Source organism: Streptomyces sp. NPDC046303 (genome assembly GCF_055588085.1).
Map to the genome: position 1 here is coordinate 24422 of NZ_JBVJFA010000032.1, position 55060 is coordinate 79481.

A 55060-nucleotide genomic window follows, 5' to 3' on the forward strand; every position below is an offset into this window, starting at 1 on the left:
CGGCCCGGGAACCCAGCTCCGCGGCAGGCCCAGCCGGCCGGACGCCCGGCCGGCGGCACCCCGGCCGGGGCGGACTTCACCTGGCGCTACGCCCGCCCCGGCGGCAGATCCGACCCGGCCCGGGAACCCAGCTCCGCGGCAGGCCCAGCCGGCCGGACGCCCGGCCGGCGGCACCCCGGCCGGGGCGGACTTCACCTGGCGCTACGCCCGGCCCGGCGGCAGATCCGACCCGGCCCGGGAGCCCAGCTCCGCGGCAGGCCCAGCCGGCCGGACGCCCGGCCGGCGGCGCCCCGGGCGGGGCGGGCTTGGCCTGGCGGGTACCCCCGATCGGCGGCAGCCCCGACCCGGCCGGGAGGCCCGGCCTGGCGGCAGGCCTGGTCAGCGGCAGACCCCGACACGGCGGAAGCCCAGGGCGGGGTGGGCCCGCTAACCGCCGAACAGCACCTCCTGGGCCGCCTCCCGTGCCGCGAGCCTGGCTCCGGCCAGGACCGCCGGGCCGCCCAGGGTGGTGGCGCGGACCTCGGTGGGGACGGGGGTCAGCGCCGCCAGGCGGCGGGCGACCCGGGCGGCCAGGGCGGGGCCGCCCGCGCGGCCCAGTTCGCCTCCCAGGACCACGCATCCCGGGTCCAGGACCGCCGTGACCGCCGCCGCGCCCAGGGCGAGGCGCTCGGCCAGGGCTTCGAGGAAGTCCTCCCCCGCGGCCCCCGCCACGGCCTCCTCCGCCGGGCCGGAGAAGCCGTGTGCGCGGGCCAGCGCCGTCACGGCCTCCCGGCCCGCCAGGGCGTGGAAGCCGCCCCCGCAGTCGGTGGCCGACGGCAGGCCGCCGGTGCCGGGGACCGGGAGGAAACCGATCTCGCCCGCCCCGCCGGAGGCGCCCCGGCGCAGCCGCCCGTCCAGGACCACGGCCGCCCCCACGCCCGCGCCGAGCCACAGGAGCACGAAGGAGTCCACGTCGCGGGCCACGCCCAGGCGTTGTTCGGCGAGGGCCGCCAGGTTGGTCTCGTTCTCGACGGCCACCGCCGCGGGCAGGCTCCGCTGCAGGGCGGCCACCAGGTCCCGGTGCCACGCGGGCAGGCCTTCGGTGTCGCGGAGTTCGCCGGTGGCCGGGCCGACCAGGCCGGGGGCTCCGACGACGACGGTGTGCAGTTCGCCGGCCCCGGCCTCGCGGGCGGTGCGCAGCAGGGCCCGGACCGCGTCGCCGGGGGCTCCGACGGGCAGGGCGGCCTCGGCCAGCGGGTGGCCGAGGAGGTCGGTGACCACGGCGGTCACGCTGTCGGTGCGCACGTCCAGGGCGGCCAGGTGGGCGCGGCGGGCCACGATCCCGTAGAGCTTGGCGTTGGGTCCCCGCCGCTGTTCGCCCGACTCCCCGACGACCTCGATCAGCCCGGCTTCGGTGAGCCGCTCGACGAGGTCGGCGACCGAGGGGCGGGAGAGGCCGGTCCCGGCCCTGAGCTGGGTGGCCGTCAGCGGGCCCGCCTCCTGGAGGAGTTGCAGGGCGAGGCGGTCGTTGATGGCGCGCGCCGTGCTCGGTGAGGCGGGGGACGGTACCGGCGTCGAAGCGGTGGCACGGGTGGCAGGGGTCACGGCGCCCATCCTAGGCAGTCCGAAGCCGTTAACCATCAGGCAGGGTCCCTGATAGTTTATCTCCCATGACCGGGGACACCGACCTCAGCCCGGCGCGGCTGCGCCGCGCCCGTTTCGCGATCGCCGCCGTCTTCTGCGCCCACGGCGCGGTGACGGGCTCCTTCGCCACCCGCATCCCCTGGATCCAGGACCACGCCCAGCTCAGCGCGGGCACCCTGGGTCTGGCGCTCGCCTTCCCCGCCCTGGGCGCGGCGCTGGCGATGCCGCTGGCGGGGCGGATCAACCACCGTTTCGGCGCCCGCGCCGCGCTGCGGGCGCTGCTGGCGCTGTGGACCCTCTCCCTGGTCCTGCCCAGCCTCGCCCCGAACCTGCCGGCCCTCTGCTTCGCGCTCTTCGTCTACGGGGCCACCTCCGGGATGTCGGACGTGGCGATGAACGCGCTCGGCGTGGAGACGGAGAACCGGCTGGGCCGCTCGGTCATGTCCTCGCTGCACGGCATGTGGAGCGTGGGCGCGCTGCTCGGCTCGGCCGCCGGTACGGTCGCCGCGCACGCCGGGGCCGACGCCCGGCTGCACCACCTGGTCGCCGCGCTGGTCCTCACCGCGGCCGGGCTGGTCGCCGTACAGGGGGTGCTGGACCTCCGGAGCGGTCAGGAGGAGGCGGCTCCGCCGCACTTCGCCCTGCCTCCGAGGTCCGCGCTGCTCATCGGTGCGATCGGTTTCTGCGCGGTCTTCGCGGAGGGCGCGAGCCTGGACTGGTCGGCGGTCTACCTGCGGGACGTCCTGGACACGGACGCGGGTCTGGCGGCGGCGTCGACCACCGCTTTCGCCCTCACGATGGCCGTCGCCCGGCTGGCCGGGGACCGGGTGGTGGACCGGTTCGGGGCGGTGCGCACCGTCCGGGCGGGCGGGGTACTGGCCACCGCGGGCGGGCTCGTCGTGGTGTCGGTCCGCGAGCCCGCGGCGGCGCTGGCCGGCTTCGGGCTGATCGGGCTGGGCATCGCCGTGGTGGTCCCGCTGGCCTTCGCGGCCGCGGCGCGCAGCGGGCCGGCCCCGGCGCAGGCCATCGCGGGCGTGGCGACGATCACGTACACATCGGGTCTGATCGCCCCCTCGGCGATCGGTGCGGTGGCGGACGCGACCTCGCTCGTGGTCTCCTTCGGGCTGGTGACCCTGCTGGCCTTCGCGCTGGTGGCGGGGGCCGCCGTACTGCGGCAGAAGCCGGCCGGACCGGGGGCCTCCGAGGCCGATCGGGACGAACCCGCCGGTATCCGCCCGTAACATATCGAGGGCCCTCGGGGCCGGGTGATGCCTGATCAGCGGCGGAACGGGAGTGGTGGAACATGGGCCTCGGGGTGCGCTGGACGCTGCACGGCGACGGGCGGACTCCCGCCCCGGGCGCGGTGGTGCGGCCGGAGGAGCGGCTGTCGTGGCCGCGGACCGCGGGGCTCGGCGCCCAGCACGTCGTCGCGATGTTCGGCGCGAGCTTCGTCGCGCCGGTCCTGATGGGCCTGGACCCGAACCTGGCGATCATGATGTCCGGTGTCGCGACGGTGGTCTTCCTCCTCGCCACGCGCGGCCGCGTCCCCTCGTACCTGGGCTGCTCGCTGTCGTTCGTCGGTGTGGCGGCGGCGATCCGGGCGTCGGGCGGGGACAGCGCGGTGGTGACCGGCGCCGTGTTCGTCGTCGGCGTGGCGCTGTTCCTGTCCGGCCTGGCCGTGCAGCGGTTCGGGGCGCGGATCATCCACGCGGCGATGCCGCCGGTGGTGACGGGCGCGGTCGTGATGCTGATCGGCTTCAACCTGGCCCCGGTGACGGCCTCCACGTACTGGCCGCAGGACCAGTGGACGGCTCTGCTGGTCATGCTGTTCACCGGTCTGGCCGTGGTCTGCCTGCGGGGTTTCTGGTCGCGCATCGCGATCTTCCTGGGGCTGGTCTTCGGGTACGGGCTCTCCTGGGTCCTGGACCGCGTCTTCGGCAAGATCCACTCGACGGTGGGCGGGGCCGAGGCCGTGGACCACTGGCGCCTGGACCTCTCCGGGGTCGGCAAGGCCGACTGGATCGGACTGCCCGAATTCCACGCGCCGGCCTTCGAGTGGTCGGCCATCCTGATCGCCCTGCCCGTGGTGATCGCGCTGATCGCCGAGAACGCCGGGCACATCAAGGCCGTCGGCGAGATGACCGGCGACCCGCTGGACGACAAGCTCGGCACCGCCATTGCCGCCGACGGCGCCGCGTCCATGCTGTCCACGGCCGTCGGCGGCCCGCCGAACACCACGTATTCCGAGAACATCGGCGTCATGGCGGCCACCCGGGTCTACTCCACGGCCGCGTACTGGGCCGCGGCCGGATTCGCGCTGCTCTTCGGCCTGTGCCCGAAGTTCGGGGCGGTCGTCGCCGCGATCCCGGGCGGGGTGCTGGGCGGCATCACCGTCATCCTGTACGGCATGATCGGCCTGCTCGGCGCCCAGATCTGGATCAACGGCCGGGTGGACCTGCGCAATCCGCTGAACCTGGTGCCGGCCGCGGCGGGCATCATCATCGGCGTCGGCGGGGTCACGCTCCGGATCACCGACAGCTTCGAGCTCGGCGGCATCGCACTGGGCACGATCGTGGTGATCACCGGCTACCACGCGCTGCGGTACTTCGCCCCCGCGCACCTGAAGGAGCAGGAGCCCCTGCTCGACGCGGGCACCTCCGCCTACGATCATCAGGACGGCCGGGACACGCCGCGTTGACGGGGTTTCGCCCGAACCGGGGAAGCGTACGGCCAAGTTCCCCGCATCCGCGCCGGTGCCTGCGACCCTGCCTCCCATGGAAGCGGTGCTGGCGCGGATGCGCGCCCTGGACGAGCGGCTCCCGCCGCAGGACGGTGTCGCCGTCTTCAACCGGGTCTACCTGACGGTGACCGAGACCCTGCACCGGCGGATCGAACGCGGCGGGTTCCCGGCTCCGAGGCGGGCGCAGGCCCTCAGTGTGCGGTTCGCGGAGCGGTACCTGGCGGCGGTGGACGCGGACCGGGCGCCGGCCTGCTGGCGCCCGCTGTTCCAGTACCGCCGCCATCCCGGGATCCGCCCGCTCCAGCACGCGCTGGCCGGGATCAACGCGCACATCGGCCACGACCTGGCGGTGGCGGTGGTGTCCACGTGCCGCGCCCTGGACTGCGAACCGGGCGCCCTCGAGGCCGACTTCGACCGGGTGGGCGACACCTTGGTCGCCCTCGAGGAGCACATCCGCGAAGACCTGATGCCGGGCCCGGACCTCCTGGAGATCGCCGACCCGCTGACCCACCTGCTCGGCTCGTGGAGCCTGGAGCGCGCCCGCGCCGGCGCCTGGGCGTCGGCCCGCCTGCTGTGGACCCTGCGCCGCTCCCCCGAGCTGGCCGAGGAGTTCCGCGCGTCCCTCGACTCGGGCGTCGGCCTGGTCGGCCGCTGCCTGCTGACGCCGGGGCGGCTCAGCCGCCTGTGACGGCGAACGGGCCGCGGCCACCGAAGGTCAGTTCCGCGAAGCGCTCGCCGATGCGGCGGTGGCCGGCCGGGTCCGGGTGGAGCCGGTCGGGCAGGGGCAGCTCGGCGAAGTCCGCTGCGCCGTAGAGGGCGCGGCCGTCGAGGTGGTGCAGGTTCGGGTCGCCGGCCGCCCGCTGCGCGGTGAGGCGGGCCAGTTCGTCCCGGATGACGCCGAGCGTCAGCCGCCCGGTGGCCCGGTCCGCGGGGTCGCCCAGCGCCCGGAACCGCAGCTCCCCGTCCTCGAAGTCCGGCGCGGTGGGGCCCGGGGTGTCCTCGTGGAGGGGGGCACAGGACGGGAGAGACGACGAGCAGCGGCGTGGTGGGGTGGCCCTCCCGGACGGTGTCGAGGAATCCGTGCACGGCCGGGACGAAGGCGCGCAGGCGCATCAGGTCGTGGTTGACGAGGTTGATGCCGATCTTGATGCTGATCAGGTCCGCGGGGGTGTCGCGCAGGGCGCGCGCGGTGAAGGGGTCGAGCAGGGCGTTGCCGCCGAACCCCAGGTTGACGAGCTCCACGCCGCCCAGGGCGGCCGCGACCGCCGGCCAGGTGCCGGTCGGATCGGCGGCGAAGGAGCCGTGGCTGATGGAGCTCCCGTGGTGCAGCCACACCCGGCGGCCGCGGTCGGGGAGGTCCTCGACCGGGGCGTCGGTGCGCAGGGCGATGAGTTCGGTGACCTCGGTGTGGGGCAGCCAGATCTCGACGTCCTTCATCCCGGCGGGGAGCCCGGTGAAGCGGACGGTGCCGGGCGGGCCGGGGTGCAGGACCTCGGATCCGGTGGCCATGTCGACGCGGCGCACACGGCCGCCCGGCACGCTGCCCCGGCCGGCCGGGCGGCCGTCGACGAGCAGTTCGTACACGCCGTCCGGGCGCGCCGGGAGGCCCTCGTAGACCACCTTCGTCGGGAGCGCGTCCAGTTCGACGGCGGTGGCCCCGGTCCGGAACGCCAGCCGCACCCCGGAGGGCTGGGCCTCGACCGCGGCGAGGTTCGCGTCGGGGAACTGCTCGCGCGCGCGTGCGGGCAGCCGGTGCGGGAGCACGCCGTGCGCGGTGCGTTCCACGTCGAGGGCGCCGCGCAGCAGGCGGGGCCCGACGGGGGTGGTGATCCAGGGGGCGGTGGGGGCGGGGTGGGCGGGGTCGAACGGGGCGGTCATGCCCCCACCCTGCCGGTCCCGGGCCCGTCCCGCACCCGGATATGCGGGGGCGGGCGGTCCCGCCGGGCATGAGTACGGGCCGCCGCCGCGATGTGCGCGCGGGGGCGGCCCGTGGTCACGGGGTCCGGGGCGGGGGTGGCGCCGCCGGAGTCCGGGAGGAGGGTCAGTCCTCGGGGAGTTCGACCGGGGCGATGTCCTCGTAGACGTCGCCCGGGCCCGGGTTGGTGGCGTCCGTGGATCCGCCGAGGTGGTGCATGACGCCCCAGACCGCGTTCAGGGCGGTCTGGACGGCGCCCTCGGCCCAGCCGGCGGTCCAGGAGATGTCGTCGCCCGCGAGGAAGATGCCGCGCTTGTCCTCGGGGAGGCGGTCCTGCATGAAGTGGGTGAACAGGCGCCGCTGGTAGCGGTAGTGGCCCGGGAGGTTGGCCTTGAACGCGCCCATGAAGTAGGGCTCGTTCTCCCAGGACACGGTGACCGGGTTGCCGATGATGTGGCGGCGGATGTCGACCTTGGGGTAGATCTCGCCGAGGGACTTCAGCATGACCTCCATCCGCTCGTTCGCGGACAGCGGCAGCCACTTGAGGCTGTCGTCGCACCACGTGTAGGAGAGGCAGATGACGGCGGGCTTGTCCGGGCCGTTGTCCAGCAGGTACGTGCCGCGGGTCATCCGGTCGGTGAGCGTCATCGACATGACGTCGCGGCCCGTTTCCTCGTCCTTGTCGAGCCAGAACGGCCGGTCGACGGGGATGAAGAGCTTGCTGGACTCCATGTAGTGGGTGCGCTCGATCGCCGTCCAGTGGTCGATCGGGAACAGCGTGTCGTCGCACTCGATCTTGGACAGGAGCATCCAGGACTGGGCCGTGAAGATCGCGGCCCGGTACGTGCGGATGTCCCCGGACGCGTCGGTCACGGTGATCCGGTTGCCCGCCGTGCGGTGCAGACGGGTCACCGCCGGGCGCGGGGTGCCCTCGTGCAGGGTGGACAGCGAGGTGCCCTGGGCCCAGTGGACGATCTTCTCGGGCTCGCGCTCCCACAGGCGCAGCGGGAGCTGCTGGGAGCCGCCCACGATGCCGCGGTGGTGGTCGTCGGCCTCGGTGTAGACGACGCGCAGGATCTCCAGGATGGAGTTCGGGAAGTCGGTGTCCCAGCCGCCGGTGCCGAAGCCGACCTGGCCGAAGATCTCGCGCTTGCGGAAGGACTGGAAGGCTTCCGACTTGCAGAGGAAGCCGTAGAAGGTCTCGTCGTCGAGCTTCTCGACGAGCTTGGCCCAGATCTCGCGGATGCGCGGGACGTCCCGCTCGCGCATCGCGGTGTTCATGTCGGAGAAGTCGGCGCCCTCGTCCAGGCAGGCGTTCCACGCGTCGGCGACGTCGCGGTAGACCTGCGGGAGGTCGGCGATGGTCTCGGCGTAGTGGGTCTCGCCCTTGAGGTCGACGACCGTCGAGGGGGTGGCCTCGGCGAGCGGGTTCGGGAAGGGCTCGGTGACCAGGCCGACGAGGTCGATGTAGTGCTGGAGCGCCGTGGAGGACGGCGGGAAGCGCATCGCGCCCATCTCCGCGGTCAGCTCCTCGGTGCCGGCGCCCTCGAAGCCCACGGTGCGCAGGCGGCCGCCGATCTGGTCGGCCTCGTAGACGACGGGCTTGAGGCCCATCTTCATGAGCTCGTAGGCCGAGATGATGCCGGAGAGTCCGCCGCCGATGACGGCGACCTCGGTGCCGAACTCGGTCGGGGGTATCTGGCCCAGGCCCGCCGGGTGGGCGAGGAAGTCGTCGTACGCGTACGGGAAGTCCGGGCCGAACATGGTGATCGGCGGCTGTCCGTCGCTGTGCGGGACGGCGGTGGTGGGCACCGTGGACGTCATGGGGGTACGTCTCCTTGCGGCAGGGCTGGGGAAGCGGAGGAGCGGGAGGGGGGTCAGACGAGGGAGGCGTAGAGCCCGGGGCGGCGGTCGCGCAGGTACGGGTTGTTCGTGCGGGACGCGCTCAGCAGCTCGGGGTCGGCCTCGCCGAACACCAGCTCCTCGCCGCGTCCGGCCCGGGTACGGGTGACCCCGTCGGGGCTCGCCAGGCAGCTGAGTCCGACGAACTCGAACTCGCCTTCCGGGCCGGTGCGGTTGACGTACGCGATGTACATCTGGTTCTCGAAGGCCCGTACGGGGACGAGCTGTTCGGCGACGAACTGGAACGGGTGCATCTGCGCGGTCGGCACCAGGAGGAGGTCGGTGCCGGCGAGCGCGTGGGCGCGGACGTTCTCGGGGAACTCCACGTCGTAGCAGATCATGATGCCGATGCGGAGGCCGCCGAGGTCCGCCTGGACGACGGTGGTGTCTCCGGGGGTGAAGGCGTCCTGCTCGAAGCAGCCGAAGAGGTGCGTCTTGCGGTAGTTCGCCTTCCGGTCCCCGTCGGGGCCGATGAGCTGCGCCGCGTTGAAGACGGCCTCGCCGGCGCGCTCGGGGTAGCCGTACAGGACGGCGACCCCGTGGCGGCGGGCGATCTCGCCGATGGCGGCGGCGGAGGGGCCGTCGGCCGGTTCGGCGAGGGCGGCGATGTCCTGGACCTCCAGGGCGTAGCCGGTGAGGAACATCTCCGAGGTCACGAGGAGCCCGGCCCCGCCCTGTGCGGCGCGTGCCGCGGCCTCGTCGAGCGCCTTGAGGTTCTCGGCGGTGTCGCCGAGCCGTCCGGAGCTCTGGAGGAGGGCGGTGCGCAGCGGGGGCATGGACTACCTCTGTGACAGGTGGGGTGGGGTCGTAAAACGGTACGTTCGGGCGTTCGACCGGGACAAGCCGTGACCGTTGCGCTGCGCGCATCGATTCGTTGCGCGTTCCCGGTCTGGCGCGGAGATTCGTTGCGCGGGGGTCCGCGGGCCCGGTGACGGGGAAGGAAACGGAGATCATCGCGCGTTGACCAGCCGTGGCCGTCATCGACCGAAGGAGCGCGCACCCGATGTCCCCCGAGGTACTCGACAACCCGGTCTGGTCGGCGCTGACCGGGCCGCACCGCGGCTTCGCCGAACTGGGGCCGGCGGGCCTGGCCGCCCGCTACACCGGGGACGCGAGCCCCTTCGCCGCCCTCCGCGACCCGGCGGACCCCGCGGCGTGGGCGGATCTGGCGGCGCTGGCAGGGCCCGGCGAGGGCGTCTGGGTGACGGGGCTGCTGACCCCGCCGCCGGGCTGGGAGACGGAGGTGGCGATCCCGGGCGTGCAGCTCGACGGGCGGGCGGTACGGGCCGGGGCCGCGCCGGAGGCGGTCCCGCTGGGGCCCGCCGACGTGCCGGAGATGCTGGAGCTGGTGGACCTGACCCGGCCGGGGCCGTTCCTGGACCGGACGGTCGAGCTGGGCACGTACCTGGGGATCCGGCACGAGGGCCGGCTCGTCGCGATGGCCGGGGAGCGGATGCGGCCGGCCGGCTGGTCGGAGATCAGCGCGGTGTGCACGCATCCGGAGCACCGCGGCCGGGGTCTGGCCGGGCGGCTGATACGGGCGGTCGCGGCGGCGGTGCGGGAGCGGGGGGACAGCCCGTTCCTGCATGCGGCGGCGGAGAACACGGGGGCGCTGCGGCTGTACGCGTCGATGGGTTTCGAGCTGCGGCGCCGCCCGGATTTCCTGGGGCTGCGTACGCCCGCCAAAAAGGTTTGATCCGGGGGCGGTTGTGAAGGGCGGGGTTTCGGTGGGCGTCCAGCGGTCAGACGCGGGACAACCCACGGAAAGGAACTGCCATGACGGACGTCACCCGCCTGCCGGGGGCCACCCACCACTTCTGGGAGTGGCAGGCCAGGGCCGCCTGCCGGGATCTGGGATCCGGCCGGTTCTACCATCCCGCCGGTGAGCGCGGCGAGGACCGCGAGGAGCGGGACGCGGCCGCCAAGCGGGTCTGCGCGGTGTGCCCGGTGCGCGCGGCCTGCCTGGACCACGCGCTGCGCACCCGCGAGCCGTTCGGGGTGTGGGGCGGCCTGACGGAGGAGGAACGCCGCTCGCTGCGCGGCCGGGACCTCGAAGGTGCTACGCCGGGGCGCCGGAGGTGAAGCGGCGCAGCAGCGGGGAGAGCACCAGGACCGATTTGGTGCGCTCCACGAAGGGCTCGCCCGCGATGCGCTCCAGGACCCGCTCGAAGTGGCGCATGTCGGAGGCGAAGACCTGGACGAGGGCGTCCGCGTCGCCGGTGACGGTCGACGCGGACACCACCTCGGGGTACCGCTCCAGGCCTCGCCGGATGTCGTCCGGCGAGGTGTTGTGGCGGCAGTAGATCTCGATGAAGCCCTCGGTCTCCCAGCCCATCGCGGCGGGGTCCACGCGGACCGTGAAGCCGGTGATGGCGCCTTCGGCCCGCAGCCGGTCCACGCGCCGCTTGACGGCGGGGGCGGAGAGCCCGACCTCGGAGCCGATGTCCGCGTAGGAGCGGCGGGCGTCTTCGGCGAGGGCGTGCACGATGCGTTCGTCGAGATCGTTCAGTCGCACTGCGGGTGGATCACTTTTCTGCTGTGGCCAGGCTGGATCGGCGGATGCCGTACAGGAAGTAGACCACGAGGCCGACGGCCATCCAGCCACCGAACGCGACCCACGTGGCGACCGGCAGGCTGTACATCATGTAGCCGCAGGCGAGGAAGCCGAGGATCGGCGTGACGGGGAAGAGCGCCACCTTGAAGGTGCGCGGCATGTCGGGCTTGGTGCGGCGCAGGATCACGACCGCGACGTTGACCAGGGCGAAGGCGAAGAGCGTGCCGATGCTGGTCGCGTTGGCCAGCTCGCCCAGCGGGATGAAGGCCGCCAGCGCGCCGCAGAAGAGCGAGACGATCAGTACGTTGACGCGCGGGACGCCGGTCTTCTCGTCGACCTTGGCGAAGGCCTTGGGGACGAGGCCGTCGCGGGACATCGCGAAGAGGATGCGGGTCTGTCCGTACAGGACGGCGAAGACGACGGAGGCGATCGCGACGACCGCGCCGGCCGCGAGGACGACGCCCCAGAAGCTGTGGCCGGTGACGTCGGTCATGATCTGGGCGAGCGCGGCCTCGGTGCCCTCGAAGTCCTGCCACGGCATGGCGCCGACGGCGACGAGCGCGACGAGGCAGTACAGGACGGTGACGATGCCCAGCGAGAGCATGATCGCGCGCGGCAGGTCCTTCTTCGGGTTCTTGGCTTCCTCACCGGCGGTGGAGGCGGCGTCGAAGCCGATGTACGAGAAGAAGAGCGTGGAGGCGGCGGCGCTGATGCCGGTGACGCCGAGCGGGGCGAGCGGGGCGTAGTTGCCGGCCTTGATGCCCATGACGCCGATGCCGATGAAGAGCAGCAGCGTGACGATCTTCACCGCGACCATGATCGTGTTGATCCGGGCGCTCTCCTTGGCGCCGCGCATCAGGAAGACCATGGCGAGCAGGACGACGACCAGCGAGGGCAGGTTGATCCAGCCGCCCTCGCCCAGCGGGGCCGAGAGGCCCTCGGGGATGGTGAAGCCGAGGGTCCCGTCGAGGAGCTCGTTGAGGTACTGGCCCCAGCCGACGGCCACGGCCGCGACCGACACGGCGTACTCCAGGACCAGGCACCAGCCGCAGACCCAGGCGATGAGCTCGCCCATGGTGGCGTAGGTGTACGAGTACGAGGAGCCGGAGACGGGGACGGATCCGGCGAGCTCCGCGTAGGACAGGGCCGAGAACAGCGCGGTCAGGCCCGCGATGACGAACGAGATCGTCACGGCCGGGCCGGCCTTGGGGGCGGCCTCGCCCAGGACCACGAAGATGCCCGTGCCCAGCGTCGCGCCGATGCTGATCATCGTCAGCTGCCACATGGTGAGCGAGCGCCGCAGCGAGCCGCCCTCGCCCTGGCCGCCCTCGGCGACCAGCCGCTCGACGGGCTTGCGGCGGAGCAGCGGGTGGGCGGGCCTGCGGGGCTCGGTCGTGGCGGGTGGCGCCTGGCCGTGGTCGAGCACGGGGGGACTCCTTCTTGCTGCGGGTGGGGATTCAGGCGTCGACCGCAGCGGTCCGGAGCAGGAGCAGGCGAGCGGAAGCCCGCCTGGGCATGGGAGGACCGCCGAGCAGGCGGTCCGCGCCACTCCACGTACAGCGAGTGAGCCTACGAGCTGAGTGATACCGCCCGTAATGCACCATCCTTGCACATTGCCGCACGATCGTTGCGCGGATCTGTCCCAGATGGTCCTTTGTTGCGCGCGGATGATCGATCAGTGCACAGCGGTCCTCGACCGGCGTTCTTGACAGCTCGTCAGATCTCCCGCAGCGTGCCGCCATGGACCTGGATCTGTGGCAGGACCCCGGACCGTTCCTGCGCGGGGTCGCCTGGCTGGACGAGGGGCGGCCCGTGCGGGCGGACCCCGCCGACACCATGCGGCTGCCCTGGGACACCGGCGAGCGGGCCACCCTGCCCATCGGGGTGCGGCTCGAATTCACCACCGGGACCGCGCGGGCGGTGGAGATCCGCTACCGGGCCACCGTGCCCGGCCCCACCGACGCCTTGCGCGACCTCGCGCACGGCTTCGCGCTGTGGGACCGGCACGGGATGGTCCGCGAGGTGTTCACCGAACCGGCCGCGGAGGCCGTCGTACGCATCGAACTGGGCGGCGGGCCGGGCCCCTTCACCATCCACCCGCCCGAGACCCAGTCCCCGCTGGTCCTCGGCCTGCGCGGGATCGGCGGCCCGCTGGCCCCGCCGCCGCCCGCCCCGCGCTGGGTGGTGCACGGGGACTCGATCACCGAGGGCTGGTGGTCCACCCGGCCCGCCCACGGCTGGCCCGCGGTCACCGGCCGGGCGCTGGGCTGGGACACGGTCAACCTCGGCTACGCGGGCGCCGCCCGCGGCGAGCTCGCCACCGCCGAACAGCTCGCCGGGCTGCCCGCCGACGTCCTCACCCTCGCCTTCGGCACCAACTGCTGGTCGCGGGTGCCGTTCTCCGCCCCCCTGCTGTACGAGACCACCCGCGCGTTCCTCGACCTGGTCCGCCAGGGGCATCCGCGGACCCCGCTCCTGCTGGTCTCCCCCGTCCTGCGGCCCGACGCCGAGCGCACCCCGAACCGGCTCGGCGCCACCCTGGGCGCCCTGCGCGATGCGATGGAGCGCGCCACCCGGGACCGGATCGCCGCCGGGGACGATCGGCTCGCCGTGCTCCCGGGCCGCGACCTGCTCGGTCCCGAACACCTGGAGGACGGGCTGCACCCCAACGACGCCGGGCACCAGGTGCTCGGCCTCGCTGTGGCCACGGCCCTGCGGCGGGCCGGGTTCGACGCGGGCTGAGTGAAACAGCCCACAGCGTCCGCCGTGAACGGACCGGACCCCCCGGGGCGTGTCCTGTGCACAGTTGCCGCCGCTGGGGCGACGGCGCGGAACGGACACGAAACGTGGGAGAGATCACCATGGGCATCAAGCGCGGAACCACCCTCGTCGCGGCCACCATCGCCGTCGTCCTGGCGGCGACCGCCTGCGGCCCGTCGGAGGACAAGGCCGCCGACACGGCCAAGCCGGCCGGGGCCGCCGCCCCGGCCTCCTCCCAGCCCGCCGCCGACGGCTCGGGCGCCAAGCCCGGCGGGCAGCTGGCGATCGCCGGCAGCGAGCAGCTCGGCTCCGTCCTCACCGACAGCGCCGGCCTCACCCTGTACCGCTTCGACAAGGACACCGCCAAGCCGTCGAAGTCCAACTGCGACGGGGACTGCGCGAAGACCTGGCCGGTGGTCGCCGCCGGCGACGCCACCGCCGCCGCGGGCATGGACCCGGCGCTGCTCGGCGAGGTGGTGCGCAGCGACGGCACGAAGCAGCTGACGGTGGCGGGCTGGCCCGCGTACCGCTTCACCAAGGACGCCAAGGCCGGCGACTTCAACGGCCAGGGCGTCGGCGGGGTGTGGTTCGCGTTCGCCCCCGACGGCAAGAAGGCGGCGAAGGCGGCTCCGGCCGCGGGCGGTGCGGGCGCGGGCGGTGCGGCCGAGGCGGGCGCGGCCGAGGCGGGCGCGGCGCTCTCCGTGGCGAAGGACCCCAAGCTGGGTGACCACATCGTCGACGGCAAGGGCATGACCGTCTACCGGTTCAAGCCGGACACCGCATGGCCGATGGTCTCGCAGTGCGTCGGCGACTGCCTGGTCAAGTGGCCGGTCGTCCCGCCGGTGGACAAGGCGAACGCGAAGGGGATCACCGAGCGGAACTACCTCGTGCTGGACCGCCCGGACGGCACGAAGCAGCAGACCGTCGACTGCTGGCCGGTGTACACCTTCGCCGGTGACAAGAAGCCCGGTGACATCAACGGCCAGGGCGTCGGCGGCACCTGGTACGCGGTCGCCCCCGACGGCAAGCTCATCACCGTCCAGTAACCCCCCGCTCCCCCCACCTCCCGACCGCGCGGCCCTGCCCTCCCTCCCCCGGGGCGGGGCCGCGCGCCGTTCCGTCCGGCCGGTACGACCTCCTAAACTCCCCGCATGCTGCGCGTACTGGCCGTCGACGACGAGAAGCCGCTCCTGGAGGAGCTCCTCTACCTGCTGCGCTCCGATCCCCGGATCCGCAGTGCGGAGGGCGCCTCCGACGCCACCGAGGCGCTGCGCCGCATCACCGTGGCCCTGGAGGCCGGGCCGGACGGCGCGGACGGCATCGACGTGGTCTTCCTCGACATCCACATGGCCGGGCTGACCGGGCTCGACATCGCCCGGCTGCTCGCCGGGTTCGCGCGGCCGCCGCTGATCGTGTTCGTCACCGCCCACGAGGGGTTCGCGGTACAGGCCTTCGACCTCAAGGCCGTGGACTACGTGCTCAAGCCGGTGCGCCCGGAGCGGCTGGCGGAGGCCGTGCGGCGGGCGTGCGCCCAGCTGGGGCAGCCCGGCGCGCCCCTGCCCTCCCTGCCGCCCCGCCAGACGGCCGAGGTCGCCGTCGCCGACCGGGCGCCCGACCAGATAGCGGTCGAGCTGGGCGGCGTCACCCGGTTCGTGGCCATCGCCGACATCGCGTACGTCGAGGCGCAGGGCGACTACGCCCGCCTGCACACCGACGAGGGCAGTCACCTGGTCCGCATCCCGCTGTCCACGCTCGAGGAGCGGTGGGCGGCCCGCGGGTTCGTGCGGATCCACCGCCGCCATCTGGTGGCCCTGGCCCGGATCGACGAACTCCGTCTGGACGCGGGCACCACGAGCGTCCGGGTCGGGTCGGCGGAGCTCCAGGTGAGCCGTCGCCATGCGCGGCAGCTGCGGGACCTGCTGATGCGGCACGCGACCGGCTGACCGTCCGGCGGCGGAGCGGCGCCGTTCGTCGCACGCCGAGGGGCGTACGGCGATCCGCCGGCGCCGTCGGCCGCACCGCGGGGTGAACGGCCCACCGGCGTCCGCCGCCCCGCGTATCGTGGATCTTCCGGCGCGGGAGGAGCGTGATGTCCGAGATCCAGGCGCTGCTCGACGCACTGACCGGACTGCCGCGCAGCGCGCCGGCCGGACCGGCCGAGGCCGAGGCGATGCTGGCCCGTCTGCGGAGTGCCGCCGCGCGCTGGGCCGATGTCGTGTACGAGGCGGGCGAGGGGGTCCGCGGTCAGGTGCCGCCCCGGGCGGAGGCGGCGCTGACGCTGGCCTTTCGGCGGGCGGAGGAGTCCTACGTGGAGCTGGAGATCGCGCTGCGGGACTGTGCGGAGCACCGGGACCCGGCCGTCTGACGAAGCCGGGGTGCCGGCGGGGCTGGATGGCCCGGAGGGCAATTCCAGCCCGCCCGGCGTTTGAGGGCCGGGGTCTGGGGCGGAGCCCCGGTTTCGGGAAGGGGCGGGGTGGGGGAAAGGCTCCGCGCAGCGGCGACCCCCGGCCGGAGCCGCGTACGGGCCGGATGTCGCCTGTTGCAACGCCGGGGCCGTGCATAGACTCCCGTCACCCTCCCCCGGCCGAAGGACCCCCGGTGAACCAGACGTACGCGCTGACCGCGGTCGCCGTCGTCGTCCTGGCCACCGTCCTCGTCGGCGCGCTCGGGCTGCGCATATCCCGGACCACCTCCGACTTCTACGTCGCCTCCCGCACGGTGGGGCCCCGCCTCAACGCCGCCGCGATCAGCGGGGAGTACCTCTCCGCCGCGTCCTTCCTCGGGGTGGCCGGGCTGGTGCTGCTGCAGGGGCCCGAGCTGCTCTGGTACCCGGTGGGGTACACCGCCGGGTACCTGGTGCTGCTCGTGCTGGTGGCGGCGCCGCTGCGCCGCTCGGGCGCGTACACGCTGCCCGACTTCGCCGAGGCGCGGCTGGAGTCCCAGGCGGTGCGCCGGATCGCGGTGCTGTTCGTGGTCGGGGTCGGCTGGCTGTACCTGCTGCCGCAGCTGCAGGGGGCGGGCCTGACCCTGGAGATCCTGACCGGGGCCCCGCACTGGGTGGGCGGGGTGGTGGTGGCCTTCGTGGTGAGCGCGGCCGTCGCCGCCGGCGGGATGCGCAGCATCACCTTCGTGCAGGCCTTCCAGTACTGGCTCAAACTCACCGCCTTGCTGGTCCCCGCCTTCTTCCTGGTGGCCGCCTGGGCCGGGGACGGGGCGCCGCGGGCCACCTTCGACGCGCCGGCCGTCTTCCGCGAGCACACCTCCGTCACGGTGGCCGAGGACGTGCGGCTGTCGGTGGAGGCGCCGCTCACGCTGACGGTGACCGGGCAGGTGGACGGGCGGACGTACGACGCGGTCCCGCTGACCCTCGCGGCCGGGGAGCACGCCGTACGGGCGAACGCGCGGCTGGAGTTCGTCCCGGACACGCCCGTCCCCGACACCCGGGCGGAGGCGGGCATGGGCACGTCCAGCTGGTCGCAGCCGCTGTCCGGGGACCACTCGGGATACCGGCTGTACGCGACGTACGGGCTGATCCTGGCGACGTTCCTCGGGACCATGGGCCTGCCGCACGTGGCGGTGCGGTTCTACACCAGCCCCAACGGGCGGGCCGCGCGGCGCACCACCCTGGTGGTGCTCGGCCTGGTCGGGGTCTTCTACCTGCTGCCGCCGGTGTACGGGGCGCTGGGCCGGATCTACGCGCCCGAGCTGGCGCTCACCGGGGCCGCGGACGCGGCGGTACTGGTGCTGCCCGAGCGGATGCTGGGCGGAGTGCTCGGGGACCTGCTCGGGGCGCTGCTGGCCGGGGGCGCCTTCGCCGCGTTCCTGTCGACGGCCTCGGGTCTGACGATGGCGGTGGCGGGGGTGCTGCACCAGGACCTGCTGCCGACGCGCGGGGTGCGCAGTTTCCGCTTCGCGGTGCTGCTGGCGACCCTGGTGCCGCTGGCGGGGAGCGTGGCGGCCCGCGACGTGCCGGTGGCGGACGCGGTGGGGCTGGCCTTCGCGGTGTCGGCCTCGTCGTTCTGTCCGCTGCTGGTGCTGGGCATCTGGTGGCGGCGGCTGACCCCGCCGGGTGCGGTGGCGGGGCTGGTCACGGGTGGCGGGGCGGCGCTCAGCGCGGTGCTGGCGACCCGGGGCGGGCTGGCCCCGGCGGGCTGGGCGCACACCCTGCTGGCGTGGCCCGCGGCCTGGTCGGTGCCGCTCGGGTTCCTGACGATGGTGCTGGTGTCGCTGGCCACCCCGTCGCGGATCCCGGCCGGGACGGCGGCGACTCTGGCGCGGCTGCACCTGCCGGAGAACGTGGTGGCCGGGGACCGGGCGTGGGGGTCCCCCCAGCGGAGCGAGGGGGAGGGTACGAAGTGAGCGGGGCGGGGCCGGCGGCGCTGGCGGTCGCGGGCGCGGTCCTCATGCTGGCCGCGGGCTGGCTGGCGGGCCGGTGGCAGGCCCGGCGCGGGGAGCGGGCGGCCGGGCTGGACCTGGGGACGCCGGTGGAGCGGGCCACGTTCCACACCCTGCACACGGCTTCGCTGGCCGCTCCGCCGCTGCGGGCCGGGCTGACCGAGGACGCCGCCCGCAAGGCCGCCCGGCGGCTGCGGTCGCTGCTGGGCACGGAGGCGCTGTGCCTGACCGACCGGGAGGCGGTGCTGGCCTGGGACGGCCCGGGCGCCGACCACCACCAGCGGCGGGCGATGGCCCGGGTCGCGGTGATGCTGGAGTCGGGGCGCAGCCAGAGCGTGCGGACCGGGTGCCAGCGGCCCGACTGTCCGCTGAAGTGGGCGGTGGTGGCACCGCTGACGGGCGAGGACGGGGTGCTGGGGGCGCTGGTGGCCTACGGGTCGCAGGAGTCCGCGGTGCTGGTGCGGGCCGCGACGGAGGTCGCGCGATGGGTTTCCGTACAGCTGGAGCTGTCGGAGCTGGACCGGTCGCGGACCCGGCTGATGGAGGCGGAGATCAAGGCGTTGCGGGCGCAGATCTCCCCGCACTTCATCTTCAACTCGCTGGCCGCGATCGCCTCGTTCGTCCGGACGGATCCGGAGCGGGCCAGGGACCTGCTGCTGGAGTTCGCGGACTTCACCCGGTACTCCTTCCGCCGGCACGGGGAATTCACCACGCTGGCCGAGGAGTTGCGTTCCATCGAGCAGTATCTGGCGCTGGCCGGGGCCCGGTTCGGGGACCGGCTGAAGGTGACCTTGCAGGTGGCGCCGGAGGTACTGCCGGTGGCGCTGCCCTTCCTGTGCCTCCAGCCGCTGGTGGAGAACGCCGTGAAGCACGGCCTGGAGGACTCCCCCGAGGAGTGCCGGATCACCATCACCGCGCGGGACGCGGGCGCCGAGGCGGTGATCACCGTCGAGGACAACGGGGTCGGGATGGATCCGGCGCTGCTGCGCCGGATCCTGGCCGGGGAACACGCCGGCTCCTCCTCCGGCATCGGACTGCCCAACATCGACGAGCGGATCCGGCAGGTGTACGGGGACGACTACGGGCCGGTGATCGAGACGGGCGTCGGCGCCGGCCTGAAGGTGACCGTGCGGATACCGAAGTACCGTGCGGGCGTGCACAGTTCCCCTCCGGGACCGCATCCTCCCCGGCACTGACGGGCTTGCCCCTTCCGGGTCGACGACCTGAGCGTGACCGGCCCGCGCCATGGAGTTGTCCGCCGCCTGGCGGATCCGGCGCAGCCGATCGCCGACCGGTCGAAGGCCGGGCCCCTGGGGCTCCGCTCCCCACACCCCGCGCCTCAAACGCCGGCGGGGCTGTCCGGCGGGGGCGCGGGGCCCGCACCTCCAGCGCTACGGCGGCCACATCCAAGCCCCGCCGGCGTTTGAGGCGCCGCCGGAGGCATATCCAGCCCCGCCGGCGTGTGAGGCGCGGCCCCCTGGGGCGGAGCCCCAGCAGTGGCGGCGCGGCCGGGTACGCGCGTGGCCCCGGCCCCGTCCGAGGAGACGGGGCCGGGGCCACGGCACAGAGACCTAGCTCCAGCTGGCGTGCAGCGGCTTGCCCTCCGCGTAACCGGCGGCGGACTGGACGCCGACGACGGCCTTCTCCTCGAACTCCGCGAGGGAGCCCGCACCGGCGTAGGTGCACGAGGAGCGGACACCGGCGATGATCGAGTCGATCAGGTCCTCGACACCCGGACGGGACGGGTCCAGGAACATCCGCGAGGTGGAGATGCCCTCCTCGAACAGACCCTTGCGGGCCCGGTCGTACGCCGACTCCTCCGAGGTGCGGTTCTGCACCGCACGCGCCGAGGCCATGCCGAACGACTCCTTGTAGAGGCGCCCGTCGGCGGACTGCTGCAGGTCGCCCGGGGACTCGTACGTCCCCGCGAACCAGGAGCCGATCATCACGTTCGACGCGCCGGCGGCCAGCGCCATCGCCACGTCACGCGGGTGGCGGACACCGCCGTCGGCCCACACGTGCTTGCCGTACTTCTTGGCCTCCGCCGCGCACTCCAGCACCGCGGAGAACTGCGGGCGGCCGACACCGGTCATCATGCGGGTGGTGCACATGGCGCCGGGGCCCACGCCGACCTTGATGATGTCCGCGCCGGCGTCGATGAGGTCCTTGACGCCCTCGGCGGCGACGATGTTGCCGGCCACGATCGGGACCTGCGGGTCCAGCGCGCGGACGGCCTTGATCGCGTTGATCATCGACTCCTGGTGGCCGTGCGCCGTGTCGATGACGAGCGTGTCCACGCCCGCGTCGAGCAGCTGCTTGGCCTTGGCCGCGAAGTCGCCGTTGATGCCGACGGCGGCCGCGATGCGCAGCTTCCCGCCGGCGTCGGTGGCCGGGGTGTACAGGGTCGCGCGCAGCGCGCCCTTGCGGGTGAGGATGCCGACGAGCTTGCCGTCCTTGTCGACGGCCGGGGCCAGCTTGCGGTGGCCCGCGTCGAGCTTGTTGAAGGCCTCACGGGGGTCGATGTCGGCGTCGATGAGCAGCAGCTCCTTCGACATGACCTCGGAGAGCTGGGTGAAGCGGTCCACGCCGGTGAGGTCGTGGTCGGTGACGACGCCGACCGGGCGGCCCTCGGCGTCGACGACGACGCCGGCGCCGTGGGCGCGCTTGGGCAGCAGGGACAGCGCGTCGGCCACCGTCTGGGTGGGCGCCAGCGTGATCGGGGTGTCGAGCACGAGGTGGCGGGTCTTCACCCAGGAGATGACGTCGGTGACGACCTCGATCGGGATGTCCTGCGGGATGACGACGATGCCGCCGCGGCGGGCGACCGTCTCGGCCATCCGGCGGCCCGCGATGGCGGTCATGTTCGCCACGACGAGCGGAATGGTGGTGCCGGTGCCGTCGGGCGAGGAGAGGTCCACGCCCTGGCGGGAACCGACCGCGGAGCGGCTCGGCACCATGAACACATCGTCGTACGTCAGGTCGTACGGCGGCTTCTGGTCATTGAGGAAACGCACGTGCTGAACATCCCAGTCGATCGAAGGATCCTTCTATGGCCTCGACGGGGCGCCGAGGAAACGCACGTACTTCATTCTCCCACGACCCGGGGTTTACGCCGCCCCGGCTGATCGTCCAGGACATTCCGGGCCGTCTGGTCGTTTCCTACGGGATCGAGGGCCTTGGTCCTGCGGCGGTGGATCGGCCGGTGCCCGGCCGCCAGCGGGAGGGCCGATCCGCCGTGCCGGACGGCCGTGAACTCGGCGGCGATGGCCAGGGCCGTCTCCTCGGGGCTGGTACCGCCGAGGTCGAGGCCGATCGGGGAGCGCAGCCGGTCCAGTGCCTCCTGGGGCACTCCTTGCGCGCGCAGCCGCTCCACCCGTTCGGCGTGGGTGCGCCGTGATCCCATGGCTCCGACGTAGGTCAGCGGCAGCCGCAGGGCCAGGGACAGCAGCGGTACGTCGAATTTGGCGTCGTGGGTGAGGACGCAGACGGCGGTACGGGAGTCCAGCCGGCCCGCGTCCCATTCCGCGGCCAGGTGCCGGTGCGGCCAGTCGACGACGACCTCGTCGGCGCCGGGGAAGCGGGCCGGGGTCGCGAAGACGGGCCGGGCGTCGCAGACGGTGACCCGGTGTCCGAGGAAGGCGCCCATCCGGGCCAGGGCGGCGGCGAAGTCGATGGCCCCGTAGACGAGCAGCCGCGGCGGCTCGGCGGCCGATTCGACGAGCAGGGTCAGCGGCTCCCCGCACAGTCCGCCGGCCGTGCCGAGCTCGGCGGTGCCGGTGCGCCCGGCCAGCAGCAGGGCCCGGACCCGTTCGGCCGCCTCCCGGTCCAGGGCCGCGCCGCCGCCGAGCCCGCCCTCGTACGATCCGTCGGCGTGCACGGCGAGCGCCCGGCCCCGCTGGGGCGGCGGCCCGGACACCACCCGGGCCAGCGCGGCCCTCGTACCGCCGGCGGCGGCGTCGAGCACCGAGCCGAGGACCGGCCGGACGGGGTCCGCGCCGCGGACCGGGGTGACCAGGACGTCGAGGACTCCGCCGCAGGTGAGGCCCACGGCGAAGGCGTCGTCGTCGCTGTAGCCGAAGCGGTGCAGGCCGCCCTCGCCCGACGCGATGGCGCTGAGGCAGAGCTCGTGCACGGCGGATTCCACGCAGCCCCCGGAAATGGATCCGAGGGCCGTGCCCCGGTCGTCGACGGCGAGCGAGGCGCCCGGTCCGCGCGGCGCGCTCCCGCTGACGGCCACGACGGTGGCCAGGGCGAATTCCCGGCGCGCGGCACACCACGCGCGTAGCTCGTCGGCGATGTCGAGCATCAGCGGATGTACTCGCGTCTGGGGGCCTGCCCGGGGATGAGCGGTCGCGGCGGCAGGACGGCGGGTGGCCGGGCCGCGGCGGCGGAGCGGGTGACGCGGGGGGCGGGTGCGGGGTAGCCGTCGGACACGCGCTCGCGCGAGGCGGTCAGGAGTTTGGCCGCGTGGGCCACGCTCGCCAGGGTGGCGTGGTGGTGCCAGCCGCGGAAGGAGCGGCCCTCGAAGTCCCGTATGCCCACGGGTTCGCAGGTCTCGGTGAAGTCGAGGGAGACGCGGTCGGTGAGTTTGGCGAGCAGGAACAGCTGGGCGAGGGGCCGGTCGCCGATGTTGGTGATCCAGAACTCGGAGGGCAGCAGGGCGGCTTCGGTCCAGGCTCCGACCAGCAGCAGCGGGGTGGTGGGCGCGGGCCCGGGCCGGTCCTCGCTGGGGGTGGCGAGGACCGAGGCGGAGGTCAGCAGGGTCACGGCGCCCTCGGCGCGGCCGTGCCGGGTCCATTCGACGGCGCGGCGCTGGGAGCGCAGCGAGTCGATGAGCTCGCGGGCGGGCGCGGTGTGCGGGCCGGGTTTGTGCCGGCCGGCGCCGCCGAAGGAGACGGGCAGCGAGCCGTCGACCTTGAAGACGAACGGGATGTCCTGAAGGGCGAAGGACTCGATGCTCTGCGGGAGGTCGCTGTTGGCGACCTCCATCACCACGGGCCGGCGCTGGAGTTGCCAGGTGGCGGCCATCCGCTGGACGGCGTGTACGGCGTCCTGGGCGGGGGTGAGGGAGCGGGCCGTGTCGGGGATTCCGGCCCTTCGGCGGCGCAGGAGTTCGCTGGTCCAGGGCCCGGGGAGGGTGAGGGTCCATTCGACCGGGAAGCTGGCTTCGCTGGAGGCGAGCCAGATGCCGCTCGCCTGCTGGCAGTTGGCGGTGCGGCCCAGCTGCGGGACGAACTGCCGGCCGACGCCGACCGAGCGGTCGCCGGCTTTCTCTATGACCATGGGCTGGAGCACCCAGGCCAGCGGGCGCTGTGCGGTGCGTTCGAGGTGCTGCGCGAGGGAGCGGCGGACCGGAGTCCAGTCCCAGGGGGACTTGCTGATGAACTGCTGAAGGCTCTGCTCGACGGAACTGGCTCCCGTTCCGGCGATGTTGCGGATTGTTTTCTTCCCTTTGGTCCGCACAAGGCCGTTCAGATAAACACGGGCCCAGTTTCGCTGGTCCCGCCGGGGTAAGGATTCGAAGAGCAGAGAGATCAGGACGTCGATCAATTCGGAGATTTCCTTCGTGGATTCCTCCGGCAGGACTACGCGAGCCATCTGGAGCCTCCCCCGCGACCAGACTAGATCCAATACCCTACTTGACCGCGAAGAACGGCCGTAGGCCCCGGCGGCTACTTCCTGAGGTCGCTCTCGGATTCGAGCCGCTCTTCCTCTACCACGAGGGGGATGGGGATCTGGTTCGCCGCATAGTAGATCGCGATCAGGAAGTGTGCGACAAGGGTGAGCGGGGCGGAGAAGAACGCCAGGACGACGGTCAGGGGGTAGGCGATGGCGCCGAGCCCGAAGCGCACCCGCGTCGCGCGGGCGCCTTCCTTGTCGACCTGCTCGTGGAAGAGGTGGCCGACCCGGGTCACGTACCACCAGAAGGCCAGGAACGCCAAGGCGTAGGCCACGGTGACGAGGCTGTAGAGGACGGCGGCCGGGGAGGCCGAGCCGGCCATGAGGTGTTCGGCCAGGACGTTGGTCGTGTAGGGAATCACCGATACCACCATGAGCACCAGGAGATTCAGGAACAACAGCGGTCGGTCGACCCGCTTGAGGTGACTGAAGATGGTGTGGTGGTTCACCCACATCACGCCGATGATGAGGAAGCTCACCACATAGGCGGCGTAATGCGGCCACTGTTCCCGGACCCCGTGCCAGAACTCGGATCCCGTTTCTTCCGGAACCTTCAATTCCAGGACGAGGATCGTAATGATGATGGCAAATACACCATCACTGAATGCCTCGACCCGCCCGGTTTCGCGCTCCATGACCTCCCCTTCACCACTGCTTGCATATATCTACTTGCATATATCTACGCGTGCCACACATACGGGGAGGGCGTACGATACCCGCCCTCCCCGCACACGCTACCCAGATTTCTTCGCTCAGCCGCCAAAGCCGGCCGTCTGCCGCCAGATTCGGCCATCGCGGACCACGAGCGTCCCGAACGCGTGCTCCGGTTCACCGTTCAGGTTCATGATCGCCCGGTAGAAGATGGTGTCGTCCGTCTCGATGTACTCCTGGAGTTCCACCAGGGTGGGCTTCACCGTGAGATAGCCGGTGAACGTCTCGCGAACGGCGTCGATGCCGACCGAGACGCCCTCGAAGCGCAACAGCACCGCGTCGTCCGTGTAGTTCTTCATGACCGCCTCGATGTCCAGGGCGGCCAGCGCTTCCATCTGGCGCACGAACACCGGGTGCAGCGTGGAGATGTCGTACTTGGGCATGTCGACTCCGTTCGTTCAACTGGTGGAGGTGGGCACTTCGGGTGGTGCGGCAGGTGGGGCGCAGGACTGCGGGCTGCCGGCGAAGGGCAGCCGGACCACCATCCGGGTCTCGCCCGGACGCGAACGGGCCGTGATGGACCCGTGGTGGCGCTGGGTCACGATGCGGTAGCTGAGGTGCAGCCCCAGGCCCGTGCCCTTGCCCACGTCCTTGGTGGTGTAGAAGGGTTCGAAGATCCGCGGCAGGGATTCCTCCGGGATGCCGCGACCGGTGTCGGTGATCTCCACGACCATGCAGACGCCCTCGGCCCGGGCGCGCAGGGTGAGGACGCCGGAGCCTTCCATGGCCTCGGCCGCGTTGTCGACCAGGTTGGTCCACACCTGGTTCAACTCGCTGGGATAGCCCGTCAGTTCGGGCAGGTCCGGTTCGTACTCCCGCACGATGCTGATCCCGGCGAGCTTGGCACGCAGCACGACCAGCGTGTTCTCCAGTCCGTCGGTGACCGGGAAGCGCTGTTCGGGGGCGCGGTCGAGATTGGCGTAATCCCGGGTGGCGGAGACCAGTTGGGAGATCCGCGGACCGGCCGCCCGGAGCTCCGCGGCGAGCGAGCGGATCTCCAGGAGCGCCGCCAGGTGGTCGAGTGCGGCCGGCAGGGACGGCTCGCCGACGCCCTCCAGCCGTTCCAGGAGCCAGCCCAGCTGCAGCCCGAGGTCCGAGACCCCCGAGCCGAGCAGCCCGGGCCGTTCGGTGCCCGCTTCCTCGGCCCAGTCGGCGATCTCCTCCTCGGCGTCGGCCTGGGCGAGCGGGTCGGTGGTCGCCGGCGGCGGCAGCTTGTCCAGTTCGTCCGCCAGCCGGTCGAAGACGGCACGCTCCGCGCCGCTGGCGGCCGCGCCCCAGGCCTGGGCGGTACGGGTGAGCCGGTCCAGGGCGGGGGCCAGCTCCTGCGCGGCCCGGGCCACGGCGGCCGCCGGGTTGTTCAGCTCGTGGGCCAGGCCGGCGGCCAGCGTGCCGAGCGCCTCCACGGTGGCCCGTTTGCGGGCCTGCACCTCGGAGGACTTGATCCGCCAGGCCAGTACGGGAATCAGTACGGCGGCCACCCCGTGGCAGCGGGTCAGCATCTCGAAGAAGACCGGCTTCGAGTAGGCCACGACGGTGGTCGACGGGCCGCTCGCGGCCGCGGTGGCCACGTAGGAGCCCTCGGTCAGCAGGGGCAGTTCGCCGGTGAAGCGGTGCGCGGCGGAGGGCTTGCCGTCGTGGTCCTCGGCGGCGGCGCTCTCCTCCTCGGTGGAGTGCCGGGTCAGCACCTCCTCCCGCCCGTCGACGACCTTGGTGACGACCAGCCCGCCCGAGAGCAGGACGTGGAAGCCGGTCGCCTCCTCGCCGTCGCGGAAGAGGACCTCCCCGTCGGCGAGGACCCGCGGCGCGGAGACCGACACCAGCCAGTCCAGCTGCTCTTCGGTGATCCCGGCGAAGATCTCCAGCCCGCGCAGCGCGGACCGCAGTTCCAGGGCGCTCACGCGGCCCTCCCTTCGGCGCGGGTACGGGCGGCCAGGCGCAGGGTGACCACCAGGGCCAGGGCGCACACCGCGGCGACGGCGGCCATGAAGCCGACCGACGTGCGGTGCAGGCCGTGGATGTTGGTGAGCATCCCGGCGAGGACCGCCGGCACGCTCATCGCGAGGTACGCGAACACGTAGACGGCGGCGGTCAGTTCGCCGCGGTGCGCCGGGTCGGCGAGGCCGCTCAGCGCGCGGAAGGAGCCGAGGAACGCGGCGCCCCAGCCGCTGCCGAGGACCGCGGTGGCCGCCAGGAACACGGCGGCCGAGCCGAGGCCCAGCGCGAGCAGGACCAGAGCCAGGCCGGCGAGCAGTCCGCACAGCCCGAGCACGGCGGTGCGCAGGGCTTCGGCGCCGCCCAGCATCAGCTGGGCCGCGGTGGCGGCGCCCGCGAGCAGCGCGACCGTGCCGCCGCCGACGAGGTAGTTGGTGGACTCCAGGAGCGAGAGCGCCAGGTGCGGGCCGAGCGAGAGGTAGAAGCCGCCCACGGACCACACCGCGACGATGGTCAGGATCAGGACGGCGAAGGTGCCGCGGGAGCCGGCCGGCACGTGGATCCGGTGCGGGACCACCCGGAAGCGGCCCCCCGCCCCCGGTGCGCTCTCCCGCATCCGGACCACGCCCACCAGGGTCACCGCGAACGCCCCGATGAGCAGCACGTACGTCAGGGCGGTCGGTGCGGGGGCGAACTGGACGAGCAGGCCGGCCCCGATCCCGCCGAGCCCGATCCCCACGGTCGGCCCCGCGCTGTTGACCTGGGCGCCGAGCGCGGGCCGGGAGGCGGGGCTGAGTTCCAGCAGGGCCGCGCCCATCGCCCCGGTGGCCAGGCCCACGGCCAGCCCCTGTACCGCGCGGGCGGCGAGCAGCAGACCCAGCCCCTGGGCCCCGGCGAACAGTCCCATCGAGACCATCGCCAGGACCAGCCCGGCGGCCAGGACGGGGCGCCGGCCCAGGGTGTCGGACAGCGACCCGAACAGCAGGAGCCCGGCGAGCACGGTCACCGCGTACAGCGCGAACACCACGGTGATCGTGCCGGAGGACAGGTCCCACTTCTGCTGGTAGAGCACGTAGAGGGCGGAGGGTACGGAGGAGGAGAGCATCAGCAGGACGAGGACCGCGCCCACCCACCAGAATCCGGAGCCTCTGGGCGCCCTGGCCGCTGGTGCGGCTGGGTGCGCGCCGACCTCCGTGGTCGTCTTCGATGTGTCGGCCACTGCTCGCTCAACTCCCCCGTGATGGGCCCCCGGGAGGGGGCCCGTGGTGTGCGGTCAGGCGAGGGCCTGGGCCCTTGCCAGGGCGCGGGCCGTGAGGACCCCCGCGAGGTGGCCGAGGTACTCGGCCGAGGTGCCGCGCCCGGGGACGAACAGCTCCCGGGGCTCGGCGCGGAAGGCCGCGAGGACGGCGTCCGTGGTGTACTGCCCCCCGCGCAGCCGGTCTTCGGCCCCGCGCAGGCGCAGCGGGCGGGCGGTGGCCCCGGTGACGGCGATGCGCGGGCCGTCGGGTGTGATCCGTACGGCTGCGGCGCACACCGGGTAGCGGGTGGCCCGGTCGGCGGTCTTCTCGAAGGCGCCGGCCGGCCCGGCCGCGGGCACCAGCAGGGCGGTGACGACCGTGCCCGCGGGCGCACCGGAGGCCGCGAACTCCTCGGCCGGTACGGTCGACAGCCCGCCGGGACCGGCCAGTTCCACCCGGGCGCCGGCGGCGATGGCGGCCACCGGCAGGTCGGTGGCGCGTCCGCCGGCGGCGAGGTTGCCGCCGACGGTGCCGAGGTTGCGGACCTGGGGGTCGCCGTTGGCGCGGGCCGCGGCGGCCAGCTCCGGTGCCCCGGTGCGGACCAGCGGGTCCGCGGAGAGCTCGGCGAGGGTGGTGAGGGCCCCGATCCGCAGTCCGCCGGGGCCGCGGGAGGTGCCCCGCAGCTCCTCGAGCCGGCGGATGTCCACCAGGAGCCGGGCCCGGTCGGCCCCGGTGCGCAGGTCGGGCAGCAGGCTCTGCCCCCCGGCCAGCACCCGGGCGCCGGGCGTCCCGGCGAGCAGGGTCAGCGCCTCTTCGAGGCCGACGGGCCGGACGTAGTCGAACTCGGTGAGGATCACTGGGCTTCCCCTCTCAGGCGGCGCCAGACCTTCTCGGGGGTGAGCGGCATGTCGATGTGCCGCACGCCCAGGTCGGAGAGGGCGTCGACGACGGCGTTGACCACGGCCGCGGCGGGCGGGACGGTGGCGATCTCGCCCGCGCCCTTGGCGCCGAGCGGGTTGTGCGGGCTGGGCGTGACCGTCTTGTCGAGGGCGAAGAACGGCGCGTCGGCCGCGCGCGGCAGGGCGTAGTGGTTCAGGTCGGAGCTGATGAGCTGCCCGTTCCCGTCGTACTCGGCCGCCTCCATGAGGGCCTGGCCGAGGCCGTGCACGATGCTGCCCTCGATCTGGCCGAGGACCACCTTCGGGTTGCCGATGTGTCCGGCGTCGTCGACGGCGGTGTAGGCCACGACCTCGGTCTCGCCGGTCAGTTCGTCGACCTCGACGACCGCGACGTGCGTCCCGAAGGGGTAGTTGAAGTCCGGCGGGTCGAAGTGGGTGGTCTCGTCGAGGGCGGGCTCGATCTCGGGGGGCAGGCCCCAGCCGTACCACAGGGCCATCGCCAGCTCGGCGAAGGTCTTGGCGTTGGCCTCGTTGCCCTCCTCGTGGACCGTGCCGCCCGCGTAGACGGCCTTGTCCTCGGGGATGCCCAGGAAGACGGCGCCGGCCTTGACCAGCTTGCTCTTGATCTTCCGGGCGGTGAGCGCCACGGCGGGCGCGGCCATGCTGTAGGAGCGGGAGCCGTAGGTGCCCTGCCCGTACGGTGCCCCCCGCGTATCCCCCTCGTGGACCTGGACCTGGGCCGGGTCGATGCCGAGTTCCTCGGCGGCGACCTGGGCGAAGACGGTGCCGTGGCTCTGGCCGGTGGAGGCGGAGCCGACGGTGACGGTGACCTCGCCGGTCGGGTGGACCCGGATGTTGGCGCTCTCCCAGGTGCCGCCCAGCATGCCCTCCTTGGACATCCGGGTGGAGGGGCCGACGCCGCAGACGGCCACGTAGGTGGCCAGTCCGACGCCGAGCCGCTTGCCGCGGGTGCGGGCCTCGGCCTTGCGGGCGGGCATGTCGGCGTAGCCGGACAGCTCCATCGCCCGGTCGAAGTTCAGCTGGTAGTTCCCGGAGTCGTAGGTCCAGCCGAGGCCGTTGTCGTACGGGAACTTCTCCTTCGGCACCAGGTTCTTGCGCCGTACCGCCGCCGGGTCCATGCCGATCTCGGAGGCGTACCGGTCGACGAGGCGCTCCATCAGGAAGGCGGCCTCGGCCCGCCCGCTGCCGCGCTGGGCGCCCAGCGGGACGGTGTTGGTGAAGGCGGCGTAGACCTCGCAGAACGCGGCGTCGATGTCGTACATCCCGCTGATGGAGCGGCCCATCAGGGCGGTGGCCACACCGGGGCCGATCGTCGACGGGTAGGCGCCGAGGTTGGCGTGGCTGGTGCAGCGCACGGCGGTGATGCGGCCGTCGCGGGTGCCGGCCAGGGTGACGTGCTGGCGGTGGTCGCGGCCCTGGACGGTGGAGTTCATCAGCCCGGTGCGGGTGTCCACCCACTTCACGGGCCGGCCCAGCGCCTTGGACATCAGCAGCACCAGCGGCATGTCGGGGTACAGGTAGCCCTTGGTGCCGAAGCTCCCGCCGACGGTCGGGGCGACCACCCGCAGCTTGTTGAAGGGGATGCCGAGGACCAGTGCGGAGAGCAGGAAGCGGTGGTTGTGCGGGCCCTGGGTGGAGGCGTACAGGGTGTATTCGCCGGTGGCGGCGTTGTAGTCGCCGACCGCGCCGCGGGGCTCGATGGGGCTGTTGATGGTGCGCTGGTTGACCAGGTCGAGTTCGACCGTGACCTCCGCCTCGGCGATGGCCGCGTCGGTGCGGTCCTTGTCGCCGCAGGTCCAGTACGCGTTCAGGTTGCCCGGTACGGCCTCGTGGAGCTGGGGCGCGCCCTCGGCGAGCGCCTCCTCGGCCAGGGTGACCACGGGCAGCGGCTCGTACTCGACGGCGATGGCGGCCAGTGCGGCCGCGGCCTGGCGCGGGGTCTCGGCGACGACCACGGCGATGGGGTCGCCGACGTGGCGCACGGTGTCGCCGGTGAGGACCGGGCGGGCGCCGGGAAGTCCGTAGGGGTGGGGCGGGAAGTGGCTCTCGACCCCGCCGGGTATCCAGATGCAGGGCAGCGGCATCACGTCGGTGAAGTCGGCGGCCGTGGCCACTTTCAGCACGCCGGGCAGCTGCTCGGCCGCCTTGGTCTCGATGGAGAGGATCTTCGCGTGGGCCACCGGGCTGCCGAGGATCGCCATGTGGGCGGTGCCGGGCAGGTCGATGTCCGCGACGTACGTCGCCTCGCCGCGCAGCAGCTGCGGGTCCTCGCGGCTGTCCAGCGGCCGGCCGAGGACGCCGTTGCCGGGGAGGGAGGCCTCCCCCGTCACTGTGGTCATGTCCCTCACGCCTCCTGTCCGACGGTGCCGGACGCGCAGGAGCCTGCGGGCGCTTCGGTGCGGGCGGCGGCGCAGGCGCGCTGCACTCCGCGTACGACGCTGTGGTAGCCGGTGCAGCGGCAGAGGTTGCCGGTGAGCCACTCGCGGATCTCGGGTTCGGTGGGGGCCTCGCCGCCGGCGGTGTTGTCGACGAGTTCGCCGAGGGCCATGACCATGCCCGGGGTGCAGAACCCGCACTGGGTGCCGTGTTCCTGACGCAGTGCCTCCTGGAGGCCGGTCAGTTCCCCGCCGGGGGTGGTGACGCCCTCGATGGTGGCCACCTCGGATCCGGCGGCCGACGCCGTGAGGACCAGGCAGCTCTTGACGGAGCGGCCGTCGAGCCGGACGACGCAGGAGCCGCACTGGCCGGTGTCGCAGCCGACCTTGGTGCCGGTCAGTCCGAGGCCGTCGCGGAGCCGTTCCACGAGCAGTTCGTTCGGCTGCGCCGTGAATTTCTCGGGTCTTCCGTTCACGTTCAGTGTGATATCCATGCCAGCGCCTGCGCTTCCGTGAGCGGCCGGTTGAAGAGGGGCCCGCCGGGCTGCTGGAGAATTCCCCCGGAGTGCAGCGGGCCGGTGTCCACGGGTGCGAATCCCAGATCCGTAATGATTCCCGCGACGATTTCCTTCGATTTCCCGTCGTCGCCCGCCGTGTAATGCGCCAGGCGCTCACCGGATGCCGTGCCGGCGACGGCGAGGGTTTCGAAATGCATGGTGTTCAGGGATTTCACGACCTGTGCGCCGGGATACCACTCGGCGACCAGGTCGCTGGAGCCGCGCCCGCCGAGGTCGGCGGGGTCGCCGGGGCCGGTGAACGCGTTGGTGGCGTCCACCAGCACCTTGTCCTGCACCACGTGCGGCGGGAGGAGTCCCCGCACGCTGTCGAACGGCACCATCAGCACCAGGAGTTCGGCCTGCCCGGCGGCCTTGGCGGGGTGCGCCGCCGAGGCCGCCGGTCCCAGTTCGGCCACGAGCGGGCCGAGGGTCTGCGGGCCCCGGGCGTTGGCGAGCACGACCTCGTGGCCTGCCGCCACGAGGATGCGCGCGAGGACCGTGCCGATCCGTCCGGTGCCGATGATGCCTGTCCGCATTGACGCTCCTCAGTTGCCGGTCTCTCGGTCCGCGCCCGGTTCAGTCCATGCCGATCCAGACCGACTTGGTCTGGGTGTAGCTCTCGAGGGATTCCGGTCCGCACTCGCGGCCGTAGCCGGAGGCCTTGTAGCCGCCGTAGGGCACGGAGGGGTCGTACTGGTTGTAGCAGTTCACCCAGACCGTGCCGGCCTTGATCTGCGAGGCGACCCGGTGGGCGCGGCGCAGGTCCTTGGTGTGGACACCGGCGGCGAGGCCGTACGCGCTGTCGTTGGCGATGCGCACGGCGTCCTCCTCGGTGTCGAAGGGGATGATCGACAGGACCGGGCCGAAGATCTCCTCCTGGGCGATCCGCATGCCGTTGTCGACGCCGGTGAAGACGGTCGGCAGGAAGTACAGGCCTTCGCTGGAGGCGCCTTCGGGGGTCCAGCCGGTGCCGCCGGTGCGCAGGATCGCGCCTTCCTTCTCGCCGACCTCGATGTAGGAGCTGACCTTGTCGAACTGGCCGCGGTGGGCCAGCGGCCCGAACAGGGTGGCGGGGTCGCGCGGGTCGCCCGGCTTGAGGGCGGCGGCGCGGCGGACGAGGCGTTCGACCATCTCGTCGTGGATGGGCCGGTGCAGGAGCAGGCGGGAGCCGGCGGTGCAGATCTCGCCCTTGTTGTAGTAGATGCCGAAGAAGGCGAGTTCCTCGGCGGCGTCGAGGTCGGCGTCGGCGAAGACGATGTTGGCGGACTTGCCGCCGAGTTCCATCGTCACCTTCTTCAGGGTGCCGGCCGCCTTGCGGATGATGGACTGGCCGACGGAGGTGGATCCCGTGAAGGCGATCTTGTCGATGTCCGGGTGGTCGGTGAGGGTCTCCCCCAGTTCCACGCCGGGACCGGTGATGACGTTCAGCACGCCGTCCGGGATCTCCGCCTCCTGGAAGAGCTCGGCGATCTTCAGGGCGGTGAGGGGGGTCGCCGGGGAGGGCTTGTGGACGACCGTGTTCCCCGCCGCCAGAGCCGGTGCGATCTTCGTCATCGACAGCAGCAGCGGGAAGTTGAACGGGGTGATGGCGCAGACCACGCCCAGCGGTTCGCGCAGGGTGTAGGCCAGCTGCCCGCCGGCCGGGGCCCGCGAGGAGCCGTCGACGCGGGTCACCGCGCCGGCGTAGTAGTGCATGAGCTGTGCGGCCATGGGAGCGTCGACCGTGCTGGAGAAGGCGAACGGCTTGCCCATGTCCACGGTCTCCAGCAGGGCGATCTCCTCCAGGTCGCGCTCGATGAGCTCACCGACCCGGTTCAGCCGCAGCGCGCGCTCCTGAGCGGAGAGTCTGCTCCACGGACCTTCTTCGTACGCCTTGCGGGCCGCGGCGACGGCCGCGTCCGCGTCGGCCGCGGTGGCCTGGGCCACCGGCACGATCTCCTGGCCGTCGACGGGGCTGATGTCCGGTTCGGTACGGCCGTCCTGGGCGGGGACCCATGTGCCGCCGATGAACAGCTTCCCGGGGTTGGCCAAGGGCTGGTCGCTGAGCGCGCGCTTGGTCATGGCTGCCTTCCGGTGTCGGGTGCGTGGGCTGTTGCTAGCCCTTCGCGAGCTGCGTTAAGAACGTCTCCGCGAGGGCCTTGGAGGAGTACGGGTTCTGGCCGGTGGTCAGCTTGCGGTCCACGACGACGTGGGAGTCCCAGATCGCTTCGGCCTTCTCGTAGCGGGCGCCGAGCCGGGTGAGCTCGACCTCGAGGATCAGCGGGAGGCGGCCGGCCATGTTGGTGACCATCTCCTCGGCGTGCGAGAAGGCCGTCATCCGGTAGCCCTCGAAGGGCCAGCGGCCTTCGCCGTCGCGCAGTGCGAGCAGTGCGGTGTGGCCGTGGCACACGGTGGCGAGCGGCTTGTCCTGGGCGATGACCCAGCGCAGGATCTGCGCGAGTTCGTCGGACTTGGGCAGGTCGCCGATGGCGCCGTGGCCGCCGCTGACGTACACGCCGTCGTAGGCGGCGATGTCCTTCTCGGTCAGGGACTCGAGGGCGAGGGGGGACCGCAGCTGCGGGGTGTTCTCGATGACCCGGACGTATGCGGCGGCGTTGGCCGCGTCCTCGTCCGGGGACCCCTGCGGGCGGACCCACTGGAGGAACTGGGGGTCGATGCTCGTCTGGTCGACGGTCGGCGCCCGGCCCCCGATCGTCGCCACGTCCACGGTGTGTCCGGCGGCCTGGAACAGCTGATAAGGAACGACGAATTCCTCGGCCCAGAATCCCGAGGGGTGCTGTTCGCCGTCCAGCAGATGGAGCGTTGCCTTGGCCGTCATGACGACGAGAATCTTCATGATTCTCTCCTTGTTCTGGATTCGCTGCCGATTCAACACGGCCCCTACCGGGGGCGTAAGGGGATGGCGTCAGGCACGCGATACTTCGTCACGTGCGTCCAACGCGGAGATGATGGTGCGGAATTCACCGACCAAGGGGTGGTCGGGATGGGCTTCTGCGAATATGCGCTCTCCGTACAGCGCCGCCATTTCCGGCGCATACGGAAGGATTCCGGCCAGGGGTGCGCCGTAGACGTCCTCGGCGCGCCGCCGGGCTCCCTCCCGGTCGATGCCCTCGGGGGCCATGCTCAGGACCAGGGTCCGCCGGCAGGCCAGCCGCCCGGCGAGGGCGATGGTCTCCTCGACCCCCGAGAGGTCGATCCGGTCGGCCCGCGCCATGATCATCAGTACGTCGGCGCTCGCCATGGCGGTCACCGACTCGTTGTTGAGCCCGGCGTGGGTGTCGAGCAGCAGCACGTCGAGGGCGAAGTGCCGGACCAGCCGGTCGAAGCCCTCCGGAAGCAGCCCCACGTCGTACCCGCTGGTCATGATCTCGCGCAGGGCGGCGGTGCCGGTCCGCGCCGGTACGACGTACAGCCCGCCCGGCCCCGGTCCGCAGCCGCCGCCCACGTGCTGGGCCGCGGTCTCGATCTCGCAGCGGCCGAGCAGGTAGTCGACCAGCGAGGCGCCCGGTCCGAGCCGGAACAGCAGGTCGAGGGTGGGTGACTGGATGTCGGTGTCCACCACCCCGACCCGGCGCCCCTCGGCCGCGAGGAGCAGCGCGAGGTTCGCCAGGACCGAGGACTTCCCGGTGCCGCCGCGGTGCGAGTGCACCACGATGGTGCGGGCCATCTAGGCCACCACCTTGTAGCCGCTGCCCCCCACGTGCGGCCCCCGCGCCGCGCGTGGCCGGTGCAGGGCCAGCATGGTGACGTCGTCGTGCTGTTCGGCGGTGCCGGTGTGCTCGCGCACCGCCAGGTCCATCCGGTCGACCACGTCCTTCCCCCTCACCCGGGTGCCGGCGAGCAGTTCCAGCATCCGTTCGTCCCCGAGGAAGCTGCCGTTCGGGCAGCGGGCCTCGGGGACCCCGTCGGTGAACACGAAGAGCGTGTCGCCGGGGTTCACCTGGGCGTAGCCGAGGGTGTAGACGCAGTCGGGCAGTACCCCGACGGCCGGCCCGGTGACCTCCAGGGCCACGGGCGGGCTGCCGTCGGCGGGCAGCAGGAGGGGCGGGTTGTGGCCGCCGTTGATGTAGACGAGGCTGCCGGTGACCGGGTCCAGCACCCCGAAGAACAGGGTGGCGAAGTAGCCCTGTCGCAGGTGGTTGCGGGTGAGGTAGCCGTTGGTGGCGGTGACCGCGTTGAGCAGCGGGGTGGCGCCGACCACCGGGATGCGTCTGCTGCCGCCGGTGCGTCCGGCGGCGACCAGGTGCTGGAGGCCGCTGTTCTCGGCGGTGTGCCGCAGCAGCGAGCGGATGAGTGCCATGAAGAGCGCGGCGCCCACCCCTTTGTCGCAGACGTCGGCGACGACGAGGGCGAGCCGGCGGCCGCGGGAGATCTCGAAGACGTCGTAGAAGTCCCCGGCGACCTGCCGGGCCGGCCGGAACCGGACGTCGATCTCCCAGCCTTCGGGGACCGGCAGCGATTCGGGCAGGAACCCGGCCTGGATCTCCCGGCCGATCTCCAGTTCCTTCTCGTACCCCATGAGTTCGGCGCGGGCGTCGGCTTCGCGCAGGGTGCGGCCGAGTCCGGCGCGCTCCGAGCAGCTGTGCAGCCGGGCCCCGACGAGGGCGGGCAGGAAGGGCGGTACGAGGTAGTCGTGCCCGATCCGGACGTGTTCCTCCAGGGCGGCGAACTCGGTCACCGTCCAGACCACGACGATGGGGGCCCCGGCCCAGCGGCGCAGCCGGCGTACGGCCATCCGTACGGACTCCCCGTCGGTCTCGGCCGGGGCGAGCAGGACGTCCGCGACGGGCAGCTGCTCCTGCGGGCCGTGCCGGAGCTCCGCCAGCGTACGGGTGACGAGGTGCGCGTCCATGGTCCGCAGCGCCGCGAACAGCTCGGGCGGCGGGGGCGGGTACTCGTCCAGGATGATCACGGTCGTGGAGGGCATGGGTCCGTCCCCTCAGCCATCACAGTCAGCGTGCTGATGTTGCGGCCGTCCCTGTGCACGTAGCTGAACTCGTCCACGCTGGTCAGCGCCAGGTGGATGCCGAGGCCGCCGATCCGCCGGTCCTGCGGGGCAACCCCCGGTGCGGGCGGAAGGCGGCCTTCGACGGGGTCGAAGGCGGGTGCGGCGTCTTCGATGGCGATCTGTACTGCGCCCGGCCCGGAGCGGCCGCGGACGGTGATCCGCCCGTCGCCGCCCCGGTACCCGTGCATCACGATGTTCGTGGCCAGTTCGTCCACGGCCAGCCGGAGCCGGTAGGCGGCGCCCTTGTCCAGGCCCGCCCGTCCGGCCAGCCGCAGGACGAACGAGGCGATGTCGCCCAGTGCCCCCACCGTCGCGGGCACCTCCAGTACGGAGGACGTCCTCGCCAGTTCGACCACGTCATTCATCGGGCCCGTGGTCACGGTGGTCACTCATCGGAGAGGACGATGCTGCGGTCGAGTCCGGCCGTCCGGATGGTCCGGGAGACGGGCTCGATGGCACCGACCACCTTGATGGTGACGTTGTTCGCGACCTTCTGCTGGGCGAAGACCAGGGAGCGCAGTCCGGCGCTGGCCATGTAGCCGACGCCTGCCATCCTGATCTCGACGGTGCTGGTGCCGTGGCCGGCGGCCTTCTCGATGGTCTGGTGGAATTCCGGCGCGGTCTTGGCGTCCAGCTCGCCCGTCAGCTCGATGACGGTGGTGTCGCCCTCGATGCTCAGGGACACGGAAAGCGGCATGTCAGGTCTCCTTCGGTCAGGGCGTGTCGAAGCGCTCGGGGTCGTTGGTACGGCCCACCAGGATCACGACCGAGCGCGGGCCGATCAGGTACTTCCCGGCGTTGTCGAGTTCCTGCTCGGTGCCCGGGGTGCGGATGTCGTACGGCGCCTGCGCTCCCGTGTCGGCGAACAGGTGCCAGCTGCGGCCGCCGGGCAGGGCGGGCAGTTCCAGGTCGTGCGACTCCCAGTGCGTGTTCATGGCCACGTACACCACGTCGTCGTCGCCGGTGCCGCAGCGGGCCACCGCCAGCAGCCGGCTCTCCTGCGACCAGTCGGGCTGCCAGGCCCGCTCCCCGTGCCAGCTGATGTCCGGCAGGCCCAGGTTCTCGCGGACCTGGCCGGTGGGGTGGGCGGTGGAGCGCAGCTCGCGGTGGTGCTTGCGGAAGGCGATCATCTCCCGTGTGAACCGGAGCAGTTCGGCGTTGTCGTCGACCTGGTCCCAGTCGAACCAGGAGAGCTCGTTGTCCTGGCAGTACGTGTTGTTGTTGCCCGCTTGCGTCCGCGCGACCTCGTCCCCGGCCAGCAGCATCGGGATGCCCTGGCTGGTGAAGAGGATGGCGAGGGCGTTCTTCATCTGCCGGGTGCGCAGCGCGTTGACCTCGGGATCGTCGGTCGGTCCCTCGGCGCCGCAGTTCCAGCTGTTGTTGTCGTTGGCGCCGTCGTTGTTGTTCTCGCCGTTGGCCTCGTTGTGCTTGTCGTTGTACGAGACGAGGTCGGCGAGGGTGAAACCGTCGTGCGCGGTCAGGAAGTTGACCGAGGCGGCGGTTCCGCGGCTGGAGTAGAGGTCGGGCGAGCCGGCGATGCGGGTGGCCAGGTCGCCGGTGACGCCGGGGTCGCCCTTCAGCCAGCGGCGCACGGTGTCGCGGTACTTCCCGTTCCACTCCGCCCAGCGGCCGTACGCCGGGAAGTTGCCGACCTCGTAGAGTCCGCCCGCGTCCCAGGCCTCGGCGATGAGTTTGGTGTGCCGCAGGACCGGGTCGTAGGCGAGCAGTTCCAGCAGCGGCGGGTTGGGCAGCGGGGTGCCGTCCAGGGCCCGGCCGAGGATGGCCGCGAGGTCGAAGCGGAAGCCGTCGATGTGGTAGTCGGCGACCCAGTGGCGCAGGCAGTCGAGGACGTAGTTGCGGACGACGGGGTGGTTGCAGTTGACGGTGTTGCCGGTGCCGCTGAAGTTGAAGTAGTACCCCTCGGGCGTGAGCATGTAGTACGTGGAGTTGTCGAGCCCCTTGAAGGAGATCGTGGGGCCCTGCTCGTTGCCTTCCGCGGTGTGGTTGAAGACGACGTCGAGGATGACCTCGATGCCCGCCGCGTGCAGGTCCTTGATCAGGGTGCGGAACTCGTCGCCCTGCATCCCGTACCGCCCGGTGGCCGCGTAGCCGGCCTTGGGGGCGAAGAACGAGACGGTGTTGTAGCCCCAGTAGTCGAAGAGCTTCTCGCCGGTCTCCGGGTTGGACCGCGGGTTGTCGCTCTCGTCGAACTCGAACACGGGGAGCAGCTCGATGCAGTTCACCCCGAGTTCCTTCAGGTACGGGATCTTCTCGCGCAGTCCCGCGAAGGTGCCGGGGGCGGAGACCCCCGAGGAGGGGTGCCGGGTGAAGCCGCGCACGTGGGTCTCGTAGACGACGAGGTCCTCGGCGGGGATGCCCAGCGGGGTGTCGTCGCCCCAGTCGAAGTCCTGGAGGCACACGCGGGAGCGGTACTGGTAGCCGCGGCTGTAGTCCGGTTCCACGCCCCACACGTCGCGGCCGGCGATCAGCCGGGCGTAGGGGTCGGAGAGGATCTGCCGGGCGTCGAAGCGGTGGCCGTTGGCCGGGTCGTAGGGGCCGTCGGCCCGGTACCCGTACTCGATGTTCTCGTGGTCGAGGCCGAAGACCGTCATGGCGAAGACGCTGCCGGTGCGGAATTCCTCGGGGAACTCCAGCTCGGCCATCGGCTCGGGCTCTCCGCGCTTGAAGATGACCAGGGTCATGGAGGTGGCCTGGTCGGAGAAGACGGAGAAACTGACCCCGCCGGGGACCACGTTGGCCCCGAAGGGGAACGGTTTGCCGGCGCGGACGCGGTACCCGCCCACCTCGTGGGTCGGGTACGCGTCCACGCGCAGGACCTGCTCGGACTGGGCCTCGGTCATCGCGCGGCCTTGGTCTTGGCCTTGGCGGCCGCGGCTGCCGCCTCGCCCGTCTCGAAGAAGTCGAGGAAGCCGGTCGCCGACATGACGAACCGGACTTCCTCGCTCACCCCGTAGAGGGTGACGGCGACGCCGGCGTGCTGCGCCTCGCGGTAGACGACGAGCAGGGTGCGCAGGCCCGCGCTGGAAACGTAGGTGACCGCCGTGAGGTCGATCTTCAGCGGCTTGCCCTCGCGTACCAGCGGCAGCAGGGCCTGGAGCAGCGAGCCGGATGTCTCGCTGTTGATCTCGCCGGTGGCGACGAGCACGGTGCCCGTCTTGTTCCGGCGTTCCTTGACGTTGAGAGTCATTGCATTCCCCTCTGGTTGGGGCGCCCCCCGTTGAGCGCTACTTCTGGGCCACTGGACGCAGCCGGACCTTGACCTTCACCCGCCCCTGGACGTCGGGCAGGCGCACGGTCAGGGCGTCCGCGTCGAAGTCGGTGTACGGCTTCTCGTCGATCTCGACCGCGGCGATCCGCACCGAACCGGCCGGGAGCAGGTCGGGCGAGACGCGCAGGACGCGGTCGGGCAGGCTGGTCGGGTCGGGCTGGAAGTGGAAGTCCATCTCCCGGCCGTTGACGAGCAGGTTGTTGTAGACGGCGGAGAGGTAGCAGAGCTCCGCCGAGTGGTACATGGACATCGAGTGGCTGCCCTTGAGCCGCTCGGTGCCGAGCAGGTACGGCGTACCGCTCGCGAGCACGTTGAAGTAGACGGCACCCTCGTCGTGGTCGAGGAAGAAGGTGTTGTAGAAGGCCTGCGCCTGCCGGGCCTCGCGCAGGTTCGCGTCGCCGCCGACGGTGCCGTTCAGGATGAGGTAGGCGAGGATCGCCTGCTCCTGCTGCCACCAGGCCTTGCGGTCGTGCCAGGCGAAACGATACGTCTCCTCGTCGCCGGACTTGGTCCGCTCGACGACGTCGTACCAGCCGCCGCGCTGCACGTCGCTGCCGACCGCCGGCATGATCTCGCCGATCTTCTTGGCGAGCTCCTCGTACGCCGGCTTGGCCTTCAGCGAGTTCATCCGCATCAGGTTCCAGGCGATCTTGAGGTTGTGGCCGACCACGGCGCGGTCCTGCTGCCAGCTGTGCGCCTTGTCGTGCGACCAGTCGCGGTGGAAGCGCTCCTGGACGAAGGGGCTGTTCTTGTAGTCCGGGAACTTGTCCGCGATGGTGTCGAAGGTGTACTCGAGGAAGTCGGCGTACTTCTGCTCGCCGGTCGCCAGGTACAGGTTGATCAGGTAGGCGGGTGCGTGGTCACCGACCGAGTTCCAGTTCTTGCGCTCGGCGTTCTCGCCCAGGGACTCGTGGTCGGCGCTGAAGAGGATCGGGTCGATGTGCGAGTAGTAGCCGCCCTGCTCCGGGTCGAAGAAGAACTTGTCGAACAGCCGGATGGTGGCGTCCGCGTCGTTCTTGATCCGGACGTCACCGGTGACCCGGTACGTCTGGACGGGGCCGGCCAGCGCGTAGATCTGCTCGTACATCGGGATCGCGTCGTAGTCGTCGGAGAACTCCGAGGTGAACAGCTTGCGCTCGCTGTCCCCGTCGACGCTGATGCCGTGGTACCAGAAGACCACGTCCTCCTCGCTGTCCACGACCCGCATGTGCTTGCGCAGGTACTCGGTGCCGCGCTCGGCGACCTCCAGGTACTCGTCCTTGCCGGTCAGCAGGTAGGCCGAGGCCATGCCGTAGACCAGGCGGGAGATCGTGTCGGTCTCCTGGACGTGGCTCGCGGTCTTGTCGCCGCCGAGCCGGATCTCGGTGCGGTACTCGGTGAAGTCCACCGGCCCGTCGCCGAACTGCGCCCGCTTGTAGAAGTCGGCCAGCGACTCGATCTGCTTGATCCACCAGCTGGGCTCCTCGAACCGGTAGTCCTCGGCGCCCCGGCCCAGGAAGACCAGGCGCTTGGCGTCGTACCGCCCGCCGTGCTCCGGGTAGTGGACCCCGTAGACGAAGAGGAACCGGCCCGGCGACAGCATCTCGTCGATGTGCCCGGAGGCGTCGATGTACGGCTCGCCCAGGTTGCGGACCAGCTCGGCGCTGGGGCCCCCGGCGAGCGAGACGTCGAACCCGCGGCCGTCGGACGTCTTCAGGCGCAGCAGGCGCGTCGCGGAGTCGAAGTGTTCGACGTAGCCGGCGATCGTGTCGGAGAAGGAGAAGCTCACGGCGTCCGCCATGTCATGCACCGTCCTTGTCGTGAGAGCCCTCGTGAGTGCGGTCGTCCTCGAATCCCTGGCTGACCTCGACGATCACCCCGTCGGGATCGCGGACCCACACGGTCCGCCACCCGCAGATGAAGTCGTCGAAGTCCAGCGGCCCCAGGGTCACTTCGGCCGCGTCGCCCAGCGATGCCAGGAACGCGTCCACGCTGTCGGTCTGAAAGGCCAGGTGGCGCATCCGCCCCGGGTCCTGCGGCCCGTCTCCCCCAGCTACCGCCGGGGGGACCCCCAGGGCGGGGCGGGCCGGTGCGGCGTCGCCGGCCGCGAAGAGCTCCAGGTACGCGTCCCCCTTGCGCAGGAACACGATCCGGGCCTCCCCGAGGTCGACCACCCGGGCCCGGGTGAAGCCGAAGTACCGGGTGTAGAACTCCTCGGTGGTCTTCTGGTCCGCGCAGTTCAGGCCCACGTGCGACCAGACCATCGGGCGGTCCGCGGCCCCCGCCATCAGACGGCCCCCCGGCCCCGTCCGGCCGCGATCAGCTCGATGAGCCGGCGGGCGAAGAGGTGGTGGTGGGCTCCGGTGCGGCCGGTGACCAGGTCCCCGTCGACGACCACGTCCTCGTCGACGTACTCCCCGCCCATGTTGCGGACGTCGCCGATGAGGTTGTTGTGGCAGACCACCTTGCGGCCGCGGATCTTGCCGGGAATCGAGGAGGCCAGCCACATGCCGTGGCAGATGATCCCCTTGAGGACCGTGGGCTCCTCGAAGGCCCGGCGCAGCAGCTCGGTCGCGGGGGCGAGCACGTCCACGTCCTCGGTGTAGCGCAGCCGGTCGGCCACCATGCCGGAGGGCACGATGATCGCCGAGTAGCGGCGCAGGTCCTCGTCGCTCAGCCCCTCCAGGGACCGGGTGGCGGTGAACGGCGCCCGGTACTCGTGCCCGGTGAAGGTGAGGGAGTCGTTGCCCCACAGCCGGGTCAGGAAGTCGACCTCGGCGCCCTCCTCCGCGAACCGGTGCCGGTAGTAGAAGATCTCCGGCTCGTAGAAGTCGCTCTCGACGAGCACCGCGATCCGGGTCCCGGTCAGCGCGCCCTCGCGCAGCACCACGTCAGACACGGGAGGCCCCCTTCAGGAAGTCCGCCGCGCGCTCGGCGATCATCGCGATGGCGGTGTGGCAGTTGCCCGACGGGACCGCGGGCATCACGCTGGCGTCGACGACGCGCAGGTTCCGTACGCCGTGCACCCGCAGCTCGGGGTCGACCACGGAGAGGTCGTCGATGCCCATGCGGCAGGAGCCGGCCTGGTGGTGGTAGCTCTCCGACTTCTGCTTCGCGAAGGTGCGCAGCTCCTCGTCGGACACGCAGCCCGGTCCGGGCTGGAGCTCCTGCTTGTACCAGGGCGAGAAGGCGGAGGTCGCGAAGATCTCCCGGGCGGTCTTGATGCCCTGCACCATCCGCTCCAGGTCCCACCGGTCGCCCAGGTAGTTCGGGTGGATCAGCGGGTGGGCCAGCGGGTCGGCGCTCGCCAGCTTGATCCAGCCGCGCGAGACCGGCCGTACGACACCCGGCAGGATGGACACGGTGTTGGGGTGGTCCTGGCCGACGATCACGTCGAAGGGCACGTGGACGAAGGCGATCTGCAGGTCGGGCGCGGGCAGCCCCGGCCGGGAGGACAGGAACAGAGCGCTCTCCGACAGGTTCTGCGCCGGCGGCGGGAGCTCCTGGGTGACCTCGGCCATCAGCCCGGTCAGTACGTGGTTGTGGAAGTTCTCGCCGACCCCGGGCAGGGCCGCGGTGACCTCGATGCCGTGCTCGCGCAGCTGCTCGGGGTGGCCGATGCCGGAGAGCAGCAGCAGCTTCGGGGACTCGATCGCCCCGGCCGCCACGATCACCTCGCGGCGGGCCCGTACGGTGTGGAGCCCGGGGGCGGCGGCGCTGCTGTGGCCGTCGCGCACGGTCCGGCCGGGGGCGTCGCTGCCCGAAAGGGTGGCGGGGGCCTTCAGCTGGGCGTACTCGACGCCCGTGCAGGTGTCCGCGTCGAAGAGCAGCCGGGTGGACTGCGCGTTGGTGCGCAGGGTCAGGTTGGGGCGGTCCAGGGCGGGCTCCAGGTAGGCGGCGAGCACCCCCTGGCGGCGGCCGTCGGCCACGTCGATGTGGTGCCAGCCGGTGCCGAAGAGGCCGCGCCGGGGACCGTCGGTGTTGAAGTCGGCGATCTCCTCGTGGCCCAGCTCGACCGCGGCGTCGATGAAGGCGCGCGAGACCGGGTTGGGGCCGTGCCGTCCGGCGTTGGTGATCCGCTGCGGGCCCCGCGTGCCGGTGGTCGCGGCGGTGGCGTCCTCCTGGGCCTCCAGCAGGGCGAAGTACGGCAGCACGTCCTCGTACGCCCAGCCGGCGGCGCCCTGGTAGGCCCAGTTGTCGAAGTCCGAGGCGTGGCCGCGGATGTGCATCATGATGTAGAGATTGCTGCTGCCGCCGGGGGCCTTGCCGCGCGGTTCGTAGGTGCGGCGGCCGTCCAGGCCGGGCTGCGGGACGCTGGTGTAGCCCCAGTCCACGGGCCCGCCGAGCAGCTTGTACCAGGAGGACGGGTCGTCCACCTCGGGCGGGATCCGGGAGCCGCCCGCTTCCAGGACGAGGACGGAGACGTCCGGGTCCTCGGAGAGCCGGTTCGCGAGGACGCTGCCCGCGGTACCGGAGCCGACGACGATGTAGTCGTACTCTTCCACGCTCATCGGTCCCCTTCCTCAGCCCTGGCCCAGCACCTGGAAGGGGACGGTGTCGTGGTGGTTCGCCATGTAGGCGATCTTTCCGTCCACGATCCGGAAGAAGTTCATGACGCGGGCCTCGATGGCCTCGCCCGAGGCGCTGACCGCGGTCAGCTGCGAGACGGCGGCGGCCTTCTCCCCGTCCGCGTCGACGATGAAGTGCACGGGCTCGTTCCGGAAGACCCGGTACATGGTGCCCATGCCCTTCATCATCGAGCGCAGGACCTCGAGGCCCTCGATGTGACCGGCGAGCTGCTCGTCCATGACCTGGTCGTCGGCGAACAGGTCGCACCAGCGGTCCCAGTCTCCTGCGTTGGCGTGCTCGTAGTACTTCTCAAGGATCTGCTTGGCATCCATCGCGCTCATCCCCTATCGGTCCCTGCGGGTTCCGTCCGGCGCGAACGGCGCCCAGAACTGGCTGAAGGCGGAGGCGGTGTCGCCGAACAGCCCGTCGCGGCCCTCGACGATCCGGCCGTCCCGCCACCGCATGAAGTGGAAGACCTGGTAGTCCATCCGCTCGTACGGGGACCGGCCGTCCGGGTCGGCGCCGTCGCGCACGGCCACGTTGCGGCAGACGTCGGCGGAACAGTCCTCGCCGACCAGGACCGCTTCCAGGTCCATCCGGAAGGTGCCGCCGGTGAGCTTGTGGGTCTGCCCCATCAGCTCGAGGAAGGCGTCCAGGCTCTCGTACCAGCCGGCGAGCGGGTGGTTGCCCGGCACCAGCCAGCGCAGGTCCTCGGAGTAGAACTCCAGGATGCGCGCCCGGTCGCCGGAGCCGAGTGCGGCGTAGGCCGCCCGGACGCGGTCCCGTGTCACTTCGGTCATCGTCGCTTCTCCTTCGCCGGGGCGCTCAGAGGGAGCCGGAACCGGGCATCGGAGCCAGGTCGTTGACGGTGTACTGCTTGATCAGCGGTCCGTCGGGGCCGGCCACCACGGTCCAGGTCTGGTCGGCGTCGAAGCCGAGCCACTCGCTGCGGGCGGCCGGCGGGTTCCAGATCTTGGCCTGCCAGTTGACGAGCACCCGGACGATCGCCCGGTCGCCCTCGATGACGGGCTCCACCTTCGTGACGGTGTGGACCTCGTCGAAGAACCGGTTGGTGACGGCCTCGTACCAGCGGCCGAAGCCCTGGTGCCCGAGGAAGACGTCCTCGGGGACCTTGAACTCCAGGTCCTCGGTGATCAGGGCGAGCACCTGGTCCAGCGGTACGTGCTGGTCCAGCGCCACGTACCAGTCCTCGGCGAACCTGCGGATCGCGTCCTCGGTCAACTGCCGCTCGGCGGGCATGCGGTCTCCTCCTGTTCCGTGCTGGGTGACTGCTCTGGTCAGATCTGGACGTCGACGAGGAACGGACCGGGGTGGGCCAGCATCCGGCTCACGGCCGCGGCCGCCTCGTCCGGCTTCTCCACCCGCATCCCGCCCGCACCGAGCGACCGGGCCAGCCCGGCGAAGTCGATCTCCGGGTGGGAGAGGTCGAAGGAGCCCGGGAACCCGTGCTCCGGGATGTCCCGCTCCCGCCAGTACTGGGCGATGTTGTCGTCCAGCAGCCGGTACTTGCGGTTGTTGCAGACGACGAACTTGGCCTCGATGCCGTGCCGGGCCGCCGTCCACAGCGCCTGGTACGTGTACATCGACCCGCCGTCGCCCGCGAAGCCGACGACGAGCCGGTCCGGATGGGCGAGCTTGGCGCCCACCGCGCCGGGAAAGCCCACGCCCAGCGATCCGCCCCGGGTGAGGTGGTAGTCGCCGGGGCGCTCCGCCGGCAGGTACCGGGTGACCAGCGGGGAGGTGGTCAGCGCCTCGTCGAAGACGATCAGGTCCCCGGCCGTGCGCTCGGCGAGGGTCCGCAGGAAGACCGCCATCGGCGTGCCGTCGTCGGTGGCCGACTGCGCCTCGCGGGCCCGCTCCCGGGCCCGTACGTCGATCCGGGCGGCCGCGGCGGCCCGCTGCTGCGGGGTCAGCCGGTGTTCCAGTACGCCGGCCAGTGCGCGCAGCGCCTGCTTGGGGTCCGCGGCGAGGCCCAGGTCCACCGGGTGGTTCTTGGCGATCTCGTAGGCGTTGAGGTCGATGTGGACGACCTTCGCGCCCGCCCGGAAGGGGCTCTCCAGTTCGGGGAACACCTCCGGGAAGACATAGGTGCCGACGATCAGCACCCCGTCGGCGCCCCCCACCAGTTCCTTGCTGTGGGGGCCGAACATGTGGCCCGTCTGGCCCCGCCGCAGCGGGTGCGAGGCCGCGATGTTGACCTCGGAGGAGTCGACCTCGTACACGTCGGCGCCGAGCAGCTCGGCGACGGCGGCCAGTTCGTTCTGCGCCCCGGAGAGGGAGACCCCGTCCCCGATGAGGACGACCGGCCGCTCGGCGGAGGCGAGCAGCTCGGCCGCCCGCCCCACCGAGGCCGCGGAGGGCGCCACGTCGGTGAGCGGCACGGTGGCGGGCAGCACGGGCTCGGAGTTGAGCTCGTCCAGCACGTCCATCGGCAGCGCCACGAACACGGGTCCGCGGGGCGGGGTGAGCGCGATCTTCACGGCCCGCCGGATGGTGCGGAGCACGGAGTGCCGGTCGGTGACCCGGGTCGCGTACTTCGTCACGGGCCTGGCCATCGCCACCAGGTCGGACGCCATCTGCGCGTCCATGGCGTCGTAGCGCACGCCGGCGTCTCCGGCGATGACGACGAGGGGGGTGTGGCCGCGCAGCGACTGGTACAGCATCCCGATGCCGTTGCCCAGCCCCACCCCCGAGTGCAGCTGGAGGAGCGCCGCGCCGCCGGTCGCCCGTGCGTATCCGTCGGCGATACCGGCGGCCACGGTCTCCTGGAGGGCGAGGACGTACTGGAAGTCCTCTGCCGCGTCGACCGCGTCGAGGAATCCCTGTTCCACCGTCCCCGGATTTCCGAACATCACCTTCAGGCCGTCGGCCTTGAACTGCTCGATCAGCCTTTCCCGTCCGGGAGTGGCTCCGGTATTCATCGAACTCCCCCTCATTCCCGCGAGTTTCCGGCCCACCGGTTTCCAGAACTACCAGCCGTATCGGGTGAGACCGTCCTCGAGGACTTCCACGATCTTCTGACCGGTGAGGTACGAGTCCGGGGTGGACCGTCCGGTCACGAACGGGAAGTCGACGATGACGGACACGGGCTTTCCGAAATTCCCGTGGTACGCGCCGCGCGGGCCCGTCGCATCGCGCAGGATGTACTCCAGCGGGTACGGCGGCGGCCCCATGTTGAAGTCGGTACCGAGGAATCCGGTGCCGTCCTTGTAGTCGTATTCCTTGCAGTGGCCGGTCACGTGCTTGCCCCAGATGATGCTCTTGCGGTCGCTCCAGTCCCGGGCGAAGGCCAGGCAGGCGACCCCGTAGCACTCCGCGGCCACGACCTTGCCGGCCTTCTTGAAGGCCAGGATCAGGGCGTGCACGCGCTCGTTGTTGGCGAGGTCGGCGATCGGTCCGCTGCCGCCGACGATGAGGATCGCGTCGTAGTCGGCGATGTCGGCCTCGAGCTTGTCCAGATCGCGGTGGTACTGCTCGAGCTTGCGCAGATAGCCCTCGTCGCTCGTGTACGGGCGCTCGGGGACCCACGCCTCGATGTCGAGCGGCGAGTCGAGCCGGCTCGACTGCTCGAACTCCCGGCCCAGCCGGGCGTTCTCCTCGGTGGTGACCGAGCGTCCCAGTGGAGGGTCGATGTAGTTCGCGTCGAGGCTCGGCGGGAGAGCGTGTGCACGCTTTCCGGTCGGCGTGGCGAATATGACCTCGTAGCCCCGCTCATCGAACTTCGATACGGGGCCTATCAGTTCTTCGGCCCAGTAACCGTGTTCGGAGACAATGACCAGAATCTTTCTGCTCACGTATTCCTCCAGGCGCCGCCTGTTGTCGTTGGCGTCCCCCACACTGGCCGCGCCCAGAGGCTGCGTCAAAGCGCCTGTGTGCGACTTCGTGAGGTAGCGGCCCAGGTCTTGGGGGCACTTCAGGAAGTCGCCCGCCGACGTCATGAAGTAGCTTCAGGACTACCTGACTTCGGCTGAATCAATGAACCAGGGCGAGGGCCGCGATCTATCGTCTGGACGCGTCGCCGTGCTGTGTTTCACGGGCGTGCGGCTGCGTTGACGGACGAGCGTGAGCACGAGGAGAGGGACGGGGACGATGACGATGGACCTGTTGTGCACGCACATCGATCGGATACGTCCGGTGAAACCCGGAACCGAGGGCTGCGAGGAGTGCCTCATCGCCGGTGACAGCTGGGTGCACTTGCGGATGTGCCTGAGCTGCGGGCACGTCGGATGCTGTGACTCCTCGAAGAACCGTCACGCCACCCGGCACTACCGCAGCTCCGAGCACCCCATCGCCGCATCCCACGAGCCCGGCGAGGACTGGGCCTGGTGCTACGCCGACAAGCTGATGCTGGACCTGGCGTGAGCGCGGCCCCGGAGAGCGCCGCCGCCGTGACGGCCGCCGCGACCGAACGCGCGGAGCACCGCAAGCCCGTCATCCTGGCCGTCGACGACGACCCGCAGGTGCTGCGCGCGGTGCGCCGCGACCTGCGCAGCGCCTACGGAGACCGCTACCGCGTGCTCGGCGCCTCCTCGGCCGCGGACGCCCTGAAGATCCTGGACTCCCTCGACGAGCGCGGCCACGACCCGGCGCTGTTCCTCGTGGACCAGCGGATGCCCGACGTCACCGGGGTGGAGTTCCTGCTGGAGGCGGTCAGCCGCTTCCCGGACGCCCGGCGCGTGCTGCTGACCGCGTACGCGGAGACCGACGCCGCGATCACCGCCATCAACCGGGTCCGGCTGGACTACTACCTGCTCAAGCCGTGGGACCCGCCGCACGAGCGGCTCTTCCCGGTCCTGGACGACCTGCTGTCGGACTGGCTGGCCACCTACCGGCCCGCGTACGACGGGATCATCGTCGCGGGCCATCTGGTCTCCCCCGGCACCCACGCCGTCCGGGACTTCTTCACGCGCAACGGCCAGCCGTTCCGCTTCCTCAATGTGGAGCGGGATCCCGAGGCGCTGACCCTGATCGCCGGTCAGCCCGACGCCGCGCTGCCGCTCGTCCGCTTTCCCGACGGAGCGGTGCTCTCCGCGCCGACCGACACCCAGCTCGCCCAGCACCTGGGGCTGGCCACCACCGCCTCCCGCCCGCACTACGAGTGCGTCATCGTGGGGGCCGGCCCGGCGGGCCTGGCGGCCGGGGTCTACTCGGCCTCCGAGGGCCTGTCCACGCTGATGCTCGACGCCCGCGCCCCGGGCGGCCAGGCCGGCACCTCCAGCCTGATCGAGAACTACCTGGGCTTCCCGTCGGGCCTGTCGGGCGGCGACCTGACCCGCCGCGCCACCATCCAGGCCACGCGGTTCGGCGCCGAGATCCTGCACCCGGTGGAGGTCGTCTCGCTGACCCGCGACGACCCGGCGAAGATCCTGACGCTGGGCGACGGCACGGAGATCAGCGCGGAGACGGTGCTCCTGGCCACCGGGGTCTCGTACAACCGGCTCGAAGCCCCCGGCGCGGACCGCTTCGAGGGCGCGGGACTCTACTACGGCGCGGCCACCACCGAGAGCTCGGCGTGCATCTCGCAGCACGTGTTCATCGTGGGCGGGGCCAACTCGGCCGGGCAGGCGGCGGTCCACTTCGCCAAGTACGCGGCCCGCGTCACGATCCTGGTGCGCGCGGCCTCCCTGGACGCGAGCATGTCGCGCTATCTGATCGACGAGATCGAGCGCACCCCGAACATCGAGGTGAAGGTCCGTACGACCGTGGTCCGGCTGGACGGTGAGGAGCACCTGGAGCGCCTGACCCTCCACGACGCGGACACCGGCGAGGACACCGAGGTGCCGGCCCGCTTCATGTTCACGTTCATCGGGGCCCGCCCGCACACCGAGTGGCTGTCGGGCGTGGTCGAGCGCGACGCGTACGGGTTCGTGCTCACCGGCTCGGACCTGATCGCGAACGGCGGCGAGCTGCCCGCCGAGTGGAGTCTGGAACGCGCCCCGTATCCGCTGGAGACCAGCGTCCCCGGCGTCTTCGCGGCGGGCGATGTCCGTGCCCACTCGGTGAAGCGGGTCGCGTCGGGCGTCGGCGAGGGCGCGATGGCGGTCTCCCTCATCCACCGCTACCGCTCGATGGGCTGAGAGCGAACGCGGACTGCTTGCGATCAAGGCCACACCGGACGCAATGTTGATTACATGATTACAGCCGAACAGAGCGAACAGCTCCGCGCGTGGTTCGCCGAGCGCCTGCCGGTGGACGTGTACGAGTCCCTCGTGTCGGTCACGGCCGACCGCGAGGAGATCACGGTCGTCGGGACCGTCCCGGCGACCGAGTCGGTCAAGGCGTTCCGCGAACGCACCCGCGAACAGCGCATCGAGGTGGCCCGCGAGGCCGAGGAGCTCTACCGCCGCAAGGTCGCCTGGGGCGTGCGGGTGGGCGAGGAGACCACTCTCTTCACCCACCTCGCCGTCCCGGTCATGACCCGCCTGCGCCAGTCCGAACGCCAGGTGCTCGACACCCTGGTCGCCGGCGGGGTGGCCCGCAGCCGGGCCGACGCCCTCGCCTGGTGCGTCCGCCTGGTGGGCCGCAACACCGACACCTGGCTGGCGGAACTGCGCGACTCCCTGGACAAGGTCCGGCAGGTCCGCGCGCAGGGTCCGGACGTGGCCGAGGACGCGGACTCCAGGAAGTCCGGGTCCGAATAGCCCAATCCCCCCACGGGCACGCATGATCCCGTAAGGCTGGCCACGACCACCATCCAGGGAGAGGCACGCACCATGACCACCACCGTCGAATACATCCGCTACCGGATCGCATTGGACGACCAGCAGGCGTTCGAGGACGCGTACACCCGGGCGGCCGAGTCCCTGGCCGCTTCGCCGGAGTGCATCGACTACGAACTGGCCCGCTGCGAGGAGGAGAAGGAGCGCTACATCCTGCGCATCCGCTGGACCTCGGTCGACGCGCACCTCAACGGCTTCCGCAAGGGCGAGCACTTCCCCGCCTTCTTCAGCGCGATCCGGCCGTACGTGACGGCCATCGAGGAGATGCAGCACTACCTCGTGACGTCCGTCGCCGGAACGGGAAAGGCCGCAGCCTAACCATGAGCACGACACCCACCATCTACGAGTGGATGGGCGGCGCGGAGGCGATGAACCGCCTCACCGACGCCTTCTACGCCCACGCCCTGCGGGACGAGATCCTGGCCCCGGTCTTCGCCGGCATGGACTCCGAGCACCCGCAGCACGTCGCGGTCTGGCTGTCGGAGGTCTTCGGCGGGCCGTCGGACTACTCCGCCCACCACGGCGGCCACCAGCACATGGCCACCAAGCACCTGGGCCGGGCCATCACCGAGAAGCAGCGCCGCCGCTGGGTGGACCTGCTCATGGACACGGCCGACGAGGTCGGCCTGCCGACGGACCCGGAGTTCCGCGCGGTGTTCGTCTACTACATCGAGTGGGGCACCCGCATGGCCCTGATCTACTCGGGCCCCAACCCGCCCCCGGTCGACGCGGCCAAGATCCCGGTCTGGTCCTGGGGCCAGACCCCGCCCTGGGTTCCGAAAAGCTGATCCGGACCTCCGCCCCCGGCCCCGCCCGCGTTCGAGGCGCGGGGCCGGGGGCGGAGCTGCGCCCTCAGGCCCGCCGGCGCTTGGGGCTCGGCGCCCCGGACTCGGCGAGCAGCACGGTCAGGGCCGGCTCGTCCCCTTGCTCCTGCCAGAAATCCACGGCCTCCTCCAGGACCTCCACGAGGGTCTCCCAGTCGTCCGGCCTCTCGGCGGCGTACCCGCGCCACGAGGTCACGGCGACCAGCCGCCCCGCGGCGTCCGGCAGCCACGACAGGTCCTTCAGCGCGTCCGCGAGCGCGTCCCAGTTCCCGCCGAACCACTCCGGCGCCCGCAGGGCGTCCCCGCAGCGCCGCATCAGCTCGGCCTTCGCCCGTACGCCGTCCAGGTCCAGCCGCAGGGCCGTCCAGCCCGCCTGCTCGGCGGCGGCGAGGGCAGGGGCGAGCGGCTGCGGGTCCAGGGTCATCGGAGAACCGCCTTGAAGGTCTGGTAGTGGTCGTCCGTGTAGAAGAACTCCCCGCCCTCGCCCGTCACGATCCGCCGGGCCCCGCGGTCCCGCTCCCCCGGCGTCCGCACCGTGAACTCGCGGTAGTAGCCGCGCTTCTGCTTGGGCAGGATCTTCTCGAAGTTCCCGAAGACGGTCCCGTCCTGCCGGTGCGGATACGGCCCGCCCCTGTCGATGAGCGCGAGCACGTCCCGGGCCTGCTGCGGCAGGGCGTCGGCCCGTACGACCGCCAGCCCTTTCGCCCACCCGGGAACGGCACTGGGCACGGCACCGGAGGCGGCGGCACCGGAACTGGCCGCGGCAGGCGGCGCGGCTTCCTTCCCGCCGCAGCCCACCGCACCGACCAGCGCGGCGCACAGGAAAACGGCCCCCAGCCAACGCAGCAGCGAACGGGGCACGCTCCGAAAGATCATGCACCGATCGTGCCAAATATCCGATTCGCTCGCGAATCGCCCTGCGAACGAACCGCCCTACGGACTCAGAGCGCGGACATCTTGGTGTACGGGCTCAGGACCCGTTTCTGGACCGACCCGAAGTCGACGAGAACGGCGATCCCCTCCTCGATTCCGACGACACGGCCGAGGCCGTGCTCATCGTGGGAAACCCGGTCGCCGACGCTGAACTGCCGGATGGGCTGTTCCACGGGGGCCTTGAACGGGCTGGACGGCAAATGGCGGCGAGGTACTGCTGACTTTGTCATTGGGACCAGTATGCGCCCAGCAAGCCGCCACGCGGTCCGCCGTTCGGATCTCAATTCCGGCACCATCCGCACCGGCAGTGCCTACAGGTCGTCCGGATCCGCCCGCTCGAGCGCCGGCCGCAGGCCCGGCGCGGACTCGGTGAGCAGGTAGTCGGCGACCGCCGTGTCCGTGACGAGACTGGTCACCAGCCCCGACCGGAGCACCGCCCCGATCGCCGAGGCCTTGCGCAGCCCGCCCGCGATCGCCACGACCTCGGGGATCCGACGCAGCCGGTCGGCCTCGACGGTGATGCACCGCTCGCCGAGGTCCCGGCCGACCCGCCGCCCCTCGGTGTCGAACAGGTGGGCGGACATCTCTGCCGCCACACCCAGGGAGGCGTAGTGCGCCCGCTCCTCGTCCGTCAGCATGTCGTGGACGGTCGAGATGCCCGGCTCCCACGACCCGATGGAGACGGCCGCGACGGTCACCTTGTCGAAGTACTCGAAGGCCCGTGCGATGCCGGTCTGGCTGCGCAGCGCGGCCGCGGTGGCCGGGTCGGGCAGCAGCATCGGCGCGTAGATGGGGTGGGCGTCGCCGCCCGAGACCTGCGCGGCCCGCCGTACGGCCTCCACGGAGCCGCGTTCGGCGGTTCCCGCGTCGTACACGCCGGTCAGCTGCACGACCGTGCAGGGGGGCAGCCGGTGCAGGGAGGCGGCCATGTGAATGGTCGACCGGCCCCAGGCCAGGCCCAGTACGTCGCCTTCGTTGACCAGCTCGCCCAGCAGATCGGCGGCGACCGCGCCCAGGTTCTCCGGATCGGGCGCGTCCTCGGTGGCGTCGGCGGGCGACTCCACGACGACGGCGTGCCGGAGCCCGTAGCGGGCCCGGAGCGCGTCCGACCGCTCCGCGTCCAGTTCGGCCGGTACCCGGATCTCGATGCGTACGAGGTCGCGTTCGAGGGCGGTCTCCAGGACCCGGGCCACCTTGAAGCGGCTCACGCCGAACTCCTCGGCGATCTGGATCTTGGACTTGCCCTCGAGGTAGAAGCGGCGCGCCATGGCCGCCGCCTGCACCAGCTCCGCGGGTCCCATCCGCAGGGCTGACCGTCCCGCCGACATTGCAGACACCGCGTTCTCCTCACTGCTGTTCACACTCTCGTGTTCACACTCTCGACTCGCCGTTCATCCTGTCAGATCCGACGGCCGTTGATCAGCCTGGACAGCTCCCGTTCACCGAGCCGTCCGCCCACGCTCGACTCAGTGGTCGCAAGCCCACGGCGCCACGGCGATCGCCGCGTCCGCCTGCTCACGCAGCGTGCGTACGGCGGCGGCCGGATCCACCGCTCCGTAGACCGCGCTGCCCGCGACGAAGACGTCCGCGCCGGCTTCGGCGCAGCGCTCGATGGTCGAGGCCGAGACCCCGCCGTCCACCTGGAGCCACAGCTCCAGACCGTGCTTGGTGATCAGCTCCCGGGTACGGCGGATCTTGGGAAGCATGATGTCCAGAAAGGGCTGGCCGCCGAAGCCCGGCTCGACCGTCATGATCAGCAGCATGTCGAGCTCGGGGAGGAGGTCCTCGTACTGTTCGATCGGCGTCGCGGGCTTGAGCGCCATGGACGCCTTGGCGCCCTTCGCCCGGATCTCGCGCGCGAGGCGCACCGGCGCCGCCGCGGCCTCGGCGTGGAAGGTGACCGACCCGGCTCCCGCCTCGACGTACTGCGGGGCCCAGCGGTCCGGGTTCTCGATCATCAGGTGGAGGTCGAGCGGGATGTCCGTGGCCCTGCTCAGGGACTCCACGACCGGCACCCCGAGGGTCAGGTTGGGGACGAAGTGGTTGTCCATGACGTCGACGTGCAGCCAGTCGGCCCCCTCGACCGCCTTCGCCTCCTCGGCGAGTCGGGCGAAGTCGGCGGACAGGATGCTGGGAGAAATCTGAGCGGCCATGCCCCAAGCGTGCCATGCCTCCGTGCGGTTCCGGCCACGACCCCGGAACTCGCGGGCCGTTCAGCACAGCTGAAGTGATCATGGAGAACATTTCACTTGTTCTTCGAGGTCGCCCTGGGCACGGTTCTGTCCATGACATCCACGCCCCACGAACGGCCGGATCGGCGCCCCGCGCAGCCGGGGAAGCCCCCGCCGCCCGACCCGGACGAGGCCGCCCGCTCCTCCACTCCCTGGGACAGCAGGGACTTCCGCACCCTCTTCGGC

55 protein-coding genes and 1 pseudogene (1 of these 56 only partly in view) are annotated in these 55060 nt (G+C 71.9%); 17 read left to right on the forward strand and 39 right to left on the reverse strand.

Features of this window, described 5'->3' with window-relative positions:
• Positions 1-426: 426 nt before the first annotated feature.
• Complete coding sequence (locus tag ACZ6I1_RS27565) at positions 427-1593, reverse strand: ROK family transcriptional regulator (RefSeq protein WP_469291598.1); 1167 nt, start codon at positions 1591-1593, stop codon at positions 427-429.
• A 56-nt stretch (positions 1594-1649) separates the two neighbouring features.
• Here ACZ6I1_RS27565 and ACZ6I1_RS27570 point away from each other — a divergent pair, with 56 nt between their 5' ends.
• The 3 genes from ACZ6I1_RS27570 to ACZ6I1_RS27580 all read left to right on the forward strand — a co-directional run bounded on the left by ACZ6I1_RS27570 (position 1650) and on the right by ACZ6I1_RS27580 (position 5051).
• Positions 1650-2864 (forward strand): MFS transporter, encoded by a 1215-nt coding sequence (locus tag ACZ6I1_RS27570; RefSeq protein WP_469291600.1) that lies wholly within the window; start codon positions 1650-1652, stop codon positions 2862-2864.
• 62 nt (positions 2865-2926) lie between these two features.
• Positions 2927-4321 carry a uracil-xanthine permease family protein gene (locus tag ACZ6I1_RS27575; protein WP_469291602.1) on the forward strand — a complete coding sequence of 465 codons (1395 nt, stop codon included), beginning with the start codon at positions 2927-2929 and terminating at the stop codon, positions 4319-4321.
• A gap of 76 nt (positions 4322-4397) precedes the next feature.
• The gene (locus ACZ6I1_RS27580) at positions 4398-5051 is read left to right on the forward strand and encodes a DUF5995 family protein (protein ID WP_469291603.1); all 654 of its coding nucleotides are present in this window, start codon (positions 4398-4400) and stop codon (positions 5049-5051) included.
• Here the strand turns inward: ACZ6I1_RS27580 and ACZ6I1_RS27585 are convergent.
• From ACZ6I1_RS27585 to ACZ6I1_RS27595, 3 genes and pseudogenes are all read right to left on the reverse strand, one after another.
• Positions 5038-6241: pseudogene (locus ACZ6I1_RS27585) on the reverse strand (GDSL-type esterase/lipase family protein). The gene ACZ6I1_RS27580 and the pseudogene ACZ6I1_RS27585 overlap by 14 nt on opposite strands.
• A gap of 163 nt (positions 6242-6404) precedes the next feature.
• A complete protein-coding gene (locus ACZ6I1_RS27590; protein ID WP_469291605.1) occupies positions 6405-8102 on the reverse strand; it encodes a flavin monoamine oxidase family protein in 1698 nt (565 codons plus the stop codon).
• 53 nt (positions 8103-8155) lie between these two features.
• Positions 8156-8956, reverse strand: a complete 801-nt coding sequence (locus tag ACZ6I1_RS27595) for a carbon-nitrogen hydrolase family protein (RefSeq protein ID WP_469291607.1) — start codon at positions 8954-8956, stop codon at positions 8156-8158.
• A 227-nt stretch (positions 8957-9183) separates the two neighbouring features.
• Here ACZ6I1_RS27595 and ACZ6I1_RS27600 point away from each other — a divergent pair, with 227 nt between their 5' ends.
• Together ACZ6I1_RS27600 and ACZ6I1_RS27605 are read left to right on the forward strand one after the other, a co-directional pair.
• Positions 9184-9876 (forward strand): GNAT family N-acetyltransferase, encoded by a 693-nt coding sequence (locus ACZ6I1_RS27600; RefSeq protein WP_469291609.1) that lies wholly within the window; start codon positions 9184-9186, stop codon positions 9874-9876.
• A gap of 80 nt (positions 9877-9956) precedes the next feature.
• On the forward strand, positions 9957-10262 hold the full coding sequence (locus tag ACZ6I1_RS27605) for a WhiB family transcriptional regulator (protein ID WP_469291611.1): 306 nt from the start codon (positions 9957-9959) through the stop codon (positions 10260-10262).
• Here ACZ6I1_RS27605 and ACZ6I1_RS27610 read toward each other — a convergent pair.
• The gene (locus tag ACZ6I1_RS27610; protein ID WP_007262967.1) at positions 10240-10695 is read right to left on the reverse strand and encodes an Lrp/AsnC family transcriptional regulator; all 456 of its coding nucleotides are present in this window, start codon (positions 10693-10695) and stop codon (positions 10240-10242) included. The two genes, ACZ6I1_RS27605 and ACZ6I1_RS27610, sit on opposite strands and share 23 nt — an antisense overlap.
• Before the next feature lie 10 nt (positions 10696-10705).
• On the reverse strand, positions 10706-12160 hold the full coding sequence (locus ACZ6I1_RS27615) for an amino acid permease (protein WP_469291613.1): 1455 nt from the start codon (positions 12158-12160) through the stop codon (positions 10706-10708).
• A 314-nt stretch (positions 12161-12474) separates the two neighbouring features.
• Between ACZ6I1_RS27615 and ACZ6I1_RS27620 the strand changes: the two genes are divergently transcribed.
• From ACZ6I1_RS27620 to ACZ6I1_RS27645, 6 genes are all read left to right on the forward strand, one after another.
• Positions 12475-13476, forward strand: coding sequence for a GDSL-type esterase/lipase family protein (locus ACZ6I1_RS27620; protein ID WP_469291614.1), 1002 nt, complete (start codon positions 12475-12477; stop codon positions 13474-13476).
• A 119-nt stretch (positions 13477-13595) separates the two neighbouring features.
• Entirely contained in the window at positions 13596-14540 is a 945-nt protein-coding gene (locus ACZ6I1_RS27625) for an SCO0930 family lipoprotein (protein ID WP_469291665.1), read from the forward strand.
• A 105-nt stretch (positions 14541-14645) separates the two neighbouring features.
• Positions 14646-15437, forward strand: a complete 792-nt coding sequence (locus ACZ6I1_RS27630) for a LytR/AlgR family response regulator transcription factor (RefSeq protein ID WP_469291616.1) — start codon at positions 14646-14648, stop codon at positions 15435-15437.
• Between the two features lie 146 nt (positions 15438-15583).
• Positions 15584-15859: a hypothetical protein gene (locus ACZ6I1_RS27635; RefSeq protein ID WP_469291618.1), complete on the forward strand. Its 276-nt coding sequence runs from the start codon at positions 15584-15586 to the stop codon at positions 15857-15859.
• A gap of 233 nt (positions 15860-16092) precedes the next feature.
• Positions 16093-17853, forward strand: coding sequence for a sodium/solute symporter (locus tag ACZ6I1_RS27640; RefSeq protein WP_469291620.1), 1761 nt, complete (start codon positions 16093-16095; stop codon positions 17851-17853).
• Positions 17850-19085, forward strand: a complete 1236-nt coding sequence (locus tag ACZ6I1_RS27645; RefSeq protein ID WP_469291622.1) for a histidine kinase — start codon at positions 17850-17852, stop codon at positions 19083-19085. The genes ACZ6I1_RS27640 and ACZ6I1_RS27645 overlap by 4 nt, the downstream gene beginning before the upstream one ends.
• A 375-nt stretch (positions 19086-19460) precedes the next feature.
• Here ACZ6I1_RS27645 and ACZ6I1_RS27650 read toward each other — a convergent pair whose 3' ends face one another.
• The 28 genes from ACZ6I1_RS27650 to ACZ6I1_RS27785 form a co-directional block, all read right to left on the reverse strand.
• The gene (locus ACZ6I1_RS27650) at positions 19461-20924 is read right to left on the reverse strand and encodes a GuaB1 family IMP dehydrogenase-related protein (protein ID WP_469291666.1); all 1464 of its coding nucleotides are present in this window, start codon (positions 20922-20924) and stop codon (positions 19461-19463) included.
• A gap of 50 nt (positions 20925-20974) precedes the next feature.
• Complete coding sequence (locus ACZ6I1_RS27655; protein WP_469291624.1) at positions 20975-22195, reverse strand: XdhC family protein; 1221 nt, start codon at positions 22193-22195, stop codon at positions 20975-20977.
• The gene (locus ACZ6I1_RS27660; protein WP_469291626.1) at positions 22195-23487 is read right to left on the reverse strand and encodes an IS701 family transposase; all 1293 of its coding nucleotides are present in this window, start codon (positions 23485-23487) and stop codon (positions 22195-22197) included. The genes ACZ6I1_RS27655 and ACZ6I1_RS27660 overlap by 1 nt, the downstream gene beginning before the upstream one ends.
• Positions 23488-23561: 74 nt before the next feature.
• Complete coding sequence (locus tag ACZ6I1_RS27665) at positions 23562-24203, reverse strand: TMEM175 family protein (RefSeq protein ID WP_469291627.1); 642 nt, start codon at positions 24201-24203, stop codon at positions 23562-23564.
• 117 nt (positions 24204-24320) lie between these two features.
• Positions 24321-24662 carry a nuclear transport factor 2 family protein gene (locus ACZ6I1_RS27670; RefSeq protein ID WP_469291628.1) on the reverse strand — a complete coding sequence of 114 codons (342 nt, stop codon included), beginning with the start codon at positions 24660-24662 and terminating at the stop codon, positions 24321-24323.
• Between the two features lie 15 nt (positions 24663-24677).
• Positions 24678-26177 (reverse strand): ATP-binding protein, encoded by a 1500-nt coding sequence (locus ACZ6I1_RS27675; RefSeq protein ID WP_469291629.1) that lies wholly within the window; start codon positions 26175-26177, stop codon positions 24678-24680.
• Entirely contained in the window at positions 26174-27430 is a 1257-nt protein-coding gene (locus ACZ6I1_RS27680; RefSeq protein ID WP_469291630.1) for an MFS transporter, read from the reverse strand. Before ACZ6I1_RS27680 ends, ACZ6I1_RS27675 begins: the two co-directional genes overlap by 4 nt.
• A gap of 54 nt (positions 27431-27484) precedes the next feature.
• Positions 27485-28306 carry an FAD binding domain-containing protein gene (locus tag ACZ6I1_RS27685; RefSeq protein ID WP_469291631.1) on the reverse strand — a complete coding sequence of 274 codons (822 nt, stop codon included), beginning with the start codon at positions 28304-28306 and terminating at the stop codon, positions 27485-27487.
• Entirely contained in the window at positions 28303-30708 is a 2406-nt protein-coding gene (locus tag ACZ6I1_RS27690) for a xanthine dehydrogenase family protein molybdopterin-binding subunit (RefSeq protein WP_469291632.1), read from the reverse strand. The genes ACZ6I1_RS27685 and ACZ6I1_RS27690 overlap by 4 nt, the downstream gene beginning before the upstream one ends.
• Positions 30709-30713: 5 nt before the next feature.
• Positions 30714-31220, reverse strand: coding sequence for a (2Fe-2S)-binding protein (locus tag ACZ6I1_RS27695; RefSeq protein WP_469291633.1), 507 nt, complete (start codon positions 31218-31220; stop codon positions 30714-30716).
• 2 nt (positions 31221-31222) lie between these two features.
• A complete protein-coding gene (locus ACZ6I1_RS27700) occupies positions 31223-31837 on the reverse strand; it encodes an NADPH-dependent F420 reductase (protein WP_469291634.1) in 615 nt (204 codons plus the stop codon).
• A 40-nt stretch (positions 31838-31877) separates the two neighbouring features.
• The gene (locus tag ACZ6I1_RS27705) at positions 31878-33362 is read right to left on the reverse strand and encodes an aldehyde dehydrogenase family protein (protein ID WP_469291635.1); all 1485 of its coding nucleotides are present in this window, start codon (positions 33360-33362) and stop codon (positions 31878-31880) included.
• 34 nt (positions 33363-33396) lie between these two features.
• Positions 33397-34137, reverse strand: coding sequence for a type 1 glutamine amidotransferase domain-containing protein (locus tag ACZ6I1_RS27710; protein ID WP_469291636.1), 741 nt, complete (start codon positions 34135-34137; stop codon positions 33397-33399).
• A 69-nt stretch (positions 34138-34206) separates the two neighbouring features.
• Positions 34207-34968 carry a MinD/ParA family ATP-binding protein gene (locus ACZ6I1_RS27715; protein ID WP_469291637.1) on the reverse strand — a complete coding sequence of 254 codons (762 nt, stop codon included), beginning with the start codon at positions 34966-34968 and terminating at the stop codon, positions 34207-34209.
• Entirely contained in the window at positions 34969-36228 is a 1260-nt protein-coding gene (locus tag ACZ6I1_RS27720; protein ID WP_469291638.1) for a PP2C family protein-serine/threonine phosphatase, read from the reverse strand. It abuts the gene before it with no gap.
• Positions 36210-36674, reverse strand: coding sequence for an ATP-binding protein (locus ACZ6I1_RS27725; RefSeq protein WP_469291639.1), 465 nt, complete (start codon positions 36672-36674; stop codon positions 36210-36212). The genes ACZ6I1_RS27720 and ACZ6I1_RS27725 overlap by 19 nt, the downstream gene beginning before the upstream one ends.
• Positions 36675-36694: 20 nt before the next feature.
• Positions 36695-37006 (reverse strand): STAS domain-containing protein, encoded by a 312-nt coding sequence (locus ACZ6I1_RS27730; protein ID WP_469291640.1) that lies wholly within the window; start codon positions 37004-37006, stop codon positions 36695-36697.
• A 16-nt stretch (positions 37007-37022) separates the two neighbouring features.
• Positions 37023-39170, reverse strand: coding sequence for a glycogen debranching protein GlgX (gene glgX, locus ACZ6I1_RS27735; protein WP_469291641.1), 2148 nt, complete (start codon positions 39168-39170; stop codon positions 37023-37025).
• Positions 39167-39517, reverse strand: a complete 351-nt coding sequence (locus ACZ6I1_RS27740) for an STAS domain-containing protein (RefSeq protein ID WP_469291642.1) — start codon at positions 39515-39517, stop codon at positions 39167-39169. The genes glgX and ACZ6I1_RS27740 overlap by 4 nt, the downstream gene beginning before the upstream one ends.
• Positions 39518-39554: 37 nt before the next feature.
• A complete protein-coding gene (locus tag ACZ6I1_RS27745) occupies positions 39555-41378 on the reverse strand; it encodes an AGE family epimerase/isomerase (RefSeq protein WP_469291643.1) in 1824 nt (607 codons plus the stop codon).
• A gap of 1 nt (position 41379) precedes the next feature.
• The gene (locus tag ACZ6I1_RS27750; protein ID WP_469291644.1) at positions 41380-41865 is read right to left on the reverse strand and encodes a VOC family protein; all 486 of its coding nucleotides are present in this window, start codon (positions 41863-41865) and stop codon (positions 41380-41382) included.
• Complete coding sequence (locus tag ACZ6I1_RS27755; RefSeq protein ID WP_469291645.1) at positions 41865-42476, reverse strand: DJ-1/PfpI family protein; 612 nt, start codon at positions 42474-42476, stop codon at positions 41865-41867. The genes ACZ6I1_RS27750 and ACZ6I1_RS27755 overlap by 1 nt, the downstream gene beginning before the upstream one ends.
• Positions 42469-44088 carry a GMC family oxidoreductase gene (locus ACZ6I1_RS27760; protein WP_469291646.1) on the reverse strand — a complete coding sequence of 540 codons (1620 nt, stop codon included), beginning with the start codon at positions 44086-44088 and terminating at the stop codon, positions 42469-42471. The genes ACZ6I1_RS27755 and ACZ6I1_RS27760 overlap by 8 nt, the downstream gene beginning before the upstream one ends.
• A gap of 12 nt (positions 44089-44100) precedes the next feature.
• Positions 44101-44487 (reverse strand): nuclear transport factor 2 family protein, encoded by a 387-nt coding sequence (locus ACZ6I1_RS27765; RefSeq protein WP_469291647.1) that lies wholly within the window; start codon positions 44485-44487, stop codon positions 44101-44103.
• A 3-nt stretch (positions 44488-44490) separates the two neighbouring features.
• Positions 44491-44946, reverse strand: coding sequence for a nuclear transport factor 2 family protein (locus ACZ6I1_RS27770; RefSeq protein ID WP_469291648.1), 456 nt, complete (start codon positions 44944-44946; stop codon positions 44491-44493).
• Between the two features lie 25 nt (positions 44947-44971).
• On the reverse strand, positions 44972-45406 hold the full coding sequence (locus ACZ6I1_RS27775) for a nuclear transport factor 2 family protein (RefSeq protein ID WP_469291649.1): 435 nt from the start codon (positions 45404-45406) through the stop codon (positions 44972-44974).
• Between the two features lie 38 nt (positions 45407-45444).
• Positions 45445-47088 carry a thiamine pyrophosphate-binding protein gene (locus ACZ6I1_RS27780; protein ID WP_469291650.1) on the reverse strand — a complete coding sequence of 548 codons (1644 nt, stop codon included), beginning with the start codon at positions 47086-47088 and terminating at the stop codon, positions 45445-45447.
• A 48-nt stretch (positions 47089-47136) separates the two neighbouring features.
• Positions 47137-47961, reverse strand: coding sequence for a type 1 glutamine amidotransferase domain-containing protein (locus tag ACZ6I1_RS27785; protein ID WP_469291651.1), 825 nt, complete (start codon positions 47959-47961; stop codon positions 47137-47139).
• Between the two features lie 295 nt (positions 47962-48256).
• On the opposite strand from ACZ6I1_RS27785, the gene ACZ6I1_RS27790 reads away from it, so the two are divergent.
• From ACZ6I1_RS27790 to ACZ6I1_RS27810, 5 genes are all read left to right on the forward strand, one after another.
• The gene (locus ACZ6I1_RS27790; RefSeq protein WP_469291652.1) at positions 48257-48529 is read left to right on the forward strand and encodes a UBP-type zinc finger domain-containing protein; all 273 of its coding nucleotides are present in this window, start codon (positions 48257-48259) and stop codon (positions 48527-48529) included.
• Positions 48526-50244, forward strand: coding sequence for an FAD-dependent oxidoreductase (locus ACZ6I1_RS27795; protein ID WP_469291653.1), 1719 nt, complete (start codon positions 48526-48528; stop codon positions 50242-50244). The genes ACZ6I1_RS27790 and ACZ6I1_RS27795 overlap by 4 nt, the downstream gene beginning before the upstream one ends.
• A gap of 54 nt (positions 50245-50298) precedes the next feature.
• Entirely contained in the window at positions 50299-50808 is a 510-nt protein-coding gene (locus ACZ6I1_RS27800) for a hypothetical protein (protein ID WP_469291654.1), read from the forward strand.
• Positions 50809-50880: 72 nt separating this feature from the next.
• Positions 50881-51204, forward strand: coding sequence for a putative quinol monooxygenase (locus tag ACZ6I1_RS27805; RefSeq protein ID WP_362591052.1), 324 nt, complete (start codon positions 50881-50883; stop codon positions 51202-51204).
• Positions 51205-51206: 2 nt separating this feature from the next.
• The gene (locus ACZ6I1_RS27810) at positions 51207-51674 is read left to right on the forward strand and encodes a group II truncated hemoglobin (RefSeq protein WP_469291655.1); all 468 of its coding nucleotides are present in this window, start codon (positions 51207-51209) and stop codon (positions 51672-51674) included.
• Between the two features lie 64 nt (positions 51675-51738).
• On the opposite strand, the gene ACZ6I1_RS27815 is transcribed toward ACZ6I1_RS27810, so the two are convergent.
• From ACZ6I1_RS27815 to rpe, 5 genes are all read right to left on the reverse strand, one after another.
• Entirely contained in the window at positions 51739-52134 is a 396-nt protein-coding gene (locus tag ACZ6I1_RS27815; RefSeq protein ID WP_469291656.1) for a barstar family protein, read from the reverse strand.
• Positions 52131-52586, reverse strand: coding sequence for a guanyl-specific ribonuclease (locus ACZ6I1_RS27820; RefSeq protein ID WP_469291657.1), 456 nt, complete (start codon positions 52584-52586; stop codon positions 52131-52133). The genes ACZ6I1_RS27815 and ACZ6I1_RS27820 overlap by 4 nt, the downstream gene beginning before the upstream one ends.
• A gap of 65 nt (positions 52587-52651) precedes the next feature.
• Positions 52652-52873, reverse strand: coding sequence for a CarD family transcriptional regulator (locus tag ACZ6I1_RS27825; RefSeq protein ID WP_329387870.1), 222 nt, complete (start codon positions 52871-52873; stop codon positions 52652-52654).
• Positions 52874-52954: 81 nt separating this feature from the next.
• The gene (locus tag ACZ6I1_RS27830) at positions 52955-53971 is read right to left on the reverse strand and encodes a sugar-binding transcriptional regulator (RefSeq protein ID WP_469291667.1); all 1017 of its coding nucleotides are present in this window, start codon (positions 53969-53971) and stop codon (positions 52955-52957) included.
• A 138-nt stretch (positions 53972-54109) separates the two neighbouring features.
• Positions 54110-54796 carry a ribulose-phosphate 3-epimerase gene (rpe, locus tag ACZ6I1_RS27835; protein ID WP_469291658.1) on the reverse strand — a complete coding sequence of 229 codons (687 nt, stop codon included), beginning with the start codon at positions 54794-54796 and terminating at the stop codon, positions 54110-54112.
• Positions 54797-54928: 132 nt separating this feature from the next.
• Here rpe and ACZ6I1_RS27840 point away from each other — a divergent pair, with 132 nt between their 5' ends.
• Positions 54929-55060, forward strand: partial view of an MFS transporter gene (locus tag ACZ6I1_RS27840; protein WP_469291659.1) — the 5' portion only. It continues 1161 nt past the right edge of the window; 132 of the gene's 1293 nt are visible here — the first part of the coding sequence; it begins with the start codon at positions 54929-54931; the stop codon falls past the right edge of the window.

Bases quoted from the DNA above. Each gene is read 5' to 3' on its own strand.
- ACZ6I1_RS27565 (WP_469291598.1), bottom strand. From the start codon at position 1,593: ATGGGCGCCGTGACCCCTGCCACCCGTGCCACCGCTTCGACGCCGGTA.
- ACZ6I1_RS27570 (WP_469291600.1), top strand. From the start codon at position 1,650: ATGACCGGGGACACCGACCTCAGCCCGGCGCGGCTGCGCCGCGCCCGT.
- ACZ6I1_RS27575 (WP_469291602.1), top strand. From the start codon at position 2,927: ATGGGCCTCGGGGTGCGCTGGACGCTGCACGGCGACGGGCGGACTCCC.
- ACZ6I1_RS27580 (WP_469291603.1), top strand. From the start codon at position 4,398: ATGGAAGCGGTGCTGGCGCGGATGCGCGCCCTGGACGAGCGGCTCCCG.
- ACZ6I1_RS27590 (WP_469291605.1), bottom strand. From the start codon at position 8,102: ATGACGTCCACGGTGCCCACCACCGCCGTCCCGCACAGCGACGGACAG.
- ACZ6I1_RS27595 (WP_469291607.1), bottom strand. From the start codon at position 8,956: ATGCCCCCGCTGCGCACCGCCCTCCTCCAGAGCTCCGGACGGCTCGGC.
- ACZ6I1_RS27600 (WP_469291609.1), top strand. From the start codon at position 9,184: ATGTCCCCCGAGGTACTCGACAACCCGGTCTGGTCGGCGCTGACCGGG.
- ACZ6I1_RS27605 (WP_469291611.1), top strand. From the start codon at position 9,957: ATGACGGACGTCACCCGCCTGCCGGGGGCCACCCACCACTTCTGGGAG.
- ACZ6I1_RS27620 (WP_469291614.1), top strand. From the start codon at position 12,475: ATGGACCTGGATCTGTGGCAGGACCCCGGACCGTTCCTGCGCGGGGTC.
- ACZ6I1_RS27625 (WP_469291665.1), top strand. From the start codon at position 13,596: ATGGGCATCAAGCGCGGAACCACCCTCGTCGCGGCCACCATCGCCGTC.
- ACZ6I1_RS27630 (WP_469291616.1), top strand. From the start codon at position 14,646: ATGCTGCGCGTACTGGCCGTCGACGACGAGAAGCCGCTCCTGGAGGAG.
- ACZ6I1_RS27635 (WP_469291618.1), top strand. From the start codon at position 15,584: ATGTCCGAGATCCAGGCGCTGCTCGACGCACTGACCGGACTGCCGCGC.
- ACZ6I1_RS27655 (WP_469291624.1), bottom strand. From the start codon at position 22,195: ATGCTCGACATCGCCGACGAGCTACGCGCGTGGTGTGCCGCGCGCCGG.
- ACZ6I1_RS27660 (WP_469291626.1), bottom strand. From the start codon at position 23,487: ATGGCTCGCGTAGTCCTGCCGGAGGAATCCACGAAGGAAATCTCCGAA.
- ACZ6I1_RS27665 (WP_469291627.1), bottom strand. From the start codon at position 24,203: ATGGAGCGCGAAACCGGGCGGGTCGAGGCATTCAGTGATGGTGTATTT.
- ACZ6I1_RS27670 (WP_469291628.1), bottom strand. From the start codon at position 24,662: ATGCCCAAGTACGACATCTCCACGCTGCACCCGGTGTTCGTGCGCCAG.
- ACZ6I1_RS27690 (WP_469291632.1), bottom strand. From the start codon at position 30,708: ATGACCACAGTGACGGGGGAGGCCTCCCTCCCCGGCAACGGCGTCCTC.
- ACZ6I1_RS27700 (WP_469291634.1), bottom strand. From the start codon at position 31,837: ATGCGGACAGGCATCATCGGCACCGGACGGATCGGCACGGTCCTCGCG.
- ACZ6I1_RS27705 (WP_469291635.1), bottom strand. From the start codon at position 33,362: ATGACCAAGCGCGCGCTCAGCGACCAGCCCTTGGCCAACCCCGGGAAG.
- ACZ6I1_RS27710 (WP_469291636.1), bottom strand. From the start codon at position 34,137: ATGAAGATTCTCGTCGTCATGACGGCCAAGGCAACGCTCCATCTGCTG.
- ACZ6I1_RS27715 (WP_469291637.1), bottom strand. From the start codon at position 34,968: ATGGCCCGCACCATCGTGGTGCACTCGCACCGCGGCGGCACCGGGAAG.
- ACZ6I1_RS27720 (WP_469291638.1), bottom strand. From the start codon at position 36,228: ATGCCCTCCACGACCGTGATCATCCTGGACGAGTACCCGCCCCCGCCG.
- ACZ6I1_RS27725 (WP_469291639.1), bottom strand. From the start codon at position 36,674: ATGAATGACGTGGTCGAACTGGCGAGGACGTCCTCCGTACTGGAGGTG.
- ACZ6I1_RS27730 (WP_469291640.1), bottom strand. From the start codon at position 37,006: ATGCCGCTTTCCGTGTCCCTGAGCATCGAGGGCGACACCACCGTCATC.
- glgX (WP_469291641.1), bottom strand. From the start codon at position 39,170: ATGACCGAGGCCCAGTCCGAGCAGGTCCTGCGCGTGGACGCGTACCCG.
- ACZ6I1_RS27740 (WP_469291642.1), bottom strand. From the start codon at position 39,517: ATGACTCTCAACGTCAAGGAACGCCGGAACAAGACGGGCACCGTGCTC.
- ACZ6I1_RS27745 (WP_469291643.1), bottom strand. From the start codon at position 41,378: ATGGCGGACGCCGTGAGCTTCTCCTTCTCCGACACGATCGCCGGCTAC.
- ACZ6I1_RS27750 (WP_469291644.1), bottom strand. From the start codon at position 41,865: ATGGCGGGGGCCGCGGACCGCCCGATGGTCTGGTCGCACGTGGGCCTG.
- ACZ6I1_RS27760 (WP_469291646.1), bottom strand. From the start codon at position 44,088: ATGAGCGTGGAAGAGTACGACTACATCGTCGTCGGCTCCGGTACCGCG.
- ACZ6I1_RS27765 (WP_469291647.1), bottom strand. From the start codon at position 44,487: ATGAGCGCGATGGATGCCAAGCAGATCCTTGAGAAGTACTACGAGCAC.
- ACZ6I1_RS27770 (WP_469291648.1), bottom strand. From the start codon at position 44,946: ATGACCGAAGTGACACGGGACCGCGTCCGGGCGGCCTACGCCGCACTC.
- ACZ6I1_RS27775 (WP_469291649.1), bottom strand. From the start codon at position 45,406: ATGCCCGCCGAGCGGCAGTTGACCGAGGACGCGATCCGCAGGTTCGCC.
- ACZ6I1_RS27780 (WP_469291650.1), bottom strand. From the start codon at position 47,088: ATGAATACCGGAGCCACTCCCGGACGGGAAAGGCTGATCGAGCAGTTC.
- ACZ6I1_RS27790 (WP_469291652.1), top strand. From the start codon at position 48,257: ATGACGATGGACCTGTTGTGCACGCACATCGATCGGATACGTCCGGTG.
- ACZ6I1_RS27800 (WP_469291654.1), top strand. From the start codon at position 50,299: ATGATTACAGCCGAACAGAGCGAACAGCTCCGCGCGTGGTTCGCCGAG.
- ACZ6I1_RS27805 (WP_362591052.1), top strand. From the start codon at position 50,881: ATGACCACCACCGTCGAATACATCCGCTACCGGATCGCATTGGACGAC.
- ACZ6I1_RS27810 (WP_469291655.1), top strand. From the start codon at position 51,207: ATGAGCACGACACCCACCATCTACGAGTGGATGGGCGGCGCGGAGGCG.
- ACZ6I1_RS27815 (WP_469291656.1), bottom strand. From the start codon at position 52,134: ATGACCCTGGACCCGCAGCCGCTCGCCCCTGCCCTCGCCGCCGCCGAG.
- ACZ6I1_RS27820 (WP_469291657.1), bottom strand. From the start codon at position 52,586: ATGATCTTTCGGAGCGTGCCCCGTTCGCTGCTGCGTTGGCTGGGGGCC.
- ACZ6I1_RS27825 (WP_329387870.1), bottom strand. From the start codon at position 52,873: ATGACAAAGTCAGCAGTACCTCGCCGCCATTTGCCGTCCAGCCCGTTC.
- ACZ6I1_RS27830 (WP_469291667.1), bottom strand. From the start codon at position 53,971: ATGTCGGCGGGACGGTCAGCCCTGCGGATGGGACCCGCGGAGCTGGTG.
- rpe (WP_469291658.1), bottom strand. From the start codon at position 54,796: ATGGCCGCTCAGATTTCTCCCAGCATCCTGTCCGCCGACTTCGCCCGA.